Here is a 56,427-nt window from a genome sequence, read left to right as displayed (position 1 = left end):
GCTGTATAAGCAGTAGCTTCAACTGTCATGGACTCTCCGCCGGAAGTGTCTTTAGAGCTGCTGCTTTCAGAAGTGGAGGCAGATTCTACTGCTTCCTTGCCGCTGCCGTCCGCTTCAGAGCTTTCTACAGCCTCATTTTCACTGGAACTGCTGGAGCTTTCCCCGTAAAGTGCTGCTTTTGTATTTGGCCCGATGATACCATCGACCGTAAGACCTTCGTCAGCCTGAAAATCACGAACAGCAGCTGCAGTGATTGAACCGAAAATTCCGTCCACTTCGTAATCGTAGTACCCTTTATCGTCGAGTACAGACTGGGCTTCGGATACGGAATCATTGGAATCGCCCTGAACAAGCAGACTGTCTGATGCGTCACTTACCGCTGGTGCTGCAAAAGCTAAAGCTGTACCAAGAACTGCGCCGCCGATCCAATGTGAAGCTTTCGTAGTTTTCATCATAATTAAAAAATTCCTCCTCAGAGAGTATAAAAATTTTTATTTGTAAGTATTTAATGTTAATGAATGTGAGCAAATAAGTTTTGAGATGCGTATGGTGAATTAGCCTGTCGCATGTTTGTAAATTTAACTTGAAGCAGAAAAACTTTCAAGTTAAATAGGACGAATGTAATGCAAACGTAACAAGGTTAAGCATTCTGAAATATATGAAAAATTATGTGTAATATTAAAAAACCCTTATTAATAAAGAGATAAAAAGTATTTTCCTAAGTCATATTTCCAATAACGCGAACGTAATGTTACAAATTAAAATAGCGAAAAAAACAGTAAGATTTTAATTGAGCAAGAAGAATGTACCAATTTTTCAGTGGGTAATAGAATTAAAAAATTGTGGAAGGTAAATCAGCAAAGAAAGGGAGGTGAAAGCATTTGCCAGGGTATACAAATGAAAAAAGCCCCCTGATAAACCAGGGGGCTTAAAAAGGGCTATGTGAGAAAACCTGAAACATAAGAAATTAGTTGTGATTAATTCTGCCTGTCAGTCATTGCTTAAATGCTGGTAGAGCGTAGTTTTAAGTAGGTCAGTCAAAACGGTCAGAGGGATATTGGACATTGACCAGCCCTTTTCCATGGCTTTTTCCTGAGTTCTGTTCCAAATATCCTCATCCTCGGCCACATCAATGAAATCATGGCCGGCAAAAGTGATTTTAATATTGTGATAGCTTGTTACCTGCTTGCTTAATGTTTTGTGGCGGGTAGCCTCAATCAGGCCTCCTTCGGTGAGCAAATACATGTAATAATCGGTTTCTTCGTTTTTGGATGTCAGGCTGAAGCCGGGTTTTTGCTCCTTCAAGTCGATCAACAGCTTCCTGATTGCTTCCATATCTCTTTCCATCACCATTTTATCTTCCACCTTTTTTATACTTACTGAAATTATAATATTGGGACCGTGATAAATGCCAGAAAAGATTTATGCATTCGAACGCAGCGAAGAGATAAATCATTACTCTTCGTGGGTGTGATAAAAAAAGAAGCCGGGGCGCCGGCTTCTTTTCCGAATACTTAATTCCAGACGTCTTCGGCAAGAGAAACGACGTGGCGTACTTTCGCCCATTGCTCTTCTTCTGTAAAAATATTACCTTCTTCGGTAGAAGCAAAGCCGCACTGCGGGCTTAAACCGGGTTGTTCAAGCGGCGTATGTTTTTCAGCTTCCTGCAGTAACGGCCCATAGTGCTTCGGCGCTTAATTCACCATCTGAATACCGTTGCCGGGCTTTTTTAAGTCGCTCCGGACGAAGGAAACTCCCAGCATGTTCCGCTCGAAACGGTGCTTGCGTTAAACTACCCACTCCTCTGTAATATGTAGAAATTTAAAATTCGACAGGAAAAACAAAAAGGCCCCGCTTTTTCTGTCTATTCACCTATTAATAGTATATGGAAGCAGGTAACGGTTTGTCTATACAAACCATTGGCCGTATGCTGTGCTTAGGCAAGAATAAAAGACGGATTTGGTTTTTTTATATAGTCTCCATTAACGGCGCCGCTGAAAAATAACGACTGCTTCGCTAGACTCATTTGTATGAGAAACAGTACTATAAGCGGAAAACAAACGATAAAGGCCGTTAAATCCTTTTAATTTAATGACAAAAGCTATGTCTTTTAAGGACATTTTTTCCCCGGTAAGAGCAAAAATAGCTTTTTTCGGGCGAAAGCTGTTGTCCATTTTGTCAGCTGAGTGCTTATCGATGTGCTGAAAACCAGAATGGTTTTCAACTGGCTGGCAAAGTCTCCTTCAGCCTTCATTGCCTCAACTTTTTTCTTTCTCGCCCGGTTGAGTGCAGAAGGTTTTTCCACGGAAATCATTATAAATCACTCCTGAAAATAAATTGTGTGCTTTTCTTTTCATACCCTGACAGCTGTATAATCCAACCTGGTTAATTAGAGCACCCCGGATAAAGTTTATGAAAATAAAAAACCGTGAATAAAACAATCATCTCCAGCAGAAAGAAGGACCGCCTGTGATTGAAATTTTAATTGAACATGTACCAAGCACACTGCTTCACCTGCTGACTGGTGCAGCGATAATGTATATATTTTACGGAAGCCCGTGGTTAATCAGTTCAGATCGCCTGAAAATCATGGCATTCGGGGCGATAGTACTAGTGCCTGATATTCCAAAATTATTTGGCAACTATATCTTTCATACGCTTTTAACAATGCCGTTTATTGCTGCGGCGCTCGCTGCAGTTGTTCGCCCTGCCTTGGGTGGAGGATTTCCTAAAGCCTGGGCGGCTGCGTTTGTTACGCTGGGGGCGGGCTCTATGCTGATTGACTTTCTTGGAAATGGCACCCAGCTTTTATACCCAGTGGCCACGAAAAACTTTTCCTATCCGTTGCTTACTCAGGAATGGTGGGTGATTGTACCGCTATTATGTATTTTGGGAATACTAATTATCCGTGGAAGAAAAAACGTTTCTCCCCGGCAGCCATGAAAAGCTATGAAACCCCTTCAATTTCTATGAAGTTATTAGTAAACTTATAGTATATTTCGACTAGTAATTCTATTTGAATGAAAAGAGGGACTCATGCGAAAATTTTATGCAGGCATAACTGTTGGTTTTATTGTTCTGAGCGGCTGCAGCACCGGGGAAGAATCAGCGCAGGAAAACGAAAATTCAGAGACACAAAAAGAGACTGAAAGACAGGAGCAAAAACAGGAAGATGAGAGCGTCACGGTTGGAGCAGCTGGGGATGTGCTGCTGCATGGACGCGTATATAAAAGGATGGAAGAAGACGGAGAGTATGACTTCACGCCGGCGTTGAAGGCAGTTACGCCCATGCTTAAGGAACCGGATTATATGATTGTGAACCAGGAATCGATCCCTGGCGGGGAAGAGCTCGGCTTGTCAGCTTATCCTTCTTTTAACAGCCCGTACGCGATTGTAGATGATCTTCAGGATGCCGGAGTGGACATGCTTTCCGGGGCCAATAACCATACACTCGACCGCGGAATGGAAGCTGTAAATAACGCGATTAATCATTATGAGCAGATTGGCATGGACTACGTAGGGGTATATAAAGACGAAGAGGATGCAGAGCGCAAGCGTATCGTAAACGTGAAAGACGTTGATATTGGTTTTCTATCTTATACGTATGGGTTGAACGGCATTTCGATTCCGGAGGAGCACGATTATGTCGTTCAGAAAATTGATAAGGAACAAATACAGGAAGACGTTGAAGCGATGAGAGATGAATCGGATGTTGTGGTAGTGAATATGCACTGGGGAAGTGAATACGAAAGACTCCCCAATGAAGAACAGAAAGAACTGGCTCAGTTTCTTGCAGATCTGGAAGTGGACGTAGTTCTTGGCCACCATCCTCACGTGCTTCAGCCGATGGAATGGGTGGAGGGCGAAGAAGGCAATGAGACGCTGGTTTATTATTCGCTTGGTAATTTTTATTCCGGGCAGGATACGGACTATACCGATACAGGCGGCATTGCAACATTCGATATAGAAAAAGACGGGGAAAAAATAAACATAACGAACCCAAACGTTGACTTTACTCAGGTAGTTCCGGGCCCTGAAGACCAATATACGGTAAAACCGATGGCTGAAGCAGAGCACCCGGCTGAAGGCGGAGAAACGGAACAAGAGCTGCATGAACACGTATATCAATGGATGGAAGAAGCAGAGTAACGGGCATCTTAGTATTCAGATGAAAACAGGGAGCCGGGCTCAAGATAATTTCAAACACTGTAATATATTATAAAAGGACCTCTGTTTAAAAACAGGGGTCCTTATCACATTATGCACCAAATCCATTAATAAACGGATTGGAATTCATTTCGGTTTCGATATCTGTAAAGGGGCCGTGGCCGCAGGCTACAACCGTATTTTCAGGAAGGTCAAGCAGCTGCTCGTGTATGGAGGCTAACAGTGTATCCATATCGCCGCCGTAGAGATCGGTCCGGCCAACCCCGCCTGAAAACAACACGTCACCAGAAAATACTGTGTTAGTTTCTTTATGCCAATAGGAAACACTTCCCGGGGAATGCCCCGGTGTGTGAAGCCATTGAAATTCAAAACCGCCAAATTGAAGCCTTCCTTCTGACTGCAGCAAGTGATCGGCAGGCTTCGTGGTAAATGCAGCCTCTGGCATCATACGGCCCGAACCGTTTTTCTGAGGGTCTTCAAGCCAGTCACTTTCCTGTTCGTGAAGATAAACCGGGATATTGTATGCTTCCCGAGCAGTATCAAGCGCCCCAATATGATCAAAATGGGCGTGTGTTAACAGAATTGCTACGGGGTGAAGCTCGTTTTCCTGGAGAAAGGTGAGCAGTTTATCGGCATCACCGGCCGGGTCAATAATAACAGCGTTTTTATCATTATCGTACAGAACATAGCAGTTTGTCTGCAGTGGTCCAAGCGGTAGCTGTTTCCAGTTCATAGTTTCCCTCCAATTAGTATACTGTCTTTAGTATAAACAATATTTTTCCCGGAAGAAATAACCGATCTGCACATACATACGAATAATTAATATGGTTTTATTGAAAATGTTCGGTTTCATTTTTTTTAGCATTGGTTTTTATATGAATTAATGATAAAATATGAGCAAATAAGAACGTACATATAATGCGCGGATGATGGTAAGGGGAGAGACTGCCAGGCAGCGCCGAAGGAGCAAACCGTAACAGGTGAATCTCTCAGGCAAACAGACTCTTACTGGACGCTCCTCTGGAGAGCGCTTCTTTTGAAGCCACCCACGAAGACACTCTTTCTGCATTGCGGAAAGGAGAAACTTTCTGGTTATAGGACAGAGCTTCCATAATTCATGGGAGCTCTGTCTTTTTTTGTTTTTTACTGTTTTGATTTTTCAGAAAAATAATTAAACGAGGTGATTTCTTTGGCAGAACTAAAACGAACTCCGCTGTATTCAGTGTATGAAAAATACGGAGCTAAAACTGTCGATTTTGGTGGTTGGGAAATGGCAGTTCAGTTTTCGGGCATCAAAAGCGAACACGAAGCGGTTCGTACAAAAGCCGGCCTGTTCGACGTCTCCCATATGGGCGAGGCGATCGTAGAGGGTCCAGAGGCTGCTGATTTTCTGCAGTACATGCTCACAAATAACATAAAAAACCTGGAGCCCGGCAAAGCGCTGTACACCGCTATGTGTTATGAAAATGGCGGCACAGTTGACGACCTGCTCGTGTACCAGCTCGAAGAAGAAAAATACATGCTTGTTTTAAACGCAGCCAATATTGAGAAGGACCTCGAATGGCTTCGCCGGCACGGGACGGAAAACGTAAGCATCACGGATATCTCAGAAAGGACAGCATTAATTGCGGTGCAGGGCCCGGAGGCGGAAACGATACTGCAGAAAGTAACCGACGCATCTCTTTCAGAAATATTGCCTTTTCGATTTGCTGCCAGTGCTTCTATCGGAGAAACAGGAAACGTTCTTATATCAAGAACTGGCTATACCGGTGAGGACGGATTTGAATTATACTGCCGCTCCGGGGATGCGCTTTACTGCTGGGAGACTATTATGGAAGCTGGAAAAAGCAGAGGCATTGTCCCTTGTGGACTTGGCGCAAGGGATACCCTGAGGTTTGAAGCGAAGCTGCCGTTGTATGGACAGGAACTGAGTGCAGATATCACCCCGCTTGAAGCCGGCATCGGCTTTTGTGTAAAGCTGAAGCAAGAAAATGATTTTATCGGAAAAGAAGCTTTAAAGGAACAAAAAGAAGCAGGACTGAAACGCAAGCTGGTTGGTATTGAAATGGTCGATAAGGCGATACCCCGTCCGGGATACGGCGTACGAAATGATGACGGAGCAGAAATAGGATGGATCACGACAGGCACCCAGTCCCCGACGCTCAAAAAAAACGTAGGACTCGCACTTTTAAATGCCGAATGGAGCAATCTGGACCAGGCGGTAGCGGTGGATGTGCGTGGAAAAGCCAAGCGGGCGAAAGTGGCAGCTGTGCCTTTTTACAAACGGAAAAAATAATACGAGGAGGCGTCAAAAATGGATTATCGCTATTTGCCGGTCACCGGTGAAGATAAAGAAGAAATGCTCAAAACAATTGGCGTGGATGCCATTGATGAATTATTTGAAGATGTGCCGGAAAATATTCGCTTTGCCGGAGAAATGGATCTGCCAAAGGCTCTTGGGGAAACGGACCTTCTAAAGGAAATGAAACGCCTTAGCGACAGGAACGCTAACGTGCAGGACTGTGTATCTTATCTCGGAGCAGGGGTGTACGAGCATTATATACCAACGGTCGTCGACCATGTGCTACGGCGTTCAGAATTTTATACGGCGTATACTCCGTACCAGCCTGAAATTTCGCAGGGCGAGCTGCAGGCAATATTTGAATTTCAAACGATGATCAGTGAACTTACGGGAATGGATATCGCTAATTCGTCAATGTATGACGGGCCAACAGCGCTTGCTGAAGCAGCGCTGATGGCTGCGAGTGAGAACAGAGGGAAACGGCGGACCATTGTAGTATCAGAAACCATCCATCCTGAAGCACTCGATGTATTGAAAACCTATGCGGCAGGCCCCGGCCTTACAGTGAAAATTGTTCCTGAAAAAGATGGCCGCACGGATCTGGATAAGCTTGAAAAGACGATCGATGCTGATACCGCAGGAGTAATCGTACAATACCCGAACTTCTACGGAACCATTGAAGATTTAGCGGCTGTAAGACAGGCAGCCGACAAAGAAAATTCTTTAATGATTGTTTCTGCTAATCCTCTGTCCCTGGGCATACTGACGCCCCCTGGGCACTTTGGGGCGGATATTGTTGCGGGAGACGCCCAGCCGCTTGGCATCCCGATGCAGTTTGGCGGACCGCACTGTGGTTTTTTCGCGACTACCAAAAAACACATTCGAAAAGTTCCCGGACGGCTTGTCGGGCAGACTGAAGATGAAGACGGAAGCCGCGGCTACGTACTGACCCTCCAGGCAAGAGAGCAGCACATCCGCCGGGATAAAGCGACCTCCAACATTTGCTCGAACCAGGCTTTGAATGCGTTGGCGGCTTCTGTAGCGATGACAGCTCTCGGTAAAAAAGGCTTGAGGGAAACAGCAGAACGAAATATTAAAGGTACTCACTTTTTAAAGCAGCTGCTAAAGCAAAAAGGAATACAGGTGGTCCACGAATCACCGTCGTTTAATGAATTTGTCATCAATCTCAGCCGGCCGGTATCGGAGGTAAATGAACAATTATTTCAGCATGGAATCATTGGCGGTTATGATTTAGGGAAGGTTTCAGCGGATAAAAAAGGCCAGATGCTCGTATGTGTGACCGAACTTCGGACAAGAGAACAGCTTGAAACCTTTGCCGACCAATTGGAGGTGCTTATACATGAAACAGCCTAACCAGCCATTAATTTTTGAACAGAGCAAATCAGGCCGGGTAGCGTATTCGCTTCCCGAAACAAATATTCCTGAGCAAAGCCTAAGTGACATTTTGCCGGAGGCTAGTATCCGCAACGAAGAACCGGCGCTCCCGGAAGTGTCCGAGCTCCAGTTAGTACGCCACTATACGGCCCTGTCGAACCGGAACTACGGGGTGGATTCTGGTTTTTATCCTCTCGGCTCCTGCACAATGAAATACAATCCGAAGATCAATGAAGAAACTGCCCGCATGGCTGGATTTGCCGCGACGCATCCGTATCAGCCGGAGACTCAGGTGCAGGGGAATCTCGAAATGATGCACGACCTGCAGCAGGCCCTGGCTGAAATAACCGGCATGGACGAAGTCACTCTGCAGCCGGCAGCCGGCGCCCAGGGAGAGTGGACCGGCCTGATGCTGATACGGGCGCTTCACGAAGCAAACGGTGAAACGGAACGCACCGAAGTGATCGTCCCCGACTCTGCGCACGGAACGAACCCTGCTTCAGCAACAGTGGCAGGATTTGATCATGTGACGGTCCGGACGGACGCCCGGGGCCTGGTGGATCTTGAGCATCTAAAAGAAGTTACGGGCGAAAGAACGGCTGCCCTTATGCTCACGAATCCAAACACGCTTGGGCTGTTTGAAGAAGACATTATGGAAATAGCGGATACGATTCACCGGGCTGGCGGGCGTTTATATTACGACGGAGCCAACTCCAATGCTATCATGGGCATCACAAGGCCCGGAGATATGGGCTTTGACGTTGTACACTTAAATCTCCATAAAACATTCACCGGCCCACATGGAGGCGGCGGTCCCGGCAGCGGTCCGGTGGGCGTAAAAAAAGAGCTGATCCCTTATCTGCCCGGGCCGGTACTCACGAAAGAAAATGATAAGTACTACTGGGACAAAGACCGTCCGCATTCCATCGGCCGCGTAAAGCCGTATTACGGGAACTTTGGCATTAACGTACGTGCTTATACCTATATCCGGACGATGGGTGCAGAGGGACTCAAAAAAGTTTCGGAATATGCAGTGCTGAACGCCAATTATTTAATGAGACGGCTCGAGCCTTATTTTGACCTTCCGTATGGCCGTCACTGCAAGCACGAATTTGTTATATCAGGAAGGCGCCAGAAACAGCTTGGAGTACGAACGCTTGATATAGCTAAACGACTGCTGGATTACGGCTATCATCCGCCAACGATTTATTTTCCGATTAATGTCGAAGAGTGCATGATGGTTGAACCGACCGAAACCGAGGCCAAAGAAACGCTTGATGCCTTCGCAGATGCCATGATTGAAATTGCCAGGGAGGCAGAGGAAAGCTCGGAAATGGTACAGGAAGCGCCTCATACTACCGTAGTCGGAAGACTGGATGAGACGCTGGCAGCACGAAAACCGGTACTGACGTATAATACTGAAACCTCGCTCAAATCCATGAAATAACGATAAAAGGAAAATTAAACACAAAAAGGGAAGAGCAGCGCCTGCTCTTCCCTTTAATTATGCGCTTTTTTTCTTTTTACTGATTTTGCCTGTCCAGCGCTTAAATCCGCCTTTCAGGTGGTAAATATCCCGGTTTCCCTTATGCTTTTTGATCAGCTTTGCGGCTTGCTTTGAACGCATGCCAGACTGGCAGTATAAATAAACAGGCTGGTCTTCCCGGATTTCAACCATCCGCTGCTTCATTTGCGAAACGGGAATATTCCGGGCCCCGAGAATGTGTCCGCCATCGTATTCTTTCGGCTCACGCACATCGATAAGCTGGGCTTTACGATAGCCTTTGATAAAATCTTCCTGTGGTAATGCAGTTAAGTCCTTCGGTCCGACAAACCGGCGTACAATCAGAAAAACTAATACTGCAATGAGCATTACCCATAACCATTCAAATATCATATATATTATTTCACCTCTTTCCAGGTCGATTGCAAATTAATTATAACGCATAACCCCGTTGCTTTGCCAGATTTCTAATTAATGGGCGGTCATTTTTATATATGGAACGCAGTGATCTCTGCTACAATGGAAGTGGAAAAATTGAGAAAGAGAGATGAACGTTAATGGCAAAAGATACTTGGCTTTTTATAGATTCAGGCAACCGGTCGCCGGCCTATAATATGGCTCTCGACGAAAAACTGCTGCAGTGGCACAGTGAAGGGCAAATTCCGCCAGTGATAAGGTTTTACGGATGGAATCCGCCGACGCTGTCAGTCGGTTACTTTCAGAAGGCAAAAAAGGATATTGATATGGAGGCAGTGGAAAAGCACGGTGTAGGTTTTGTGCGCCGGCCGACGGGAGGCCGGGCGGTTCTGCACGATCAGGAGCTGACCTACAGCATTATTGTTTCAGAAGATCATCCGGAAATGCCGGAAACGGTGACCGAGGCCTACCGGGTACTCTCGGAAGGAATTTTACAGGGGTTTTTAAAGCTTGGCCTGGATGCTTATTTTTCCGTGCCGAAAACGAAGGAGGAGGAAGACTCGTTAAAGAATCCCCGTTCGGCTAACTGTTTTGACGCCTCGTCATGGTATGAGCTGGTCGTAGAGGACCGGAAAATTGCCGGAAGTGCCCAGACAAGACAGCGCGGGGTCATCCTGCAGCACGGATCAATTATTCTGGACCTGGATGAGGACAAGTTATTTGATTTGTTTAAGTATCCGAGTGAGCGCGTTCGGGAAAGAATGCAGCAGGCTTTTAAAAATAAAGCCGTCGCGATCAACGAGCTTACAGACAAACCATTCACGCTGGAAGATCTGAGGAGTGCTTTTAAAGAAGGATTTGCCGACGGTCTGCATGCCGACCTTGAAGAGTATCAGCTAACTGCGGACCAGGAGAAAGAAGTAGAGGCGCTGGCAGCAGAACGATACGAGACCGATGAGTGGAATTTCAGGCGCTGATGTTCTCCCTCAATTAAAAAACAAACGACCGCCCCGGGGGCGGTCGTTTATATAAGGGATGTTGCGGCCAATTAGTTGTAGGTAACAAGCGGCTGGGTGTCCCCGGATTCGAACAGCTCGACTTCGCGGCGGAATTCTCCAAGAAGCTCCTTCGTTACTGGATCGTTTCCGTACTCGGCTTGAAATGAGCCTTTAATAGAACGGACGGGCACGATCTCAATCGAAGTGCTCGTCATAAACATTTCGTCAGCCTGTATGGCTTCGTCGATAGTAAACGGGCGTTGTTCGACGGGAATATTCAACTGCTTTGCCAGCTGAAGGACGTAGCGCTTAGTAATACCTTCAAGAATATAGTTGCTCTGCGGATGAGTGATGACCGTTTCGTCTTTAACGATAAAGGCATTGGTAGAGGAGCCCTCCGTAATAACCTCTCCGCGGTGCTGAAGCGCCTCCGCACAGTCGTGATCTTCCGCGGCCCGTTTGGCAAGCACGTTTCCGAGCAGGTTAATGGTTTTAATGTCACAGCGAAGCCAGCGGATGTCTTCTGTGGCGTACACATTTATGCCGTCAGCCTGTTTAGCAAATGGCACTTCGGAAGCTTTCGTAAAGCCGGTTAACACCGGGGCTGTTCCGCGCTGGTACAAGTGATCCCGGGCCTGAATACCGCGGGTCAGCTGAAAATAGACATATCCCGTAGTAAGTCCGTTTTTCTCAATCAGACGGCGAAGAAGCGACTTCATCGTGTCAGGGGAGCAGGGGACTGTCAAATCGAGTTTAGAAGCGCTGTCCTGAAACCGTTCGAGATGCCCTTCCTGGAGAAACAATTTTCCGTTGTACACCCGGATCACTTCATAAATGCCGTCGCCAAAATAATAACCGCGATCGTCAAAGGAAATAGCGGCTTCCTCTTTTGGAATAATGGATTCGTTATACATCACATAGCTCATGAATGCTGCCTCCTTCAATACTTTATATTGTACAAGAATGCAGTGTTGAACAAAAGAAAAGCTCTTCAAATGCGAGGAAATTAATTATCGAACAAAAAATTTTCCTGAGGGCAAATTAGAAATAAGGGTTAATTATAAGAAAAAGAAGGTTTGTTTTTTAGAAATAGTTTCGTTAAAATAAAGAAAGCCAATTTTTTTGTGTAACAGTTTTTATCATATTTATTGGAGGGTCCCGATGCCGACTCCTAGTATGGAAGATTATTTAGAGCGGATTTATCAATTGATCGAATCAAAAGGGTATGCAAGGGTATCAGATATTGCAGAAACGCTGGAAGTACATCCTTCCTCTGTAACAAAAATGGTTCAGAAGCTCGATAAAATGGAATATCTGATTTACGAACGGTACCGGGGGCTTGTGTTGACTTCAAAAGGAAATAAAATAGGTAAACGACTGGTTTACAGGCATGAGCTGCTCGAAAAGTTTTTACATATTATCGGGGTGGAAGAGGACAAAATATATGCAGATGTAGAAGGAATTGAACACCATCTCAGCTGGGATGCCATCGACCGTATTGGAGACGTTCTGCAGTATTTTGAAGACGACAGCGAGCGGGTACAGGCACTGAGGGACATCCAGCGCTCGTATGAATAAAAAAAGACCAGGCGTTTGTCACGCCCGGTCTTTTTTTCGGTTTTTGTTTCCCTGAATCACTTTCAGGTTTGCCTCGTTACGCCGTTTACTGGAACTTTTAGCCGATTTTTTCTTCTGCTGCTTCTGGGCTTGTTTAAAATTTTTCGCCTGATTTCCTTTTGCAGATCCGGGACGACCGGAGGCAGCATTAGAGCCAGCTTGGTATTGGTTCATCATCGCGCGCTTCATGATGACTCTTGTGAAAAGGAAATATAAACCAACAGCGATAGCTGCACCAATAACAAGGTAGAGAAGCAGACCGAGCGGATCTGTTACGAGCCGGTAACCCACCCCTAAAATGGCAAGTCCCAGCACAACAGTAGCAATAGGGTTTTTTAGCGCTTGCTGCATGGAACACACCTCTCATTTCGTAAAAATTTTTTGCGTTACCAGCGGCCAGAGGTAGTTATATAAAAAGCTGAGTGCATAATACATGTAATAGTATATATGAGTAATGCCCAGGTGTTCTTCTATTCTTTGTACAGATTAATAAGAAGATTTATTTCCATACCCGCTGAGTAATGCTGTAAAACAATGCGGAGAAATGACAACGATTCTGCAGAGGCCTAAAGCGTGGGGTGGATAAAAGCGTTAATTGAATTAATACTTAAATTTTACAATAAAGATATGGAAAGCGCTACTTTTAAACATTCTCTCACTGTATTAATACCATTCCCATAATCTAATGAGAATACACGTGATATATAGAAGAAGCCCACCTCTTTCTCGAAGTCTGTTTCCTTACCGCGCGTTGTGTTACGATAAACAAGGAAGCAAAGTTAATCCAAAAAGAGGTGTCGGTAATGCATGAGATCACAGCACGTATCCGGGAAGAGCTTGAGCACAAAAAACTTGATGCGCTTGTTATACAAAGCCCCTATAATCGACGCTATGTAAGTGGTTTTACCGGTTCGGCCGGTACGCTGATTATTACAAAAAAATCGGCTCACCTAATTACAGATTTTCGTTACGTAGAGCAGGCTAACGATGAAGCGCTCGATTTCGATGTTATCGAACAGAAGGGCTCAGCCTGGGATACGGTCGAAGAAATTGCCCAAAGCGAGGACGTAAGCTCTGTTGGGTTTGAAAAGCAGCATGTAACCTATGCGCAGTTTGAAGATATGAGAGAAAAACTAAGCGGATCGCTTTCCCCGGTTTCAGGAATCGTAGAAAAGCAGCGTGCCTACAAATCAAAGGAGGAAGTCGAAAAACTGCAGACAGCGGTCAATATCGCTGAAGATGCGTTTGAACATATCAAATCGATCATTGCACCGAATATGACCGAGCTTGATGTAAGTAACGAACTGGAGTTTTATATGAGAAAAAACGGTGCAGCGGGCTCTTCCTTTGATATTATCGTTGCTTCCGGATGGAGAGGAGCCCTTCCCCATGGTATCGCTTCCGATAAGGTGATAGAGGACGGGGAGCTTGTGACACTTGATTTTGGGGCCTACGTGGACGGGTACTGCTCGGATATCACGAGAACGCTCGCTGTCGGTGAACCAAATGATGATATGAAAAAAATATACCAGACGGTTTACGAAGCCCAGATGAAAGCTGTAGAGCAGGTGGGGCCGGGCATGACCGGGAAAGAAGCAGATGCCATTGCAAGAGATCACATTAATAAAGAAGGGTTCGGTGAACGCTTCGGCCACAGTCTCGGCCACGGCCTTGGGATGGAAGTGCACGAACAGCCCGGCGTTTCTCCGAAAAGCGATGTAGAGCTCGAACCGGGCATGGTAATTACTATTGAACCGGGGATATACGTGCCGGAGCTTGGAGGAGTTCGTATAGAAGACGACGTTCTTATCACCGAAACCGGCAGCCGGAAGCTTAGCTACTCTGCAAAAGAGCTCACGATCGTCGGCAATTAACCGGGATTGCATATAAAAAACCGGGCAGCTGTGATATAGTAATAATCGATCAATTGAAGAGTGGAGGAACGTTTATGGTTTCAGTTAACGATTTTAAAACAGGGCTCACCATTGAAACAGACGGCGATATTTGGACAGTTGTCGAATTCCAGCACGTAAAGCCTGGAAAAGGGGCTGCATTTGTCCGCTCTAAGCTTCGCAGTCTGCGTACGGGCAACATTCAGGAAAAAACTTTTCGCGCTGGTGAAAAAGTAAATAATGCACACATTGAACGCCGGAAAATGCAATACTTGTACGCTAGCGGCGATGTGCATACATTTATGGACATGGAAACGTTTGATCAAATGGAGTTGACGAGCGAGCAGCTGAAGTATGAATTAAACTTTCTAAAAGAAAACATGGAAGTGTCTATTACCAGCTACGGTACAGAAACGCTTGGTGTTGAAGTGCCTAATACGGTAGAGCTCGAAGTTAAAGAAACAGACCCGAGCATTAAAGGAAACACCCAGTCCGGAGGATCCAAACCGGCAGTGGTAGAGACCGGATACCGTCTACAGGTCCCTATTTTCATTGAAGAAGGCGAGCGGATCGTTGTCGATACAAGAACCGGCGCATACGCCTCCCGTGCCTAAAAACAAACGGCCTGCCATTGGGGAGGCCGTTTTTTCTTGAACAATACACGCAGGCGGCTGTGGACCGGTGAAATTGCAGAAACACCGTGATATAATGGAATGGAATTTTGAGCGGTAATACGGAAAGAGAGGCTATTATATGGAATGGAATGATTTAACGGAAGGCGCAAAAGCGGTGCTTGAACAGACCCGCAACATGAAAAGCGACCAAATACAGATCGTGGAATTTGAAATAGGCTTTGAACATGAGTACGGAGAACCTGGCCATGAATATACAGTGTCCATTCAGGAAGAAGACTATCAAAGCATTAAACAATTCGCTGAAGAAAACGAGTATGGAGAAAAATATCATATGGCCCGCAACAAAGATATTGTCAAATTGATTCTACTTGAAAAGGGAAAGATCCCTGATAATCTTTCTGAATATCCCGTGTTCCGCCAGTATAAATACGAGTACGTCCAAAAGCAAAAAGAAGCGGAAGAAAAAGAAAGAGCAGAAGCAGAGGCGGAGCAGGACGAATAAAATCATGCTGCATAGAAAGCGGGGAGCGCTGTGAGCGAATACACGCTGCTTACGATAGATGAAGAAAAAGAAAGTCTGGGAAATATTGAGATCGCCCGGGATGTGATTGAAGTAGTGGCAAGCATTGCCGCACTTGAGGTCGAGGGGGTATACGGTCTGCAGGGCAGCATCGCAGATGATGTAGCAGAGCGTTTCGGCCGGAAATCATATGGCAAAGGCGTGAAGGTAGAATTTACTGAACACGGGGCAGTGGTGACAATCAGCATGCTGATGCACTACGGAAGCTCTGTGCCCGTTACGGCTAAGCAGGTCCAGGAAAACATTCAGCAGACCGTACGGGGGATGACTGATATTCACATCGAGGCGGTGAATGTACACATTATCGGCCTGCAGTTCCCTGAAGAAGAGCAGCCGTTACAGGAACAAGAAAAATGACCAGGGAGGGCTGTCCCGCAACCGCTTTTCGGGGGAGCCGTCCTTCTTTCATTTACGAATACGGCTCCGGGTACATAGGAGAAAAGGAGAACACGAAATGAATCGACGTTTAGCCAGGCTTCGGTCCGTACAGGCACTGTACCAGATGGATATTACAGATGTTGATGCAGACCAGGCAATAAAAAATTCCATGCTCGAGGATGAAGAAGCAGATGAATTTCTGATTTCTGCGGTGCATGGTGTATGGGAACACCTTGTAGAAATTGATGAACGGCTCGTAGATCAGCTTGAACACTGGACTCTTGAACGGGTCGGGAACGTGGACCGTGCTATTTTAAGAGAATGCGTACATGAGATGCTATATGTGCCTGATATTCCGCTGCATGTCAGCGTCAATGAAGCTATTGAGCTGGCCAAAGCATTTGGTGGTGTGGAGGCAGGGAAATTTGTCAACGGCGTGTTGTCGAATATTTTAAGTGATTGTGAACGTGAAGGGAGAGAGAGTGAATGAGTGCCCAACTGATCAGCGGCAAAGAAGTAGCAGCTTCTTTGCGTGAAGAAATCAAGAAGGAAGTCGCTTCCTGGAATAATGGAGAGCAAATACCGGGACTCGCCGTAGTTTTAGTAGGAGATAATCCGGCTTCGAGGTCGTATGTCAAAGGAAAGCAGAAGGCCTCTAAAGAAGTCGGCATCCATTCAGAGTTAAAAGAACTGCCGGAATCCGTTACTGAAGAGGAATTGCTCCAGATTGTAAGAGAATATAATGACAATGAAGAAATTCATGGAATTCTTGTGCAGCTCCCGCTTCCGGATCATATTTCAGATAAGAAAGTAATTGAAACCATTTCGCCGGACAAAGACGTAGATGGATTTCATCCTATCAATATTGGACGAATGATGACCGGCCAGGAGGCTTTTCTTCCATGTACGCCGTACGGCATTATTAAAATGCTCGAATACGTCGGCGCCCCGATTGAGGGTAAACATGCTGTCGTTCTCGGACGCAGCAATATCGTCGGAAAGCCAATGGGACAGCTTTTGCTTAATAAAAACGCTACGGTCACCTATTGTCACTCGCGCACGAAAGACCTGGAGTCATATATGCAATCGGCGGATATTTTGATTGCAGCTATCGGCAAGCAGGAATTCGTGAAAGGCAAAGATATTAAACCGGGAGCTGTCGTTATAGACGTTGGCATGAACCGCAAGGATGATGGAAAGCTGTGCGGAGATGTTGATTTTGAAGAAGTGAGCGAGAAGGCTTCATATCTCACACCGGTGCCGGGAGGAGTCGGGCCGATGACGATTACGATGCTTCTTTACAATACGCTGCAGTCTGCAAAACGATTCCACCGGCAGGGGGCTTAAAGATATGCAGTCGCCTGCGGATAAATGGCTTTCCGTTTCCCAGCTGACAGGTGCCATCAAGCGTTCTATCGAACAGAACCCGGGGCTTCAGAAGGTATGGCTCCGCGGAGAAATTTCGAATTTTAAAAAGCACAGTAGAGGCCATATGTATTTCACCCTAAAGGACGAACAGGCGAGAATATCAGCAGTCATGTTTGCCGGAAAAAACAAAAACCTTTCGTTCCTGCCGGAAAACGGAATGAAGGTTCTGGTGACAGGAAGCGTGTCCGTATATGAGCCTTTTGGGCAGTACCAAATGTATGTAAACGCGATGGAGCCGGATGGCATCGGGCAGCTGTATGTGCGGTTTGAACAGCTGAAAAAGCAGCTCGAAGCAGAAGGGTTATTTGCAGCGGATCAAAAACGTATGCTTCCGGCTATTCCAAGACATATAGTTGTTATAACGTCGCCAACCGGGGCAGCCATACGGGACATCATTTCTACCCTTAAGCGTCGTTTCCCGCCAGTAAAAATTACGTTATTCCCTGTGCTGGTGCAGGGGGAGCAGGCTCCGGAATCAGTCACCCGGGCTTTGGAAAGAGTGGAAAAAATGAGTAGTGCGGATTTAGTCATCGTCGGGCGCGGAGGCGGTTCTATTGAGGATCTCTGGGCGTTTAATGAAGAGATGGTGGCACGGGCTATCCGGAATGTAAATGTACCAGTTATTTCTGCTGTGGGCCACGAAACAGACGTCACCATCGCCGATTTTACAGCCGATGTACGGGCAGCTACACCGACTGCTGCTGCGGAAATAGCTGTGCCAATGGTCAGCGAGCTTGAAGAGAAAATTCGCCAGATGCAAAACCGCCTGCACCGGCAGATGCATTATAAAGTTCAGGAGCAGCGGACCCGGCTTGCCAAGCTCCGGCGTTCGTACGCGTTTAAATATCCGGCGCGCTTATTTGAACAAAAGGAACAGGACCTTGACCGGGTGATGGAGCGGCTGGAAAAGCAGACGTTCCAGACAGTGAAAACAAGCAGGCAGAAGCTTGAAGAAATGGAAAAACGGCTTATGCGCCAGCATCCTGAGCGTTTAATTGAACTTGAACGCGAGAGAATGCACGAAAAGCGGGCCCGGCTGCAAAAGGCGATGAACCAGCAGGTGGAGCGAAAAAAGGCGACCTTTACAAAGTCGCTGCAGGCACTTGAACTGCTGAATCCACTCGCCATTCTGCAACGCGGGTATAATGTTGCTTACGATGAAAATGATAAGGTGCTGTCTTCGATTGCCCAGGCAGACGAAGGAAGCAGCTTGAGAATGTATGTGACAGATGGTTACCTACAATGTGAAATTAAAGAAAAAGGGGAAGACGGCTTTGAGGCGCTTTCCCATCCGGAAAAGGAGCGGTAATTTTGGCAGAACAGGAACAAACATTTGAACAGGCGATGGAAAAGCTTGAGCAGATCGTGGAACGGCTTGAGGAAGGCGAAGTACCTTTAGAAAAAGCAATTACGATGTATCAGGAAGGCATGACGCTTTCCAATACGTGCCATGAAAAGCTGCAAAAGGTCGAAAAACAAATGGATGAAATCGTGGATGAAAACGGCGAGGTAACACCGCTTGAAAATGAGGCCCCGGACGAATGAGTGTCGACCTCCAGCATTTTTTTGAAACCTACCGGCCGTCTGTCGACCAAGCTTTGACTGACCGGGTGAGTACGTTAAAAACACCAGATACACTAAAAGCAGCAATGCTGTATTCTCTCGAAGCAGGGGGGAAGCGTGTGCGGCCGCTGCTGGCACTGGCCGTACTGCAATGCTACCGCCCGGTGGAAGAAGAAGACCTCCCGGCAGCCTCTGCCGTGGAATTGATTCATACGTATTCACTTGTTCATGATGATCTTCCGTCGATGGATGATGACGACTGGCGCCGCGGCCAGCCGACGAATCATAGGAAGTTTGGAGAAGCAACTGCCATTTTAGCTGGAGACGCGCTGCAGACGACAGCATTTACTTGGGTTGCTGAGGCGGGGCGTCCAGCCTCAGCTGAAGCCCGTCTTCAGCTGGTTCAGGAACTGGCTGGGGCCTCCGGAGGCGAAGGCATGGTTGGCGGCCAAATGGCCGACCTGGAAGGTGAAAAGCAGGCGTTGAACCTAAAAGAGCTCGAATACATTCACCATCATAAAACAGGGGCCCTGCTGACATACGCAGTCGTTTCCGGTTCATTAATAGCGGAAGCCCCGAACACAGACGTGGAAAACTGGCGTGCTTTTGGACGGGAGCTTGGTCTCGTTTTTCAGATTAAGGACGATATTCTGGATGTGGAAGGCTCTCTCGAAGAAATGGGGAAATCCTCCGGTAGCGATGAATCGAAAGAAAAAAGTACGTACCCTAAGCTCCTCACGCTCGAAGGGGCAAAAGAAAAACTTACCTATCATATCGAAGAGGCCGAAAAATTGCTTGGGCTGATGACAGTAGATACTTCTCTTTTAGTCTCCTTTCTACATTATATTGGACAGCGAAACCACTAAAAAAAGAGCGGATTAGTTTTCATGACAGTCAAACCGTGCTAAAATAAGGCTGAAAAGTTGAATGGTGCAGTATCCTAGTCGGTTCTCCATTTTCGAAGGCGGGCCTAAAAATCCGCTGAAGGGCACATCGATGAAGTTCCTGGCGTCGGCTTGCGGCGCCCAGCCCTGGGTCGGTGCTGGGAGTTAAGGCGTAAGGGCGATCCACAATGGCATGTGGGCGTGAACCCTTTCGCCGTGGAGGCTGCAGTAATGTATCCGGGTCATCCCGGAAGACGGATACCGTCCCGGATGCATCCTGCGGTAAGACCTGTTGTAAAGGCCAAGGGAAGACCTTTCAACAGCGTAGCCTGCCTTGAGTGGAACAGCGGGGAAGTTGTTCTATTGGTATCATACCGGTCGGCCAACTGGTATGGGACCCAACAACTGAAACCTGTTCTGCAAAAGAGGATAAGAAAGTGGCACGGAACTGCCGAGGAAAACTCCTAGGCTGTTTGACGCACGTCCAGAGTGGATTGCAGTGTGGTCTAAGTGGTAATTCAGTCGAACTGCCGGTGACGGCGTTCACCAGGCATTAAAGGGAAACCACCAATTCGGCGACGAATTGGCTGCCTGGTGGGAAACCCTACTGGACCTAAGCCACAAGGTTTACGCTCTGGGCGACCATTCAACTTTATACATAAGCAGTTGAAGAAGCGCTGACAGGCGCTTTTTTCTTTTACGGAAGGCTCGCACAGGGAGAAAAGCGTAAATATGAACCATTTAGGGTATAAACAACCAGGCCGTAACACAAAATGATATTAAAAGAACGAAATGTACGTTATGATAAAAACAAAGAATTTGGTGATAAGTAAAGATGAATAGTTTATGGAGAAAATCGCTCCGATGGAGCACGTTAATTGGATTTGTCACCCTGATACTCGCAGCTATCTTTTCAGTAGTTTCAACGGCAGTACTGTCAGGAGTCGGCTGGGCGATCGGCATGATTGTCGTGCTGATTATCGTATTTACCGGGGTTGTCTTTGACGTGATCGGCGTGGCCGCTACAGCGGCAAAGCCGAGGCCGTTTAATGCAATGGCTGCTAAAAAAGTTCCCGGTGCATCCCACAGTGTGTTTATTCAGCGGAATGCCGACAGGGTTGCAAACTTCTGTGCCGACGTAATTGGTGATATCAGCGGAGTTGTAAGTGGTACAGCCAGCTCGGCAGTTGTTGTACAGCTTGGTATGACCATTGGAACAAATAACAGCTCCAATGGCCAGCTGATCCTCAGTACTGTGTTTACAGCTATCGTGGCAGCGCTCACAGTCAGCGGAAAAGCACTTGGAAAAACATTTGCGATTACGTATGCGAACAATATCGTTTTTCAGGTCGGAAGAATCTTGTATTTTATTGAAAATAAGCTGAAAATTAAGCTGATTCCAAAGAAAAGAAGATGGAAATCATCAACAGAAAAACATAGCAGGTAGGGGGATTTAAATGAACCTGGAAACCATCCAAGACCCTGGATTCATGAAGCAGTACAACGATAAAGAACTAAAAGCCCTGGGCGAAGATATACGTGCCTTTCTAATTGAAAAATTATCCGTCACTGGCGGCCACCTCGGCCCGAATCTCGGAGTAGTGGAATTAACACTCACTCTGCACCAGCTGTATGATACGCCCAAAGATAAACTTATCTGGGACGTCGGCCACCAGTCATACGTACACAAAATTTTGACGGGGCGGGCGGACCGCTTTGATTCGCTGCGTCAGTATCAGGGGCTGTGCGGTTTTCCCAAACGCTCGGAAAGTGAACATGATGTATGGGAGACCGGCCACAGCTCAACGTCGTTGTCTGCAGCCGAAGGAATGGCGCTTGCGAATCAGCTGAAAGGCGGGGATTCCAAAGTAGCAGCCATTATCGGTGACGGGGCTCTTACCGGTGGCATGGCTCTTGAAGCGCTGAACCATATTGGCCATGAGCAAACTGATCTCACGATTATTCTTAACGACAACGAAATGTCGATTTCGCCGAACGTAGGAGCACTTCACAGTATGCTCGGCCGCATTCGCACCGCTGGTACTTACCGCAGAACGAAAGAAGACGTAGATCATATGCTGCGCAGAATTCCTGCTTTCGGTTCGAAGCTTGCTTCCTATGCCGATCGGATGAAAGACAGTATGAAGCAGATGGTGCTCTCCGGTATGTTTTTCGAAGAGCTTGGTTTTACGTACCTCGGGCCTGTGGATGGTCACGACCTCGACGACCTGCATGCCAATATTAAATACGCGAGAGATACCAACGGACCGGTGATAGTACACGTATTGTCCAAAAAAGGTAAAGGCTACACGCCGGCAGAAAATGATGCTAAAGGCACCTGGCACGGGCTCGGGCCATATAAAATAGAGTCTGGTGAAGTAATTAAAAAGCCGGCAGCAGCCCCAGCGTACAGTGCCGTATTCAGCAATACCCTGCAAAAAATAGCAGAGATGGACCCGCGGCTTGTTGCCGTAACAGCTGCTATGTCCGGCGGCACGAAACTCGATACGTTTGCGGAAAAATTTCCGGACCGCATGTTTGACGTAGGCATTGCCGAGCAGCATGCCACAACAATGTCCGGCGCGCTTGCCACGCAGGGAATGAAGCCGGTATTTGGTGTGTATTCCACGTTCCTTCAGCGGGGCTACGACCAGCTTGTGCATGATGTGTGCCGCCAGAACCTGAATGTGCTGTTTGGGATCGACCGTGCAGGTTTAGTCGGTGCGGACGGGGAAACTCACCAGGGAGTGTTTGACATTGCTTACCTGCGGCATCTGCCGAATATGAAAATTCTGATGCCTAAGGATGAGAATGAACTGCAGCATATGCTGTATTCGGCCTTTCATAACGACGACGGCCCGACAGCTGTCCGGTACCCGCGCGGTAATGGTCTCGGAGTGGAAATGGACGAAGAGTTTCAACTCATTCCTTACGGCAAGTGGGAAATCGTCCGGGAAGGGACAGACTGTACGATCCTCTCGTTTGGAACGATGCTTCCGATCGTAGAGGAGGCAGCGGCCGTCTTGAGCGAGCGCGGCACAAGTGTGCGTATTGTTAATGCCCGTTCCGCGAAACCGCTTGATGATGAAATGCTCGAAGAATTGGCTGAAGAAGGCAAGCCGGTGCTGACAGTAGAAGAAGCAGCACTAAAGGGAAGCTTTGGAAGCGCAGTGCTTGAATATATGGCAGACCATGAGCATGACTCGCTGTCGGTCCGCCGGATGGGGATTGCCGACTACTACGTGGAACACGGCAGCGTGCCGGAGCTTTATGAAGAATTAGGGCTCACTTCCGAGAAGGTAGTGGAAAAGGTGATGGCGATGACAAGCAAAGAAAGAACAAATATCCGGGGATGAATAAAGAACGAATTGATACGCTGATAGTACAGAAGGGGCTGTTTGATTCCCGGGAAAAAGCCAAAAGGGCAATCATGGCAGGCCTTGTACTGGCAGATGATGAAGTAGTGGATAAACCCGGGACAAAAATTAGTGATGAAGCAGTTTTACGGTTGAAGGGAAAGCAGATGCCCTACGTGAGCCGGGGAGGCTTAAAGCTCGAAAAAGCCATTCACTCGTTTCAGCTGGATCTGCAGGATGCCGTCGTACTCGATGTCGGGGCTTCAACCGGAGGCTTTACCGACTGTGCACTGCAAAACGGGGCTTCACTGGTGTATGCCCTGGATGTCGGCTACAATCAGCTCGCCTGGAAGCTGCGCCAGGACCCGCGGGTAGAGGTGATGGAACGGGTGAACTTTCGGCATCTTGAGAAAAGCCAGCTGGCACGTGGCGTGCCCGGAATACTGATCGCTGATGTGTCTTTTATTTCGCTGGAAAAGCTTTTTCCTGTGATGCCACAGGTACTCGCAAAGCATGCCGGTTTTTGCGTGCTGGTCAAGCCGCAGTTTGAAGCAGGCCGTGATAAAGTCGGAAAAAAAGGTATTGTCAGGGACCCGGCAGTTCATAGGGAGGTGCTCAAGAAAATACTTCAGTCGGCAGAAGACACCGGCCTAATGCCGGAAGCGCTTGACTTCTCCCCCATAACCGGGGGAGATGGCAACATAGAATATTTGCTCTATGGTTCTGTATCAAGCAGTGAACATCCGCTGCCTGGAGAAGAGCGTATAGCTGCTGTCGTCCGGGAAGCACATGACTCCTTTAAGAAAAAACTTGAACCTTCGTAGACGCCGATCTTTTTCGGCGTTTTTTTCTATTCAAGCCATAACATCAAAAGAATTCCTAAAACGGAGCGTGCTATTTACTCATAAACTTGTATAATTATAATGAAATAGTTATGATGAAAGTAGTTTTGCACGGGAGGTTTCGGGATGAATAAGGGACAAAGGCACATAAAGATCAGAGAATTAATTTCAAATACAGATATAGAAACACAGGACGATTTAGTAGCGAGACTCCGGGGAGATGGCTACAACGTAACTCAGGCGACGGTATCACGGGATATTAAGGAGCTTCATTTAGTGAAGGTGCCGATGATTGACGGCAGATATAAGTACAGCCTGCCTGCCGATCAGCGTTTTAATCCAATGCAAAAACTGAAAAGAGCGCTCGTGGACAGCTTTGTCGGCATCGATCATTCTGAAAATTTAATTGTTATGAAAACACTGCCGGGAAACGCCAATGCAGTAGGTGCTCTCATTGATAACCTGGACTGGGAAAACATTATGGGAACCATTTGCGGAGACGACACGATACTTATTATATGCAAGCAGAAAGAAAATTCCCCGGAAATTGTCAACCGGTTTTTAGAAATGCTTTAATGCTAATTGGAAATGGGGTACAGAAATGCTTGAAGAAATTTCCATCAAGAATTTTGCCATTATCGAGGAGTTAACCGTTTCATTTGAAAATGGATTAACGGTATTAAGCGGTGAAACAGGAGCCGGGAAATCTATCATCATTGACGCGATCGGCCTGCTTATCGGTGGAAGGGGTTCGGCTGAATATGTACGCCACGGAGAGAAACGGGCGGAAATGGAAGGGCTGTTCCGCCTGGAGGATAACCACCCCGCAGTTGAAAAATTAGAAGCCGCAGGCATTGAGATTGAAGACGACATGGTCGTATTGCGCAGGGACATCACTCATCAGGGCAAGAGCATCTGCCGGATTAACGGCAAACTGGTTACCCTTGCGGTATTGAGAGAAACCGGCCACAGTCTCGTAGATATCCACGGGCAGCATGAACACCAGGATTTAATGCACGCGGAGCGTCACCAGCAGATGCTTGACCGCTTCGGGAAAACAGAGCTGGAAGAAGCCCTCGAAGATTATCAAAAACGCTATCATCGCTTCGACCAGCTGCAGGCAAAATTGAAGCAGTTGAAAGAAAGTGATCAGGAAACCGCAAACCGGTTGGATTTTATTCAATATCAGCTCCAGGAAATTGAAGCTGCCGGCCTGCAGCCAGGAGAAGACGAAGATTTGGAAAAAGAACGCCATATTCTCGCCAACAGCGAAAAGCTTTTCGAGGCGATTCGCGGTGCATATGACCACCTGTATGGTGAAGGAAAAGCACTCGACTGGGCCGGCATGGCAGTATCGAGCGTAGAAGAAGCCGCAGAAATCGATACGGATCTGGGGGGCCTTTCCGAATCGGTCAGCTCGGCCTACTACATGATGGAAGAAGCGACGTTTACACTCCGGGATAAGGCTGATTCCATGGCGTTTAATCCGGAGAGGTTAAATGAGGTGGAAAACCGGCTTGATGAGTTGAATAAGCTGAAACGAAAATATGGCGATTCGGTTGAGGATATTTTAGTTTATGCCTCAAAGATTGAAGAAGAAATCGATTCGCTTGCCAATAAAGAAGAACGTATCGCTGAGTACGAACAGGCTCTTTCCCAGGCGGCAGATGAGCTGATTGCTGAAGCGAAAACATTAACCGATCTGCGGAGGCAGGCAGGGCACGCCCTCGCAGGCAGCGTGCAGCAGGAGCTTCAGGCCCTGTATATGGAAAAAGCTACAATGGAAGTGCAGATATCGCCTCTCGGCCGGGGAAAGTCCTATCAAACGGAGGAGGGGGAGACGTGGGTGTTTAATGAAAAGGGAGCTGACAAGATTGAATTTCTTATTTCCGCCAATGCCGGTGAACCATTGAAACCGCTCGCAAAGGTAGCTTCCGGCGGGGAAATTTCCAGGATCATGCTGGCACTGAAAACTATTCTATCCGGATTCCAGCACGTTACCTCCCTGATTTTTGACGAGGTGGACACTGGGGTCAGCGGCCGGGTGGCCCAGGCGATTGCAGAAAAAATCCATTTAGTGTCCAGAGGCTCTCAAGTACTATGCATCACCCATCTCCCACAGGTGGCTGCGATGGCAGACAGTCATTTGTATATTCAAAAAGAAGAAAAAGCAGAACGAGTCCAAACAATTGTGACTCCGTTAACCGCTGATTATAAGATCGATGAAATTGCCCGGATGATCTCTGGAGTTGAGGTGACAGCCTTAACGAGAGAAAACGCCACTGAGCTGCTGCAGATGGCAGAGAAGGCGAAAAGCAATGTGTAACCCCAAAAGAATATGTCCACTTGAGAAAGACAACTATCAAAGTTGTCTTTTTCTATGCGACACGCTATGGTAAAATAATGTTGAGAGAGAAAGAGAGTGGCAGAAGGGTGGGGGAAAATGATACGGGTCGCGGTAGCTGATGATAATAAAGAGCTTGTTGAGGTATTGATCGAACATATAGAAGAGCAGGAAGACATGGAGATAGCAGGTACGGCCCACAATGGAGAAGAAGCCCTTGAGGTAGTAGAACAGGAGCAGCCGGAAGTGCTGCTTTTAGATATCATTATGCCGCACCGGGACGGCCTGTCTGTATTAACGGCCTTAAAGAATAAACATAACATTAACACGAAAATTATTATGTTAACTGCATTTGGCCATGAGGATGTAACAAAAAAAGCAGTGGAGTATGGAGCCGCTTATTACGTTTTAAAGCCTTTCGATATGGAGGCGCTGATGGCAAACATCCGGGACGTGCACAGGGAAAGCTTAAATTCACAAGTGTTAACCGGTACGATCCCAGTAAAAATAGCCGCCCAGCAGTCCATGGAAGAGCGGATAAAAGATATTATTCAATATGTTGGCATTCCTTCGCACATAAAAGGCTACGTGTATATGCAGGAAGCAGTGAAGCTCGTGATGGAAGACATGCACATGATTAATGCAGTAACCAAGCAGTTGTATCCTGAAATCGCCCGAAAGTTTCAGACGACACCAAGCCGTGTTGAACGGGCGTTAAGACATGCCATTGTTGTAGCGTGGGACCGTGGCCATACGCATGCTATTTCTGATTTATTTGGATGGAGCCAGGACAGCGCTCTGCCGTATAAACCGTCAAATAGTGAATTTATCGCAGTGGTATCTGATCGTCTGCGCACAGAGCAGATATAAATATGAGTTTATACAAAAGGAGCATGCAAAATGGAATTGTTTAAACGCATGGAGATGCACGACTATGAGCAGGTAGTAGTCTGCCAGGACCGGAACTCAGGATTAAAAGCAATTATTGCCATACATGATACGACACTCGGGCCAGCCCTGGGTGGAACGAGAATGTGGACGTATGATAACGAGGAAGCAGCGTTTGAAGATGTGCTGCGCCTCGCTAAGGGCATGACCTACAAAAATGCAGCGGCCGGGCTGAATCTTGGCGGGGGAAAAGCCGTAATTATGGGAGACGCCCGTACGGATAAAAACGAAGAAATGTTTCGTGCATTCGGCCGCTATATTGAAGGCCTTGCCGGCCGCTACATTACGGCAGAGGATGTGGGAACAACAGAGCACGATATGGATATTATCCACGAAGAAACGAACTTTGTGACCGGCATTTCCCTGTCTGCAGCTTCTGGTTCGAGCGGAAATCCTTCGCCAGTTACTGCCCGTGGTGTATATCAGGGGATGAAAGCAGCGGCAAAGGAAGCTTTTGGTACTGATGAGCTTTCTGGTAAAACAATTGCGGTCCAGGGCGTCGGCCACGTATCGTTTGAAATGTGCCGGTTTCTTCATGAAGAAGGAGCTTCTTTAATTGTCACGGACATCCGGGAAGCTTCGGTGGAGCGAGCCGTTCAAGCCTACGGAGCAAAAGCGGTGGCCCCGGGGGACATTTACGATGTAGCGTGTGATATTTTCAGTCCGTGTGCTTTAGGTGGTGGACTGAACGACCGTACTATTCCACGCCTGCAGGCCAAAGTTGTAGCGGGTGCTGCCAATAACCAACTGCAGACAGAAGAAGATGGCAATCGTTTAGAAGAGCAGGGGATCGTTTACGCACCGGATTATATTATAAATGCAGGAGGCGTAATTAACATTGCTGACGAACTGTATGGGTACGACCGGGAACGGGCCCTGAAAAAAGTCGATGGCATCTATGATAACATTGCCCGGGTGTTTGAAATTGCGAAACGTGACGGCATTCCATCATATCAGGCGGCAAACCGTTTGGCTGAAGAACGAATCGAATCCGTCAATCGCTCAAGAAAACAGTTTCTCCCTCACTCCCGGCATATTTTAACGAATCGGTAAAGCAGCCTGAGCGCTGCTTTTTTTAATGTCAGCCCGGTATCTGTCTTAGGGACGGCCCTTGGAATATGCTATAATAATCCCCGAACGGTAAAACTTCTCTTCACCAGATCTATTTTCGTGCTATGATGAAACGGAAAAATCCATTAAAATAAAATAGAGATGAACGAATAACATCCTGGGTGAAAGCCCGCAGGAGGAATTTTTATGGCTAAAGAATATGACCTGGTCATATTAGGAGCTGGTACAGGCGGATACGTTGCCGCTGTCCACGCGGCAAAAAGAGGATTATCGACGGCGGTAGTAGAAGCACGGGACATTGGCGGCACATGTCTGCACCGTGGGTGTATCCCGAGTAAATCGTATTTAAAAAGCGCAGAGATGTACAAAACAATGCAGGAGAGCCTGTCATACGGCATCGAAGCAGACAATGTGCGGCTGCAGTTCGGAAGAGTCCGGGAGAAAAAGAACCAGACTGTACAACAATTACATAAAGGGGTTCAGCAGCTGTTAGCAAAGCACGAGGTGGATGTATATTACGGGCACGGCCGCATCCTCGGGGCTTCTATATTTTCACCAACGGCAAGTACCATTTCAGTAGAAACAGAAACCGAAGGGGAAAATATTATGCTGCAGCCTAAACAAATTATGCTTGCCACCGGCTCCCGTCCGGCGACTGTGCCGGGACTCGATATTGACGGGGAATATATTTTATCCTCCGAGGAACTGCTCGAAGCGGAAACCCTCCCTTCGTCAATTATCATTGTCGGTGGAGGGGTGATTGGCGTTGAATGGGCGTCCATGCTTCAGGACTTCGGCGTGGAAGTACAGATGATAGAGCTTGGAGAACGCCTGCTGCCAATGATGGACCACGCCGTTTCAAAAGAAGCAGAAAAGCGATTGAAGCGAAAGGGCGTCCGGATTTATACAAATACGGAGCTCGATCCTGCTTCGCTTACGAAGAACAAAGAACTGGCTGTCCGTACCTTGGCAGGAGAGACCCTGGGGGCTGAAAAAATGCTCGTCGCTGTAGGAAGAACCGGTAATACGGGAGACCTGGGACTCCACAACACGGAAGTCGAAGTGCAGAACAGCTTCATCCAGACATCCGGCATGTATCAAACGAAGGAATCGCACATGTACGCCATCGGGGACGTCATCGGTGGCATGCAGCTGGCCCACGTGGCTTCACGTGAAGGAATTATTGCTGTAGAGCACATGCTCGGGAACCATCCAGAGCCCCTGGATTATAAGCATGTGCCTTCCTGCGTCTACTCGGAGCCGGAAATGGCTTCGGTGGGATGGACAGAGCATGAAGCCAAAGACGCCGGCCTGGAAATCAAAACGAGCACCGTCCCTTTTCAGACAATAGGCAAAGCCCTGGTAGAAAACGATCCGGAAGGCTTTATAAAAATGATCGTGGATAAAGATACTGAAGACGTCCTCGGTGTCCATATTGTGGGACGTAAAGCGACCGAATTGATTAACGAAGGCGCCCTTGCCGTTTATATGAATGCTTCTTATCTTGAAATACAAGGAGCCGTGCACGCCCACCCGACACTGGCGGAAATCTATGCAGAAGGCGCTTTGGCGATAGACGGAAAAGCCATTCATTACGGATGAAATAAGGAGGAACAACGAATATGATTCAAGAATACAGTACCCACCGGGAAGTAGGCTTAAGCGACGAAGAAGCGCTCACAATGTATGAGATCATGCTGCAGGCGAGACGTCTTGATGAAAGAATGTGGCTGCTGAACCGCGCCGGTAAAATTTCGTTTGTCGTATCCTGCCAGGGCCAGGAAGCGGCACAGGCAGCGGCAGCGATGGCGCTTGACCGTGATAAGGACTACCTGCTTCCGTATTACCGGGATTTTGGCCTTGTGATGGCGTTTGGGATGACGGCGAAGGATTTAATGCTCGCGGCCTTCGCTAAACAGGGAGACCCTAACTCTGAATCGCGGCAGATGCCCGGCCATTTTGGACAGAAAAAGAACCGGATTGTGACGCAGTCCTCGCCGGTAACTACCCAGATCCCCCACGCTGCCGGGTTTGGACTCGCAGCTAAAATGAAAAACAAAGATTTTGTTACGATGGTTACCTTTGGCGAAGGCTCCTCCAATCAGGGAGATTTCCATGAAGGCATGAACTTTGCCGGCGTTCATGATCTTCCAGTCGTATTTTTCTGTGAAAACAATAAATATGCTATCAGCGTGCCTCTCAGCAAACAGCTCGCCTGCGAACATGTTGCTGACCGTGCAAAAGGATATGGCATGCCGGGGGTAACCGTAGAGGGGACAAGGCCGTTTGAAGTGTATCAGGCTGTAAAAGAAGCAGTGGACCGGGCACGTGCCGGTAAGGGACCAAGCCTCGTTGAAGCGATGGTGGCAAGACTTACACCGCATTCAAGCGATGATAATGATAAACTGTACCGGACGGTCGAAGAAATGGACGAGGAAAAGCAGACCGAAGCGGTCGTAGCTTTTGCGAACTACCTGCGGACCGAAGGCATCCTGACCGAAGAAAAAGAACAGGCCATGGAGCAGCGGATTCGCGAAGAGGTAGATGCCGCCACTGACGCCGCTGAAGCAGCGGAGTATCCGGCAGTAGAAACGCTTGGACAGTATGTTTACGAGGAAGAAGGGAACTAATATGGCAGTCATGTCTTATATTCAGGCAATCAATACAGCGATGAAAGAAGAAATGGCGCGGGATGAGAACGTGTTTGTCCTGGGCGAGGATGTCGGTCTGAAGGGCGGGGTGTTCCGTGCGACCGAAGAATTGCACAGCACGTACGGCGACGAACGCGTTATCGACACGCCGCTCTCTGAATCAGCGATCGCCGGAGTAGGCATAGGGGCAGCGATGTACGGCCTCCGCCCGGTAGCAGAAATGCAGTTTGCAGATTTTATTATGCCTGCAGTAAACCAAATTGTTTCTGAAGCAGCCAAAATCCGCTATCGCTCTAATAATGACTGGTACTGTCCGCTCACCATCCGGGCGCCGTTTGGCGGCGGAGTGCACGGCGCCCTCTATCATTCGCAGTCAGTGGAGGCGCTGTTTGCCAATACGCCGGGCCTGAAAGTAGTGATTCCGTCCACGCCGTACGATGCAAAAGGACTGCTGAAGGCGTCCATCAGGGACAACGATCCAGTGCTGTTTTTCGAGCATAAGCGTGCGTACCGAATGCTCAAGGACGAGGTGCCGGAAGAAGATTACACCGTACCACTCGGTAAAGCGGCAGTCAAACGTGAAGGCACGGATGTCACCGTGATTACATACGGCCTTTGTGTGCATTTGGCCAGCCAGGCTGCTGATACGCTTGCCGCCGAAGGCATAGATGTGCATCTGTTGGATCTAAGAACCGTTTATCCAGTCGACCGGGAAGCCGTCAAAGAAGCAGCAGCTAAGACAGGAAAGGTACTGCTTGTCACTGAGGACAACCTCGAGGGAAGCATTATGAGTGAAGTGTCGGCAATCATTTCTGAACACAACTTATTTGACCTGGACGCCCCGGTCCGGAGGCTGGCAGCTCCCGATGTGCCGGCCATGCCTTACGCTCCGACACTTGAAAAAGAATTTTTAATGAATACGGATAAAATCACGAAGGCGATAAGAGATTTGGCGGAATTTTAGGAGGGTATCAAGGATGCGCAAAGAAGTAACGATGCCGCAGCTTGGGGAAAGCGTCACAGAAGGTACGATTTCCCAGTGGCTCGTAAAGCCGGGAGATAAAGTGAAAAAATACGACCCCATCGCAGAAGTGCTGTCAGATAAAGTAAGTGCAGAAATCCCCAGCTCTTATACTGGAGAAATCAGCGAGCTCGTTGCTGAAGAAAACGAAACAGTAGCTGTGGGGACGCTTATATGCTATATGGAAACAGAAGAAACGCAGCCGGACATAGTAGAAAAAGCTTCGGCTTCTTATGCAGAAACGGCCCCGGGACAAGAAGGCGGGGAGGAAGAAAAATCGATGAAAAAGAGGTATTCACCGGTGGTGTGGCGGCTCGCACAGGAGAACGGGCTGAGCCTTGAAAATATCGAAGGCTCCGGCAAACAAGGACGCGTCACAAAAAAAGACGTAGAAAAAGCGATCCGGGAAGGTGCGGAAAAAACCAAGCAGGAAGAAGCTGCGCCTTCACCGTTTCCTATCTATTCCACGAAACCTTCAGAAAATCAGGAGGAGCGTGAAGGTGACACAATTATTCCGGTAACTGGAGCAAGAAAAGCTATCGCAGACAACATGGTGAAGAGCAAACAGGAAATTCCCCATGCCTGGACGATGATCGAAGTAGACGTTACGGATTTGGTGGCGTACCGGAACAGCGTGAAGGATGACTTTAAGCAAAAAGAAGGTTTTTCGCTTACGTACCTGCCGTTTTTCATGAAAGCTGTCTCCGAATCCCTGCAGCTGTTTCCAAGCCTTAATTCCACCTGGGACGGTGACCGGATTATCCAGCGCAAGGAAGTAAACCTTTCGATGGCTGTGGCCAGCGAGGAGGCTCTTTACGTGCCAGTCATCAAACGGGCAGATGAAAAAAATATCCGTGGTCTCGCCCGGGACATGCAGTCTCTGGCAACCAAGGTCCGCCAGGGAACTATTAAAGCAGAAGAAATGAAAAGCGGAACGTTTACGGTGAATAATACCGGATCTTTCGGCTCTGTGCAGTCCATGCCGATTATCAATCATCCACAGGCCGCCATTCTTTCCGTGGAATCAATTGTTAAACGTCCGGTTGTTATGCAGGGTGATATGATAGCAATACGCTATATGGTTAACCTGTGTCTTTCCCTGGATCACCGTATTTTAGACGGTCTTCTGTGCGGGCGGTTTTTAGCCGATTTAAAGCAGCGGCTGGAAAATTATAAAGGGACCGAAAACATTTAACAGAGGCTTCCCCTTAGGGAGTCTCTTTTTTTCATGCTTAAAAAAGAATCACTCTTATTTACAAAACTATTTCCCTGCGCTAAAATCAATATACATACAAAACGTAATCATTACGATGAAGAGGTGCGATAATGAAAAAACATTTTATTTTAGGAGCTGCTGGGGCAGCATTTTTTACTTTAAGTGCCTGTGGAGCAGCAGATGACCAAAGCGATCAGGGATCCGAAAATGAAAATAAGGTCGAAGTTTATACGACGCTCTTTGCTTGGGAGGATTTCACCAGGCAAATCGGCGGGGAGCACGTAAAAGTAGAAAACGTTGTACCGGCGGGCTCGGATGCACATACATACGACCCGACGCCGCAGACGCTCACAAACATAGCAGAGGGTGACTTGTTCGTGATGACCGGGAGCGGAATGGAAGGCTTTGCCGACGAAGTGGAAAGCACGATTGGCAACCAGGACGTGCAGATAGCCAAGGTGGCAGAAGCAGTGGGAAGCGCAGAAGAAGGCCATAGTCATGAAGAAGGCCACAGCCACGAAGAAGGGGAAACCGACGAAGAGCATGCAGAGCATGAAGAAGAAAGCCACAGTGAAGAAGAGCATGCCCATGATCACGGGGGCACAGATCCTCATATATGGATCGATCCGGTTCAGGCGAAGGAAGCGGCTACTGTAATTAAAGAACAGCTCGTTGAAGCAGATCCTGATCATGAGCAGGCTTATGAAGAAAACTATGAGGAACTGGCAGCAGAACTCGATAAAATCAACGAGCGATTCCAAACTCTTGCAGAAGAAAGCAGCAAAGATCAATTTATCGTTTCCCATGCAGCTTACGGCTATTGGGAGGAACGGTACGGACTCGAAGAGATAGCTATTAACGGAGTGAATGCCCAGAGCGAGCCGTCCACGCAGGAAATCAATGAAATTATCGATACAGCAGAAAAAAATGATCTGAATGCTATTATGGTGGAAGAAAATATTCCATCCGATACGACGGATGTTCTTCAGGAAGAAATCGGGGCGGAGGTTTATACGTTAAACAATCTTGAGTCCGCCAGTGAAGAAGAAGTTGCTGACGGGGCTACCTACGTTTCGCTGATGAATCAGAATGTCGATAATCTTGAAAAAGCACTGAATGAATAACTTTTCGAGCTTCTCACTTGTGATTTTCTCTCCCTATCCGCTACAATATAGGTATTCGGTGAAGGAAAGGAAGGATTTTAATGAATTTTGATTTTTACGTCAATGATATAGTACAAGCTTCCCGAGACGAAATCGAAGAAGCTGGTTACCAGTCTCTCCGTACGCCTGAAGAAGTCGATGAGGTGTTGAATAAAGAAGGCACAACGCTCGTCATGGTAAACTCTGTATGCGGCTGTGCTGGAGGCATTGCCCGTCCGGCAGCAGCTTACATGACGAATTATGATACGAAGCCCGACCGGCTTGTTACCGTATTTGCAGGTCAGGACAAAGAAGCAACAGAACAGGCCCGTTCTTATTTCACAGGGTTTCCACCGTCATCTCCGTCATTTGGGCTCCTAAAAGACGGCGAACTCGTTCGTATGGTGGAACGTCATGAAATCGAAGGCCATGAACCGATTCAGGTTGTTCAAAAACTCGAAGAAGCTTTCGATCAATACTGCGCAAAATAATAAGTGCCCTCCGGGGCGCTTTTTTTTTGCAAAAAAAGAGCTCCTCTCTGGCCGAGGAGCCTATGGCACTTACTTTTCTAAATGATAAATATTGCCGTCCTGCTCTACAGTAGTATCGACATCCGGAAACACGATTTCGCTTGTTTTGGGCTCGAATTCCTGAGAGGTCTCAAAGCCAACCCGAAAGTCATTGCTTTTGGTGGACGGGCCTTCTTCTTTAGTTACGCTGTACCATAAGGTTTTACCGTTGGAGGCGATTGTTGTCTGAGGTTCGCCTATGTTAGCTTTGAATGTTACTTCTGCCATTTGTTATCCCTCTTTCTTCGTGTAAGATCTATAAAGGGTTCTTCCCTTCATCGCTTTTGCTTTAAACGTCATTTGCAAAAATAAGAAAAGACAGCAGGGGCGTCTTGACGCTCAGGTTTAGATTCATGGTATACTGTGTCGGACTACATAAATGAAAAGGGCGGAGACAAATGATTCAAACGTATTATGAAAAAATTCAGGAATACTTAAATATGGACGAGGAAATTTCGTATGATGAGTTTCGCGATTACTACCAGAATGTCATCGATGAGCTTGATACAAACGCCTCCGGCTACGAAGAGGAGCAGGTATGGAAAGCTTTATTTATTACGGAAAGCCTCATGTCCAACTCCGAAGACCGCCAGAAACGTACGAAAAAAAAGCAGGAGGCAAAAAAGTTCGGCAAGATGCATGAACGTTCCAAAGTGTATTCCCAGCATTTCACTAAACGGCTGCAGGAAGCAGGCTACAGTGAAGAAGATATCAACGGCCAGTTTGAAAAAATGCTGGAGGGTTCTTCCGAAGAAACATAATTTAAAAATGGGTTGACTTTACTATTCGTTCATTGGTATAGTATTCATTGTCTTGTTAAAACATATGACAAAAGCGCCTATGGTGAAAGGGATATCACTCGAGATTCCGGTTCTCGCATTCCAGGTTCGAGTCCTGGTAGGCGCACCAATGAATAAATGTGTGAGCAAAGGAGCTATTCCTTTGCTTTTTTATATGCTGTTTGGAATGTAATGGGCGCGTGCAAGAGGACCAGGGCTGAAACATCTTAGTCAGTTTCCCTGCGCCCGGGTTTACGATATAATACAGATACGAATGAACAAACAGAGAGGTTTTTTAGATGGGGAGATTCCGAATTGGCTATCGGACGCTGAAGACAGCAGTAGGTACTGCTATATCCGTATACATTGCCCAGCTGCTGCAGCTCGATTACTACATATCGGCAGGCGTCATTACCATTCTTTGTATTACCACGACCAAAAGAGGCTCTCTGACAGTCAGTATTGAACGACTCGTCTCCTGCGTGATCGGCCTGGGAGTAGCGAGTGTATTTTTTGAACTAATCGGCTACAATCCAGTGGCTGTTGCGATGCTGTTTCTGATCAGCATTCCACTCAGCGTAGCGGCTAATGCCGCCCGGGGAATCGTTACAAGCAGCGTGATAGTTCTGCACCTTTATACAGAGGGACAGGTGAGCGCAGGCATATGGATGAACGAGCTGGCAATTATTTTTATCGGTATCGGGGTAGCTTTAATCATGAACCTGTACATGCCGAGCAGTGAAAAAAGCCTGGCCCAGGACCAGTTAAGCCTCGAAGACGCTTTCCGCAAAATCTGGGAGGAATACGCAAACTACCTTCGCTTTGGAGATAACATCTGGGACGGCGGGGAATTTTCGGAAGCAGCTAAAATTATTGATGAAGCTAAAGGAAAAGCTCTGCGGGACATAGACAATCATTTTCTCCGGGATGATGACTACTTCTACCACTACTTCCGCATGAGAGAAAAGCAGTTTTCGGTACTCGAAAGTATTTTGCCGTTTATTTCTTCCATTGACCAGTCTGTGCCCCAGGGGCATAAAATGGCTGATTATATGGATGAGTTAAGCGACGCCGTCTCTCCGGGCAATACTGCCGGCTATTTCTTATATCGTCTTGACGAGATGAAGCTTGAAATCCAGCAGATGGAGCTGCCAAAGACGAGGCATGAATTCGAAATACGATCTTCTTTATTTTACATTTTGTATGAAATTGAAGAATACCTGCTCATTAAAAAAATGTTTAAACCCGACCCGAAGCGGACGCACACCATATCGGGCAAGCGATTAAACAGGCAGAAGGCACGAAGGAATAAATAAAAAGCAGAACCCCGGGCATGGGCGCCCGGAAGTTCTGCTTCCTCCTATACATACAAGCAGAGCAGAGGTATTGATTTAAAACATTACTGCTCCGCCCATTAACAGGCTGCTGCCGACAAGCGCAAAGATCATAATGTAAATAATGACTTTCTGCATTCTAACCCCCGCTTTCAATGGAAACTAATGCTCAAATTATAACACAGCAGGCGAAAAAATATATAATAAACCTAAGCAATCCGCAAAGGAGTTATAATAGTGATGGCAAATCAAGAACGTTTAATACAGGAATTTATCGAACTGGTACAAATTGACTCGGAAACGAAACACGAAGCCAAAATAGCCGATGTCATTAAACGGAAATTTCAGGAGCTGGGGCTTGAAACGAAAGAAGATAATGCAAAATCCCTCACCGGTCATGGAGCAGGAAACCTGGTCTGTACGCTGAAAGGCACGGACAGCACAAAGCCGGTGATTTATTTCACCGCCCACATGGATACGGTCGAACCGGGGAAAGGCATTGAGCCAGAGGTGCAGGACGATTATATTGTATCGATGGGAGAGACCATTCTCGGTGCAGATGATAAGGCAGGAATTGCTTCCATGCTGGAAATGGTAAAAGTTCTTCAGGAAGAAGAGGCCTCCTACGGCGATATTCAATTTATTATTACAGTCGGGGAGGAATCCGGACTGGTGGGAGCAAAACATCTTGATACGGGTCTCGTGCATGCTGATATGGGCTATGCGCTCGACAGCGACGGGCCTGTAGGTACTCTTGTCACTGCTGCACCGTACCAGACGAAAATGCATGCTGCTATTTACGGAAAAAAGGCGCATGCGGGAGTGGAGCCTGAAAAAGGCATATCGGCCATCAGTGTCGCTTCTAAAGCAATAACCAAAATGCCGCTCGGACGAATTGATGAAGAAACCACAGCTAATATTGGAAGCTTTGCCGGGGGCACCCAGACCAACGTCGTGTGCGATGAAGTTGTAATTTCTGCAGAAGCGCGCTCTTTTAAACCAGATAAGTTGAGCCGGCAGGTAGCTGCGATGCGGGAGGCTTTCGAAGAAGCAGCCGAAGAAATGGACGCACAGGCTTCTGTGGATATACAGCCAATGTATGAAGGCTATGTGCTGGCAGAATCCGACAACGTGGTGCAGCGGGCCGTCCAGGCTGCCCACCGGCTTGATGTGGAGCCTCGAACCGTAAGAAGCGGTGGCGGGAGTGATGCAAACGTAATTTCAAGTTACGGTATTCCTACGATCAATTTGGGTGTTGGTTATGAAAATATACACACTACTGAAGAACGCCTGCTTATTAGAGAATTTGTAAAAGTACCAGCATTTATGGCGGCTATCGTAACGGAGCCGGCAGAAGAAGAATAAAGGGGGAAGGCGGACGATTGGATATTCAGCGTCTTCAGGGGAATGTAAAGGCACCACTGCCTAACGTAAAGGAAAGAAAAGCCGAAAAAAATCCATTTTCAGAAATGATGCAGACCGAGCAGGCTAAAACATTCAGCCGGCAAATGGGAATCATGCTCGAACAGCTCGATCAGCAGGGGCGCCGCCTGATGGAGCACCAGACTATTCCGGAATTAAAAGAATATAAGCGTCTTGTGCGCGAAATCCTCATGGAGCTGAAGGACCACGGATTGAACCTGCATGAGGAAAGATCCTTTGGCAGTGACGGCAGGCTTAAAACCCATCAGCTGATTGAAAAAATTGATAAAAAATTAGTGGAAATGACAGACCAGATGCTGCAGCAGGAACAAAAGCCCCTCTCTCTTCTCGACATGGCCGGGGAAATTAAAGGCATGATTATACATCTCTATGGGTAAAGGAGAGAAGCTATGAGTGTAAAGGTGTTATTTATCTGTTTAGGAAACATCTGCCGCTCGCCAATGGCAGAAGCTCTTTTTCAGAAGCATTTGCAGGAAGCGGGAATGGAGAATAAAATAATAGTGGATTCAGCCGGGCTTGGTGATTGGCACGCAGGAGCGCCGCCGCACGAAGGCACAGTCGGTGTTCTTAAACAGCACGGAGTCCCTGCAGGCCCTGGGCGGTCCCGGGTCGTGGGGGCCGGGGAAGAAGCCGATTATATTGTGGCTATGGATGAGCAGAACCTTGAGATGCTTGAAGACTTTCAGGTTTCTGCAAGAAGCGGGAAGGTATGGAAGCTGTTGGATTTTCATCCGGAACGCCCAGGCGAAGACGTGCCGGATCCTTATTTTGAGAATAATTTTAAAGACGTGTTTGAACTGGTTAATACGAGTACCTTCCATTTACTACAATGGATTAAAGAGCAGGAGAATGTATAATGGAGCATATTCAAAAAGCGATACGGTATGTAGACCCACAGGCAGAAGTAACTAATATAGCAAGCCTCTCCGGAGGAAGCATCAGCTCTGCCTACCGCGTGGACACAAACCGCCGCTCCTATTTTATAAAATGGCATGAAGAAGCTCCTTATGATTTTTTCCGCCAGGAAAAACGCGGGCTCGAATTTTTGCGTGAATCGGAAGCAGTGCATGTTCCCGACGTTCTGCACTGGTCAAAGAAGTTTATTATTATGGATATCATTCAGGGAAGAGGGAACAGCCGCACCGATGAATGGCTGGGACTCGATCTAGCTCACCTTCACCAATCCTCCGGAGATTATTTTGGTCTTGAAGAGGATAATTTTATCGGGGAACTGCCCCAGGAGAACTCCTGGGAAACGAGCTGGGTTCGTTTTGTTAGGGACCACCGGCTGCGGCCACAGATGGAAATCGCCAGATCCCTTGGCAAACTGACGGAGGAACGGGCCCGCCGCCTGCGCTACATTCTGGATCATCTTGGGGAGTGGATACCGGACGACCGGCAGCCGGTCAAGCTGCACGGAGATCTTTGGGCCGGCAACTGGCTTACAGGCGAAGAAGGGCGTCCGTATTTGATCGATCCTGCCTGCTGGTACGGGGACTATGAATTTGATCTTGCTTTTACCCGGCTGTTTGGAGGTTTTTCTGAACGGACGTATGAGGCTTATGAGACTGTTCAGCCGATCGAAGCTGAATTTGAAGAGCGGATGCCTCTCTATCAGCTATATTATTTGCTTGTCCATTTAAATGTATTTGGAGAAATGTACGGGACCCAGGTGGACAGGGTGCTTGCATTATACAGCAGAAGCCGCTGAGCCGGACCTTTCTTTTGGAAAGGTCTTTTTTTATGCCTCTACAATGTCTATTTTCCGGATTTTTGGGCAGGTTGAGAGTGCAGAAAAACGGGAATAAAACTTTGGACGTGATCATAAGGTTTTGACAGAGAGGGGCTTTTTGGAGTGAGAGACACACATATTGCGGTTATTGGGGCGGGCCCCGGAGGACTTACCGCTGCCATGCTGCTGCAAAGCCAGGGGTTTCAAGTAAGTTTGTTTGAAAAAGATGACAAAGTAGGTGGTCGTACATCCCATGTGGATGTAGATGGTTATCGTTTTGATAAAGGTCCAACATTTTTAAGTATGCCGCATATCGTCGAGGAAATTTTCTCAGCGACCGGGAGGGATCTGGCGCACTATATTTCCTGGAACTATCTGGACCCAATGTATGAATTGTTCTTTGAGAATTCGAGCTTCCGGCCGACCTCCAATAAACAGGAAATGAAACGGAGGATCGCTGCTTCCTTTCCTGGTGACGAAAAGGGATACGACCGCTTTATGCATGACCTGGGGAAACGGTGGGAGGCGCTTCTGCCGGTGCTTAAGCACGAGCACGGCTCACTGCTCGACTACATGAAACCCCGGACGCTTAAAGCCCTTCCGCACCTGGCGCTTGGCAAATCGGTGTACGATGTGCTGAGCCAGTATTTTTCCGATGAGCGGCTGAAGCTTTCTTTTACCTTCCAGTCCAAATATTTGGGAATGTCGCCTTGGGACTGCCCCGGGGCATTCAGCATTCTTTCCTATATGGAGCATGAATATGGTATTGTTCACCCTACTGGGGGATTGAATCAGATACCTAAAGCAATGGCTAAGGCGTTTGAAGAGGATGGGGGCCGGCTTTACTTAAACGCGCCGGTCAGGAAAATACGGACGAAAAGACAGCAGGCTGCAGGGGTTGAGCTTGAAAATGGGGAAGTATTCGGGGCGGACGAAGTAGTGGTGAACGCAGATTTCGCCTATGCAGCTACTGAACTGTTCGACGAGCCTTTGAATAAGTGGAAAAAAGAAAAAGTGGCTGAAAAAGACTTTTCCTGCTCAGCGTTTATGCTCTACGCAGGCGTTGACGCCACTTATCCCGAAGCGGCTCATCATTCGATCGTTTTTTCCAATGACTATAAAAAAAATGTGGAAGAAATGATTCATGAAAAGATTGTTTCAGACGACCCGTCCATTTATATTCATAATCCCGCCGTGACCGACAAGACGCTCGCCCCTGCAGGAAAGTCACCAATTTATATGCTTGCCCCAGTGCCAAACAACCAGAGCGGCATCGACTGGGAAAACAACAAAGAGAGCTTTCGGGACCTGGTGCTTGACCAGGTGGAAAGCCGGTCACCGTTTAAAGGCCTCCGGGATCATATTGAAGTGGAAAAGATTTATACACCCACGGACTGGCAGATCGACAGTAATGTATACGAAGGAGCTGTGTTCAACCTCTCCCATCGCTTAAATCAAATGATGTATTTCCGTCCGCATAACAAGTTCGAAGACGTAAGGAACTGTTGGCTGGTGGGAGGAGGAACGCATCCTGGCAGCGGCCTGCCGACAATTATCGTATCCGGCAGAATCACTGCCCAGGCACTAACGGCTAAATACGCCAGGGAGCGGGCGCAATGAAAAATATTATTGTTGGAAGCGGCATTGGCGGGCTGGTAACAGCACTCTATTTAACGCAGGCGGGTGAGGAAGTAACAATAGTGGAAAAGGACAAAGAAGCCGGCGGAAGAATCAAATGGGTGAAGCAGGATGGATTTAAAATTGATGAAGGACCAACCATTGTACTGCTGCCGGAGACAATTAAAGCGATACTAGCTGAAGCGGGGATGAACCCGGAAGTCCTGGAGATGGAGCGGATTGATCCACTGTATCGGATGGTTTTTGCTGATGACACGGAATTTTATAAATGGAGTGATCCCGACAAGCAGAAAAATGAGATGGCTCGTGTTTTCCCTGGAGAAGAAGAAAACTTTGAAAGATTTATACGGGATATGAAGAAGAATTTCCTGCAGGGAGAAAAAGATTTTTTATCCCGTTCATTTATGCGTAAACGGGAATTTTTCACTGCGGGTAACATCCGTTCTCTGTGGCAGATGAAAGCCTATCAGCCGGTTAGATCCCAGGTGGCGGATTATTTTGAAGATGCCAGGCTCAGGGATGCGTATTCGCTTCAGACTCTTTATATTGGCGGAAATCCTGCCACTACCCCCGGTATTTACTCTCTGGTTTCCTTCAGTGAGCAGTATCACGGCATCTGGTATATCCGGGGAGGATATGCCACACTGATCGAAAAAATCAGGCAAGAACTTGAACGGCGCGGAGTAATATTTCGATTTGAAGAGACAGCACTAAGCATTCAGGCGAAAGAAAAGACGTTCACCGCCTTAAAAACGAATAAGCGGGTAGAGCCGGCAGAGCGGCTGATTTGTAATTGTGAACTGCCGGCAGCAGAACAGCTGGTGGAAAAGAAACCACAAAAAAAATACACTTCTTCATCAGGATGCTTGCTAATTTATTTAGGATTAGACAAAATATATACAAAGGCTTCTATACACCAATTTTTCATGGGAAATAATTTTGATCATCAAATGAAGCAGGTTTTTGACACGAAAGAATTACCGGAAGACCCGAGTATTTATGCATTCCACCCGTCTTTAATAGACTCTACCCTCGCCCCGGAAGGTAAGAGTGTGCTGTATCTACTTGTTCCCGTACCATCAGGAAATAACATCGACTGGGAGGTGCAGGACGAGTTTATTCAGTCTATTTTAGAAGCGGTCGAAAATAAAGGATTCCCGCACCTGCGTTCTTCGATTCAGTGGATGCAGGTTCGAACGCCTAAGGATGCTGAAAGATACGGGTTGTATGAAGGAGGAAGCTTCGGAATTGCACCAGGTTTTACTCAATCAGGTGCATTCCGGCCGCAGCTTAAGCCGTTTTCGTACAACAACGTATACGCGGTAGGCGCTTCGACGCACCCTGGTGGCGGTGTGCCGATTGTCATGCAGGGAGCAAAATTGTTAGCAGAGCATCTTAAGGTAGGAAGAAAGCAGGATGTTTTCTGATATACACCCGGCAGGGGACCAGCCATCGCTTGGCTTCTGAAATGCGGGAGAGGGGATGAGAAGTATGAAACCAACGTTAGAAAAAGCATACGAGGAATGCCATCGTATCATCACAATGCACAGCAAAACTTTTTCGAAGGCATTTGATATTCTGCCTCTTAAAAAAAGACAGGGTGTATGGGCCGTTTACGCTTTTTGCCGCACGGTAGATGATATTGTGGATGAAGGAGAAAACCCGGAACAGGAATTAAAAGAATTTGAAACTATGTTTCACCAGTTCCTGCGTGATCCCTTTTACCAACCATCGCTGCAATGGATTGCACTTAGGGACACGTTCGAACGGTTCGATATGGAAGTACAGCCTTTTCTGGATATGATTCAGGGGCAGTATATGGATTTGGAAAAATTTTTTTATTACACATTGGAAGAAGTTGAAGGGTATTCCTATTATGTAGCAGGAACTGTGGGGCTGATGCTTCTGCCTATCCTTTCTCCGGAGCGGTTTGAGCATCTGAAGCCGGGGGCCGTTGCTCTTGGAAAGGCGATGCAGCTGACAAATATTCTGCGGGATGTTGGAGAAGACCTGGATAGGGGGCGCGTTTATTTCCCTGTAGAAATACTGGAAAAGCATGGATATACTAAGAAGGAGCTTTACCAGCACCGTCTGGATTCGTCATTTGTACAGGCATGGGAAGAAACCGCCGCTAGGGCAGAGGAGCTTTATGCAGAAGCACTCGAATCAATTGATCAGTACCCAAAGGATGCCAGATATCCTGTTAAGGGAGCTGCCTATATGTATCAGGCAATTTTAGAGTCGGTACGAAAAAATAATTATCAGGTTTTCAAAGAGCGGGCTTACGTTTCTAAACGGGATAAATGGAGCATCTTAAAGAGAATTTCTTCCTAAGATACAATGCAGGTGAATATTTAAATGTAAACCGCGGGATGCTATTATATCCGGCGGTTTTATTCTGCCTATACATAGTGGCAGCAGGGGTAATCCAGATTTAGCCAGGGATCTTCGTAACGCTGCTGCCTGGAGCGAGCGCTTTCAGCAGAAGGAACAATCTGATATCGAAGAAGAACAGACGGCGGAAACGATTCACCGTATATTTCATGATTTGGATGTTTTTTATAACGGGCATGGGAAAAAGCCATTCGGCGTTACGCACGTAGACAACGGCGAGCATGCAGAAAAGGTCGATATATGACCGGTAAATATAGAAAACCACCGGGCGCCCGGTGGTTTAGCTATTTTTAGAAGCTCTTTTGCTTTCTCTGCGGAAAGAAAGTTTAGTTATTGCCTTTGCTGTTTGGGTCCCGCTGATTTTTTCCTTCTTCCTGCGGCTCAATGTCCGCTTGATCGTCTTTTCGTTTTATTTTTTCCTCGGGAGATTCCTGGATGTTTTGGTTGGCACTGTTCTCAGAATCAGAGTTATTGGAATCATCAGAGGAAGAATTAGAAGAAGATACCTGCTCTGCACCCTGTTTTGCCTGATCTTTTACTCCTTCGAGCTCCTGCTCTGCCTCTTTGGCGGTATCGGCTACGTCCTTCAGCTCATCGCCGGCCTCTTTTGCCGTGGACACCACGCCTTCGGAATCTTTTTTCACCTGCTGAATCTGTTCGATGATGTCTTTGCCGTAATCATTATAAATCTCCTGCAGCTGGGTCGTCGCCTGCTTGGCAAGCTCCACAGTGCGCTGGAAACGGCTTTTCAGTTCGTCCGTATCAATTTCCTGGTTCGCTTTATTTACTTTATCCTTGATGCCTTCGCTGCTCCCGCTCTGGCTGGTGCTTCCGGAGCTTTTCGTATACCAGTAAACCCCGCCTCCGATAGCTGCGGCTGAAAGCGCGATAATTGGAAGTGTCTTCTTGCTGGAAGTGTTACCCATGATATCTACTCCTTTTCGATTTTAAATAGGCTAGCCTGTAAGAAAAGGCTGTTAATAATTAACTGTGCTGGGCAAAGCCCCATCTGGTTACCGGGAACTCCTTTAAGTTCAGATTTCGATGCTAACTTCACCGGCAGCGGTCCAGGGAATTAAAAAAGAGTCAGCAAAGAAAAAGCTTTCTTCTGCTGGCTCATGGGTTAGCTTATTATCCAACCATTACCGCCGCGCCTGATATACCAATTAAGAATGAACTATAAACATATATCCTTTATGCTTGTTCATTAAACATTTCCTCAAAAACATCTGGATCGCCGCTTTTGATATTTTTTCAATACGTGCCTGCTGAGCCTGCTTTTTTGTACGGGTGAAAGCAAGGCCTTCGCCAAGCGTTCCAAGCAAATTTTCATACGTGCTCCAGATGCCCAGTCAGGACATTCCGGCCAACAAAAGCGTTCTTATTATCTTTGGAAAGCTGCTGATTAATATAAATGCTTCTGTTTTTTCTGAGTGCCTGTAAGTAAATTCCTGGGTGGACAGGCCACCAAAAGAATAATCATTATTGTCAGCCGTAAAATTAAATTTTATTCTCATCTCTTTTTACCTTCAATCTATATAAATAAACGTCCAGGCTAGGCTTGAAGAATTTGTAAAAAAAGCACCCTCAAGCTTTTATCTGCTTAAAGGCGCCTGGTTTATATGCAAAGCTAATTGCAATAATACTGAATAGAATTTTAATTATTTAACGTTCTTTTGCTGTTTCATCTTCTATTTTCGGACTGGATAAAAACCAGCCGCTAACTGCGATCACAACGAGAATGATATAGAAGGAAGCCTTCCAAAGCGGCGAATGGGAGAAAGCTTCCGGAATGATGTGCAGTGCCGGATGACTCAAAGCATAGACGGCAAGCTTTACCCCAACCCAGCCAACGATAACAAAGGCAGTAATTTCGAGGCCAGGGCGTTTTTCCAGCAGGATAACAAACTTACCGGCAGCAAAACGCATAATAACAACCCCGATCAATCCACCGAATAAAATAACCGCGAAGATTCCACCATCAAGGCCTCCAATAGACGGGAGACCGGAGGCAGGCAGGGTAATAGCAAGAGCGACACCAGCAAGAATCGAATCGACGGCAAACGCAATATCCGCAAGCTCTACCTTTAAAACAGTTTTCCAGAAGCCGGGCGACTTAGTTTTGTTCGTTACAGCAACCTCGCTTTGGTGCTGGTGGTGGCGGACCATATGCCTGATAATATGGTTAATGGCAATGTATAGAAGATAAGCGGCCCCGATCGCCTGCACCTGCCAGACACCCGCCAAAAAGCTGATGATAAAAAGTGATCCGAAGCGAAATAAAAAAGCGCCGAACAACCCGTAAAACAAGGCCTTTTTCCGCTGTTTTTCAGGAAGGTCCTTCACCATTACTGCCAATACCATCGCGTTATCTGCTGCCAGCACGCCTTCAAGCAAAACCAGAATGACCAGCACCCAACTGTATTCCATTAATAAACTTGCATCCATTCCTTTTCTCCCCTTATAAGAAAAGGCATAATAATAGCCTTTTCCCTGAATGATCCGAAGGAAAAGGCGTAAAAAAACCTTTTCCTCCCCGTAACTGTTACGAAGAAGAAAAGGTCTCGCTTATAGTTTGATAACTACCATCAGCACCGGGGCGCTAAAGCCCGTCATGACGATGCGGATGCAGGAAAGCTACTCCCCTTTTAATCTATACTAATCATATTCCGAAGCAAGCACAAAGTCAATCTTTATTAAAAATGTAGAGAGGAAGCTGGAAAAACGCTTTTGAAATCGAAAGATAGAGTCTATATACTATTGATAAAGCACATATTCCGTATGAAGATAAAGGAGAAGGATATGCCGGATTCAAGAAAAAATCTACGCTACTATTTTGAAATTCAACCACTGCATGGGACCTTTTTTATTTATCAGATGGATAGCGTTACCGTGAACAGCGCGGAAGGGAGTATGGCGATCTATGATCTTTCCGGAGGGGGCATGCGTTTTTTCTCCCGTTTGAACCTGCCAGTCACTGACCGTGTGCTTTTAACCTTTTCCTTTCGCGCGCTCCATAAACATTTCACTCTTCACGGATGTATAAAGCGGAAAGAAAAACAAAGCGAAGGCTATATGTATGGAGCCTTTTTTCCGGATGAAGTCAATGATCAAAAAAATGAGCTGGTGTGGACGGTGCACCAGTTAAACCTTGCGCATAAAGAGCGCCAAAATTAAAAACTTATAATTTTCACCTGCAACACATGTCAGTAGTGGAGGAGGAGAAGTATGAATAACGATTTATTAAAAGAGCTGCTGCTGATCGCCCGCATTGCTGCTAAGGAAGAAGGGACGATTTCCCCGGACGACTCCAATGAAGAAGCCCACTTTGATTATTTGATCCAAGAAGCAATGCTTGAAGCCGAAAAAGTTACAGATGAAAAAGATGAAAAGGTGGAATATATAGATCCGGTAGTGACAGAAAAGGGTAACCAATTTATAGATATATAATTCGGACTGGAAGATAGAAGGCCCCCGGCGCTGAAGCCGGGGGCCTTCTGTACAAGTGAATTTTTACTTAGCTGCCATTCCGCCGTCGATACGATACTGGGAACCGCTAATAAAGTTGGATTCATCAGAAGCAAGAAATAATGCAAGGTTTGCGATATCCTCAGATTCTCCGTAGCGGTTCATTGGTATCGCCTGCTCCTGCTCGGTGCGGGCGGATTCCGCATCGTCCGGGTTAAATCCTTTCTCGAGTGAACGCATCATCCGGGTGTTTACCGGCGATGGGTGAATGGAGTTAACACGAACGTTGGAGTCGGCTACTTCGAGAGCCGCTGTTTTGGTCAGTCCCACTACACCGTGCTTGGAGGTGGTATACGGACTAACGCCCGGGGACCCCATCAACCCTGCAACAGAGGAAGTGTTTATGATGCTGCCACTGTTTTGCTTCGCCATGACGGGCATCACGTATTTTAATCCGAGGAAGCTCCCTAATACGTTGACGTTCATTACCTTCATGAAATCGTCAGCGCTCTGCTCTGGAATAGGAGCCACTTTGCCTTCGATGCCTGCGTTGTTAAAAAAGACATCTACTGTTCCAAACTGTTTCACTGTTTGATCTACATAATTTTTTACGTCATCTTCATTCGTAACATCGGCCACTGTCGTTTCTACAGGGCCATATTCATCGAGTTCAGCTTTAACGCTGTCCAACGATTCCTGATTCATATCCACGAGCATGACATTGGCGCCTTCTAGAAGGAATTTCTTAGCCGCAGCTTTACCAATACCCCCCGCGCCTCCAGTTATTATAGATGTGTAACCTTCAAGTCTTTTCATGAGAAAAGCACCCCTTCCATATGAGGGTCTATTTATAATAAGTGTGGCATCCGTAACTTTTCCCTGTGACTAAAGAATTAAAACAAAGAAGAAGAGGGAGTAGGGCATACTGCCTGCAAGCATGTGCCGGACACATGCTTTTAAAATCAATGGTTAGTATTAAAGGTGCGTGGAAGGGCGTCCAACGGCTGGGCCTGCGGTTTGGCGAAATAGTAGCCCTGAAACAATTCGTACCCCATTTCTGCTAAATAGTCGGCGTCTTCTTTACGTTCAATTCCCTCGGCAAGCGGCTGAGAACCAGTATGGGCAGTGACCTGGAGTAATGCCGCCGCAACTTTTTGCTTTTCGTGATCCCTGCTTACTCCGTCAGAATACTCTCTGGCCAGTTTCACAATATCCGGCTCAAGGTAGGAAAGCTTTTTGAGATCATTGGCCCCGGTGCCGACATCATCGAGGGCGTATTTAAAGCCATGCTTCCGGTAATAGTTAAGAATCGCTTTTAAATGCTCAATGTCCTGGACTTCATCGCTTTCTACAACCTCGAAAACGACATTTTCCGGCGCGATTCCCTTTTCATTTATCAGGCGGATCGTGGTTGATAAGCAGTGCTCGGGTACATAAATAGCAGTTGGAATAAAATTGATGAAAATCAGCTTATCTTTAATGGTGGCTGCATTTTTAACAGAAGCCATGCGGCAGACACGGTCAAGCGCAAACAGGCGGTTGCGGACACGGGCTGCTTCAAGCAGAAAAAATGGGGCAATCGTGCTTCCGTCTGCTCCTTTTCCGCGGGAAAGGAGTTCGTGGCCGACAATAGTATAGCTTCCGGATTTGGGCTGGACAATAGGCTGGTAGTGCGACTGGATTTGCTCCTGATCGATAATGTCGTCGATCCAGGCTGCTTCTTTATGATCATGAAGTGAACGGAGGGGCTGCCTGGCTGCTGTGTTCTCCAGCGGAGCATCTTTTGTGGCCCGGTAGACAAAAATCTCGTTGGGATTGTAATGCACCTCCAGGTAATCGAGTAAATCAAAAGCAATAGTTTCTTCCATCCATGCCATATGGTCATCTAATTGCTGCCACTGGTGGTTCTTGTGTTCAGCAAAATAAGGATTAAGAATGGCAGGTGACTGCCCGTTTTCGAAAATAAAAGTATAGCCCTGCTGTCCGGGCATACAAATGTCGCAACCGTTTTTCATACGTAGCCTCCAAATTGATGTAGTTTTTATAATAATATCGGTTTATAAGCTGGATATTCAAGTGAGCAATGAGAAGGCAGCATTAACACGGGCCGAGACGAAACCAGCCTGAAGTTTTTGAATGAGACACCTATGTTTAAACCTTCCCGTGAACGGTAACTAATTTAAAGTGATCATTGTCAGGAAGCTGGATCACTTCAGATGAAGTATGGCAGCCAGTAAAGTTAAATACGACTGTTAAGAACCTTTATAAAGGAGGAAACCGATAATGATAAACTTAAAGCAGGAAGGAAAACTTGGCTTTGGAACAGCGCCGCTTGGGAATATGTACCGCGAAATTCCGGAGGAGGAAGCTATAGAGACAATTGAAGCAGCCTGGGAGCACGGCATCCGTTACTTCGACACCGCGCCTTTTTACGGAGCAGGGCTTGCGGAGCTGCGTACAGGAAAAGCCTTAGCTAAGCATAATCGCGACGATTATGTATTAAGTACAAAAGTCGGCCGGTACATTTTAGACGAAACAGAAGAAAAAGAAGGGCTGTTTGCCAATGGCCGCAAAAACAAAGTTATTGATGATTATACTGCAGAAGGTACACGCCGGTCGATTGAGCAGAGCCTGGAGCGTCTGCAGATGGATCGACTCGACTTTGTATATGTGCATGATATTTCCCCGGATTTTCAGGGAGACGAATGGCTTGCCAAATTTGAGGAAGCAAGAACAGGCGCCTTCCGTGAACTGACTAAACTTCGCGAAGAGGGAGTCATCCAATCCTGGGGGATCGGAGTAAACCGCACAGAACCAATCGAACTTGCCCTTGACCTTGAAAATTCCAATCCGGATATCAGTCTGCAGGCAACACGATACACGCTGCTTAACCATGAGCACGCCCTGCAGCGCTTAATGCCGGCGGCTGAAAAACAGAATGTCAGCATTATTGTTGGTGCGCCATTTGGTTCAGGTGTTCTGGCTGGCGGCTCGACGTACGAATATTCGGATATTCCGCCTGAAATTGCTTCCCGTGTCGAGCAAATGAAGACTATTGCCGAGCGCCACAATGTCAGCTTAATTGCAGCCTCCCTGCAATTTTCAGCGGCCCATCCCGCAGTGGCAGCTGTAATACCTGGAGCAAGCCGCCCACAGCGGATTCAGGACAACCTTGAAGCATTAAACGCTAATATTCCGGCTGGGTTCTGGCAGGAGCTGCGCCAAGAAAGATTGGTGTCGCCCGAAGCGCCGCTTCCTATCAAAGAATAAAAACCGACTAATCGAAGCCGCCGTCCCTGGATTCAGGAACGGCGGCTTTTTTATCCAATAGGAAACTAAATAAAACTGTCTGGGCTTACTGGACAATAAGTGTAGCGGTCATGTCCGCATGGCCTTCGCCGCAAGGCACGCTACAGTAAATGTTATATCTCCCCGGCTCTTCTGGCGTGAACGTTGCTTCGCCTTCGCCTTGAATATCTATGTCAAAGTTGTCGATGGCAAGGCCGTGACCGCCTTCCTGGCTCGTTAAGCTGACGTTTACAGGCTCACCGGCGTCAACCGTATATTCTTCCTGATCGAACTCGAAGTCAGTAGCGGTAACATCCATGGTTTGAGCCTCGGCATTTTCACTGGTGCTTTCGGATCCATTGCCTCCATCACTGCCGCCGCACCCGGAAAGAAAAACAGTTAAGCCAAGAAAAAGTGTTGGTACGGAAAACTTCATCGTAAAATCTCCTTTCAACATTAACATACTGGTATTACTCGAAAAGGCCAGAAGAAAAGAGTCCTGCAGCTGGGTTCAAATAGGTAACTGCCTTCTCAATTATTGTAAAGTAAAATCATAGTAGAAGACAAAAACTTCCTCGAAAATAAGAACAATTATTTGGAAATAACGGAATATTTGTTATTTTAAAGTCGAAAAAGTAGATTTAAAGACTTGATACCTTTATACTATCTGTAGTTTCATTAGTTTATATAAATGTATTTTTAGGAGGAGTTACTTATGGCGAAAACAGTCTGGACAGTCGACCCCGTGCACAGTGAAATTGGCTTTTCGGTAAAGCACATGATGATCTCAAGAGCGAAGGGCACGTTTGATCAATTTGACGCAACGTTAAAAGTGGATGTGGAAGACTTAACAGATGCAGAAATTGAAGTGGTGATTGATGTAGCAAGCATTAATACCAGTGATGAAAATCGTGATGGCCATTTACGGTCTGCGGATTTCTTTGATGCTGAAAACTATCCTAAAATGACATTTGTCGGCAAGGAAGTTAAAAAAACAGGTGAAAGCGAATATGATGTGACAGGCGATCTTACGATTAAAGGCACGACGAAAGAGGTTACCTTAGACGTCACGTTTGAGGGCCAAAGCAAAGATCCGATGAGCGGAAATATGGTAGCCGGGTTCAGCGGCCAAACTACTGTCAACCGTAAAGAATTTGGCTTAACCTGGAACGCTACACTTGAAACGGGCGGCGTGCTCGTTGGCGAAGACGTGAAAATTAATATTGAGATGGAATTGCACAAGCAGGATTAAAGTTAGAACAGAAAGTACATGTGTTATAAAAATAAAGGACTTTTAGACATCTCTCCAGGAGGTCTAAAAGTCCTTTTATTGTGGATGAATATCATCCTCCGGTTTAAGAGGGGGCTTATCCGTAGGCGCCGGCAGCTAGTAAAACCAGTGCAAAAAAGACTGCCAGGCCGACAGCAAGTCCAAAATACAATTTGATAAAATTCCACATAGGCTCAGTCGCTCCTTTCAAAGAGAGAAGAGGGTACTGATGATAAAACTGGAAAGTACGCTTAAAACTAAATATATAAAAAAGAAAAAGCGCCTGTATGTAAAATTAACAATAACAAAAAGAGCATTCCCTGCCCAGTAAAAGCGGGAAGGCTCTTTTTAATGCAGAAGAAGCGGAGGCTATGAGTGGAAAACCGGCTCAATCGTATACCTGTAAACTTCAAAATGCAGCAAATCAAGATATATAGAGGCCAGTTTATCTTTTTTTGTTATGGAGAGGTCTGCTTAAATCCCCGAGATCTGTAACTTCTTTGTTATTGCCTTCTCGTATTTCTTTGCGATACTTATCAAGACGTGCTTGTTTTTCATCCAGCTCGGCCAGTACTTTTGGACAATCTGTACTATTTTTCTTTTTCATTTCAAGCCCCTCTTTCTAAAAGTTATCATTTAAATTAGTATGTTAGATTTTTATTTCTTTTACAATAGGTATTTAGATGAAATGTGGTTTATATGTTTAAAAATGGTAAATTATAAGCGTGAACTTTTAAGTTGCAGGTTTGAAAACAAATGTTGGTCATAGAAGTAAATATTGGAAATTATATCCAATATCATCCGCCTGATGATTTTGTGGGTCAGGCCACGCGGTAGGCGTCATACACGCTTTCCAGGGTCGCGCCCGCCCGGGCGCGCTGATAAATATCCGCGATCTCTCGTCGCCGGTGGTCCAGATGACTGGCATGAAAGGCTTCGCTGATGGTGCCGGTAAATGCCCAGGCAAGCAGGAGCCAGGCCGTTTGAAGGAGAAGCAGATAGCGTCGGATGGCCGGGGCGCTCCGCAACCGGTATCCGCCCATCGACAGCTTGCCCTTGGCTTCCTGGAAAAAGGTTTCAATCGCCCACCGGTGCTGATACCAGGATAAGACGTCCGCCGCGGTCATCGAGGGGTCGGTGGAAAAGAAAAACCGGTACGCTTCGTGGGAAGCAGAAGCCCGGGAACCAACGACCACGCCCGAGAGGCCACTTTTCAACCGGCCCTGAAACCGAACCATTTCATAGGTGGTGGTCCGGACGGTCACAAGGTCCGGCTTTTCCACCTGCCGGGCCCGCTGGGCCCAGTCTTTGGCTGGTAACGGCATGGGGGCCGTGTCGAGCACGCGATTGCTTTTGATGGCACCGATAAAATGCCAGCCCCGGTCCCGGACGGTACGGATCAGTTTTTCCGATGCGTACCAGCTGTCGGCCAGGACATAGACGGGACGATCGCCCACGTCGATGGTGCGAAGCTGCTGAAGGGCCAGATCGATTTTACTGGGCCCGTGTTCTTTGTCATATCGCTCGATATGATAGGGATACAGGCGCTCGTTCGTGCCTGCCATGATGGTGAGCCATTGATGCCCGTAAACGGTGGCCCCAGTCTGATGATCAAAATGGTACCCACCGTCGTCGATCGGGTGGTGCGCCTGGGACGAAGGCTTCGATTTGGGAACGACGGTATCATCGATGGCGATCAGCACCGGGTTGGCGGAGGACGCCTGCCGCCGGAGGTGCTGCAGCACCGAGCGCTGGAGCTTGCGCTCCAGGGCATGGTCGTCCACCCGGGATGTGCGAAAAAACCGGGTCACCGACGAATGGTGGGCGTGATGATTGGCGGCTTCCTGAAGGGCCTTCGCGCTCCCGTTGCGATGCTCCCGGGTCCAGCCTTCCAGCAGCTTTTGCATATGCCGGGCAGCCGGGGCGGACATAAAGAACCGAAGGTTCCATTGATCAAAGGCGTTGGCGATGCAGGAGGAATGTGATACGGTAGACATGAGGCAGAATCCTTTCTCGATGGTGTTTTGGTCGATGTCATCGTACCGTATCAACGGGGGTTCTGTCTCTTTTTCATTGGTAATGGAAATAATTGTTAGTAAACCTGCAACATAAGAGGCGTGAACATAAAAATGAAGAAATTAATGGAAGGCCACGGCCCCCTAAACAGTTTGTGGTGCTCACGTTCGTTTATCAGGACAAAAGAAAGCAGCGCCCCAACTGAAATTAGGGACGCTGCCTGATTTTTAACTGCTTTGTTGGGTTTCACGATCATCATCAAGCACGGTTTCTGCAATGTTTACAGCATGGTCGCCGATACGCTCTAAATTGCTCAGCATATCAACAAAAACGATGCCCGCAGAGCCGGAGCACTGTCCTTCATTGAGACGCATAATGTGCTTTTTGCGCAGTTGCCGTTCCATTCGGTCAATGTCTTCTTCCTGAGTCAGTACCCGCCCGGCGATTTCCCGGTCGTCCTTCTCGAGTGCTTCAATGGACCGGGAAAATGTGCTTGTGGTTAATTCGTACATCTCATTTAAGTCCTTGTAGGCTTCCGGCGAAAGTGTCACTTTGTTCGATACCTGGTAATCAACGAGTTCCATTAAGTTTTCCACGTGGTCGCTCACGCGTTCAATGTCGCGCGTAGTATCCATCAGAACAGAATGCTGGCGTGAGCTTTCAGAAGAAAGAGATCTTGAAGAAATACCTGTTAAATAATTAGTAATGTTTTTGTCCAGGTTATTGGCGGCTTCTTCGTAGCGGACGATTTTTTCCGCAGCCTTTTTATTTTGGGTCCCTACATACGTTTCGCTCTGCTTCAGCCCTTTTTCTGCATACTCAGCCATACGGAGTGTTTCCAGCTTCGCCTGGTCGAGGGCGATGGATGGCGACTGTTGAATAAAGAGCGGGTCAAGGTGCTTTGTTTGATAATCTATCTCCTCTTCGCGGCTTGGCACCAGCTTAGTGACAATGTACGCCAGGATTCCGACAAAAGGCAGCTGAATCAATACGTTGGCCAGGTTAAATATACCGTGGGCAAACGCGATTGTCATGGGCGGATTCAGCTGCAGGGCGCCCTGAAGATAGCTGATAAAGGCAGTGTATGGAACGAGCAGTATCAGCACAATTGCTGCCCCGAGCATGTTGAAGATCACGTGCACCATCGCTGCCCGCTTGGCCGCCACCGAAGCTCCGATGGCCGCAATTACTGCGGTTATGGTGGTTCCGATATTGTCACCAAACAGGATTGGCAGGGCAGCTTCTAGCGGAATGGCCCCCTGGCTGAACAGCTCCTGAAGCAGGCCGATTGTTGCTGAAGAACTTTGCAGGCCGACGGTAAAGAGGACGCCGACAAGGACACCAAGCAACGGATTTTCACTCATACTGATGGTTAAGTCGTTAAAGGCCGGAAGATTCTCTAAGGGCGCTACTCCTTCGCCCATCAAAGTTAAGCCATAAAACAAGGCACCAAAGCCAAACAAGGTCTGGCCAATGTTGTTCGTTTTTTTATTTTTAAAGAAAAAGATCAGTACTGTTCCTAGAAATAGAATCGGAAGAGCGTAAGCTTCCAAATCAATTCCGATAATAAAAGCCGTCACCGTAGTACCGATGTTTGCTCCCATAATGACACCTATGGCCTGCCGCAGTGTCATAAATCCTGCGCTGACCAGCCCTACAGTTAAAACAGTGGTGCTTGAACTCGACTGAATAAGAATCGTAACTACCGCACCTGTGAGCACACCTAAAAACGGGTTGCTTGTAAATTTATCCAACAGGTTCCGGAGTCCGTCACCGGCAATCTTCTGCAGGCCATCCCCCATAAACTTGATACCAAACAGAAAGATTCCTAAGCCACCGAGAAATGTAAACAAAAGCGATTGTATATCCAAAACAATGATTCCTCCCCTTGAAGTCTATCGAACACGGGACACTGCAATACCCTCTATAGTTTTAAAGGATAATCACCTGTAATGTAAATAAAGGAATTATTAAGATTTTGTAAAGGCGGGGAGGGGGAGGGACCGTCAATAATTTTGTGTAAACGGCTGTCCTTTTCCAGCCTTGAAGTTAACCCTGCCGTTGAAACATATCTTCCAATTGATGTTGGGCCTGGGCGAAGCCCAGGTGGCAGCGGGTGGAAAACTTTTGATTGTAGGCATCAAA

General features: G+C 47.1%; 59 protein-coding genes, 1 tRNA gene, 1 pseudogene and 2 riboswitches (1 of these 63 only partly in view). Of the genes and pseudogenes, 43 read left to right on the top strand and 18 right to left on the bottom strand.

The genetic code is table 11. The features are described from left to right. From CHL76_RS04205 to CHL76_RS04190, 4 genes and pseudogenes are all read right to left on the bottom strand, one after another. Positions 1-455: the 5' portion of a 3D domain-containing protein gene (locus CHL76_RS04205; RefSeq protein WP_079476798.1), read on the bottom strand. The gene continues 253 nt to the left of window position 1, outside the view; only the first 455 of its 708 coding nucleotides appear in the window; the start codon lies at positions 453-455; its stop codon lies off the left edge, out of view. 535 nt (positions 456-990) lie between these two features. Next, a complete protein-coding gene (locus CHL76_RS04200; RefSeq protein WP_079476797.1) occupies positions 991-1,353 on the bottom strand; it encodes a DUF2513 domain-containing protein in 363 nt (120 codons plus the stop codon). Between the two features lie 161 nt (positions 1,354-1,514). After that, positions 1,515-1,655 (bottom strand): annotated as a pseudogene (locus CHL76_RS17245) (5-methyltetrahydropteroyltriglutamate--homocysteine S-methyltransferase); the annotation flags it as partial. Between the two features lie 455 nt (positions 1,656-2,110). Further along, complete coding sequence (locus CHL76_RS04190; protein WP_094907938.1) at positions 2,111-2,314, bottom strand: hypothetical protein; 204 nt, start codon at positions 2,312-2,314, stop codon at positions 2,111-2,113. A gap of 155 nt (positions 2,315-2,469) precedes the next feature. Between CHL76_RS04190 and CHL76_RS04185 the strand changes: the two genes are divergently transcribed. Together CHL76_RS04185 and CHL76_RS04180 are read left to right on the top strand one after the other, a co-directional pair. Next, positions 2,470-2,943 carry a metal-dependent hydrolase gene (locus tag CHL76_RS04185; protein WP_094907937.1) on the top strand — a complete coding sequence of 158 codons (474 nt, stop codon included), beginning with the start codon at positions 2,470-2,472 and terminating at the stop codon, positions 2,941-2,943. 93 nt (positions 2,944-3,036) lie between these two features. Continuing rightward, positions 3,037-4,149 (top strand): CapA family protein, encoded by a 1,113-nt coding sequence (locus tag CHL76_RS04180; protein ID WP_094907936.1) that lies wholly within the window; start codon positions 3,037-3,039, stop codon positions 4,147-4,149. 109 nt (positions 4,150-4,258) lie between these two features. Here the strand turns inward: CHL76_RS04180 and CHL76_RS04175 are convergent, their stop codons facing one another. Continuing rightward, on the bottom strand, positions 4,259-4,900 hold the full coding sequence (locus tag CHL76_RS04175; RefSeq protein WP_079476793.1) for an MBL fold metallo-hydrolase: 642 nt from the start codon (positions 4,898-4,900) through the stop codon (positions 4,259-4,261). Between the two features lie 193 nt (positions 4,901-5,093). Next, a riboswitch (glycine riboswitch) is annotated at positions 5,094-5,182 on the top strand. 3 nt (positions 5,183-5,185) lie between these two features. Continuing rightward, positions 5,186-5,272: riboswitch (glycine riboswitch) on the top strand. Positions 5,273-5,356: 84 nt separating this feature from the next. On the opposite strand from CHL76_RS04175, the gene gcvT reads away from it, so the two are divergent. The 3 genes from gcvT to gcvPB are packed head-to-tail and all read left to right on the top strand — an operon-like array spanning position 5,357 to position 9,311. Beyond that, a complete protein-coding gene (gcvT, locus tag CHL76_RS04170; RefSeq protein WP_094907935.1) occupies positions 5,357-6,463 on the top strand; it encodes a glycine cleavage system aminomethyltransferase GcvT in 1,107 nt (368 codons plus the stop codon). 18 nt (positions 6,464-6,481) lie between these two features. Next, positions 6,482-7,843 (top strand): aminomethyl-transferring glycine dehydrogenase subunit GcvPA, encoded by a 1,362-nt coding sequence (gene gcvPA, locus CHL76_RS04165; protein WP_094907934.1) that lies wholly within the window; start codon positions 6,482-6,484, stop codon positions 7,841-7,843. Beyond that, entirely contained in the window at positions 7,830-9,311 is a 1,482-nt protein-coding gene (gene gcvPB, locus CHL76_RS04160) for an aminomethyl-transferring glycine dehydrogenase subunit GcvPB (RefSeq protein WP_094907933.1), read from the top strand. The genes gcvPA and gcvPB overlap by 14 nt, the downstream gene beginning before the upstream one ends. A gap of 57 nt (positions 9,312-9,368) precedes the next feature. Here the strand turns inward: gcvPB and CHL76_RS04155 are convergent, their stop codons facing one another. Next, positions 9,369-9,761 carry a rhodanese-like domain-containing protein gene (locus CHL76_RS04155; RefSeq protein ID WP_094907932.1) on the bottom strand — a complete coding sequence of 131 codons (393 nt, stop codon included), beginning with the start codon at positions 9,759-9,761 and terminating at the stop codon, positions 9,369-9,371. 164 nt (positions 9,762-9,925) lie between these two features. Here CHL76_RS04155 and CHL76_RS04150 point away from each other — a divergent pair, with 164 nt between their 5' ends. Beyond that, positions 9,926-10,762, top strand: coding sequence for a lipoate--protein ligase family protein (locus CHL76_RS04150; RefSeq protein WP_079476789.1), 837 nt, complete (start codon positions 9,926-9,928; stop codon positions 10,760-10,762). 71 nt (positions 10,763-10,833) lie between these two features. Here the strand turns inward: CHL76_RS04150 and dat are convergent, their stop codons facing one another. Next, entirely contained in the window at positions 10,834-11,709 is an 876-nt protein-coding gene (gene dat / locus CHL76_RS04145) for a D-amino-acid transaminase (RefSeq protein ID WP_094907931.1), read from the bottom strand. A gap of 235 nt (positions 11,710-11,944) precedes the next feature. Here dat and mntR point away from each other — a divergent pair, with 235 nt between their 5' ends. Beyond that, positions 11,945-12,361, top strand: coding sequence for a transcriptional regulator MntR (gene mntR / locus CHL76_RS04140; protein ID WP_079476787.1), 417 nt, complete (start codon positions 11,945-11,947; stop codon positions 12,359-12,361). A gap of 18 nt (positions 12,362-12,379) precedes the next feature. On the opposite strand, the gene CHL76_RS04135 is transcribed toward mntR, so the two are convergent. Continuing rightward, the gene (locus tag CHL76_RS04135) at positions 12,380-12,751 is read right to left on the bottom strand and encodes a hypothetical protein (protein ID WP_079476786.1); all 372 of its coding nucleotides are present in this window, start codon (positions 12,749-12,751) and stop codon (positions 12,380-12,382) included. A 452-nt stretch (positions 12,752-13,203) separates the two neighbouring features. Between CHL76_RS04135 and CHL76_RS04130 the strand changes: the two genes are divergently transcribed. The 22 genes from CHL76_RS04130 (at position 13,204) to CHL76_RS04020 (ending at position 34,842) form a co-directional block, all read left to right on the top strand. Further along, positions 13,204-14,274 carry a M24 family metallopeptidase gene (locus tag CHL76_RS04130; RefSeq protein WP_079476785.1) on the top strand — a complete coding sequence of 357 codons (1,071 nt, stop codon included), beginning with the start codon at positions 13,204-13,206 and terminating at the stop codon, positions 14,272-14,274. Between the two features lie 74 nt (positions 14,275-14,348). Then, positions 14,349-14,906 (top strand): elongation factor P, encoded by a 558-nt coding sequence (gene efp, locus CHL76_RS04125; protein ID WP_079476784.1) that lies wholly within the window; start codon positions 14,349-14,351, stop codon positions 14,904-14,906. A 139-nt stretch (positions 14,907-15,045) separates the two neighbouring features. Next, entirely contained in the window at positions 15,046-15,429 is a 384-nt protein-coding gene (locus CHL76_RS04120) for a hypothetical protein (protein ID WP_079476783.1), read from the top strand. 30 nt (positions 15,430-15,459) lie between these two features. Next, a complete protein-coding gene (locus tag CHL76_RS04115) occupies positions 15,460-15,864 on the top strand; it encodes an Asp23/Gls24 family envelope stress response protein (protein WP_079476782.1) in 405 nt (134 codons plus the stop codon). Positions 15,865-15,961: 97 nt separating this feature from the next. Next, the gene (gene nusB, locus CHL76_RS04110; RefSeq protein WP_022793584.1) at positions 15,962-16,375 is read left to right on the top strand and encodes a transcription antitermination factor NusB; all 414 of its coding nucleotides are present in this window, start codon (positions 15,962-15,964) and stop codon (positions 16,373-16,375) included. Next, positions 16,372-17,232 (top strand): bifunctional methylenetetrahydrofolate dehydrogenase/methenyltetrahydrofolate cyclohydrolase FolD, encoded by an 861-nt coding sequence (gene folD, locus CHL76_RS04105; RefSeq protein WP_094907930.1) that lies wholly within the window; start codon positions 16,372-16,374, stop codon positions 17,230-17,232. Before nusB ends, folD begins: the two co-directional genes overlap by 4 nt. 4 nt (positions 17,233-17,236) lie before the next feature. Then, positions 17,237-18,622, top strand: coding sequence for an exodeoxyribonuclease VII large subunit (xseA, locus tag CHL76_RS04100; protein WP_079476780.1), 1,386 nt, complete (start codon positions 17,237-17,239; stop codon positions 18,620-18,622). Positions 18,623-18,624: 2 nt separating this feature from the next. After that, a complete protein-coding gene (gene xseB / locus CHL76_RS04095) occupies positions 18,625-18,858 on the top strand; it encodes an exodeoxyribonuclease VII small subunit (protein WP_261763971.1) in 234 nt (77 codons plus the stop codon). After that, positions 18,855-19,742, top strand: coding sequence for a polyprenyl synthetase family protein (locus tag CHL76_RS04090; protein ID WP_094907929.1), 888 nt, complete (start codon positions 18,855-18,857; stop codon positions 19,740-19,742). Before xseB ends, CHL76_RS04090 begins: the two co-directional genes overlap by 4 nt. Positions 19,743-20,595: 853 nt before the next feature. Continuing rightward, entirely contained in the window at positions 20,596-21,207 is a 612-nt protein-coding gene (locus CHL76_RS04080; protein ID WP_079476777.1) for a hypothetical protein, read from the top strand. 10 nt (positions 21,208-21,217) lie between these two features. Then, positions 21,218-23,116, top strand: a complete 1,899-nt coding sequence (gene dxs, locus CHL76_RS04075) for a 1-deoxy-D-xylulose-5-phosphate synthase (protein ID WP_094907928.1) — start codon at positions 21,218-21,220, stop codon at positions 23,114-23,116. After that, a complete protein-coding gene (locus CHL76_RS04070; protein WP_079476775.1) occupies positions 23,113-23,940 on the top strand; it encodes a TlyA family RNA methyltransferase in 828 nt (275 codons plus the stop codon). The genes dxs and CHL76_RS04070 overlap by 4 nt, the downstream gene beginning before the upstream one ends. Before the next feature lie 144 nt (positions 23,941-24,084). Next, positions 24,085-24,534, top strand: a complete 450-nt coding sequence (gene ahrC, locus CHL76_RS04065) for a transcriptional regulator AhrC/ArgR (RefSeq protein WP_079476774.1) — start codon at positions 24,085-24,087, stop codon at positions 24,532-24,534. A 25-nt stretch (positions 24,535-24,559) separates the two neighbouring features. Continuing rightward, on the top strand, positions 24,560-26,284 hold the full coding sequence (gene recN, locus CHL76_RS04060; RefSeq protein ID WP_094907927.1) for a DNA repair protein RecN: 1,725 nt from the start codon (positions 24,560-24,562) through the stop codon (positions 26,282-26,284). A gap of 117 nt (positions 26,285-26,401) precedes the next feature. Then, positions 26,402-27,172: a sporulation transcription factor Spo0A gene (gene spo0A / locus CHL76_RS04055; protein WP_079476772.1), complete on the top strand. Its 771-nt coding sequence runs from the start codon at positions 26,402-26,404 to the stop codon at positions 27,170-27,172. Positions 27,173-27,202: 30 nt separating this feature from the next. Continuing rightward, positions 27,203-28,303, top strand: coding sequence for a Leu/Phe/Val dehydrogenase (locus tag CHL76_RS04050; protein ID WP_094907926.1), 1,101 nt, complete (start codon positions 27,203-27,205; stop codon positions 28,301-28,303). Positions 28,304-28,507: 204 nt separating this feature from the next. Then, the gene (gene lpdA / locus CHL76_RS04045; RefSeq protein WP_079476770.1) at positions 28,508-29,923 is read left to right on the top strand and encodes a dihydrolipoyl dehydrogenase; all 1,416 of its coding nucleotides are present in this window, start codon (positions 28,508-28,510) and stop codon (positions 29,921-29,923) included. 20 nt (positions 29,924-29,943) lie between these two features. Further along, the gene (locus tag CHL76_RS04040; RefSeq protein ID WP_094907925.1) at positions 29,944-30,951 is read left to right on the top strand and encodes a thiamine pyrophosphate-dependent dehydrogenase E1 component subunit alpha; all 1,008 of its coding nucleotides are present in this window, start codon (positions 29,944-29,946) and stop codon (positions 30,949-30,951) included. Between the two features lies 1 nt (position 30,952). Continuing rightward, complete coding sequence (locus tag CHL76_RS04035) at positions 30,953-31,936, top strand: alpha-ketoacid dehydrogenase subunit beta (protein ID WP_094907924.1); 984 nt, start codon at positions 30,953-30,955, stop codon at positions 31,934-31,936. A 13-nt stretch (positions 31,937-31,949) separates the two neighbouring features. Beyond that, complete coding sequence (locus CHL76_RS04030) at positions 31,950-33,188, top strand: dihydrolipoamide acetyltransferase family protein (RefSeq protein WP_094907923.1); 1,239 nt, start codon at positions 31,950-31,952, stop codon at positions 33,186-33,188. A 131-nt stretch (positions 33,189-33,319) separates the two neighbouring features. Continuing rightward, a complete protein-coding gene (locus CHL76_RS04025) occupies positions 33,320-34,333 on the top strand; it encodes a metal ABC transporter solute-binding protein, Zn/Mn family (protein ID WP_094907922.1) in 1,014 nt (337 codons plus the stop codon). A gap of 80 nt (positions 34,334-34,413) precedes the next feature. Then, positions 34,414-34,842: a BrxA/BrxB family bacilliredoxin gene (locus tag CHL76_RS04020; protein ID WP_079476765.1), complete on the top strand. Its 429-nt coding sequence runs from the start codon at positions 34,414-34,416 to the stop codon at positions 34,840-34,842. 69 nt (positions 34,843-34,911) lie between these two features. Here the strand turns inward: CHL76_RS04020 and CHL76_RS04015 are convergent, their stop codons facing one another. Next, positions 34,912-35,148, bottom strand: a complete 237-nt coding sequence (locus tag CHL76_RS04015; RefSeq protein ID WP_079476764.1) for a hypothetical protein — start codon at positions 35,146-35,148, stop codon at positions 34,912-34,914. A 170-nt stretch (positions 35,149-35,318) separates the two neighbouring features. Here CHL76_RS04015 and CHL76_RS04010 point away from each other — a divergent pair, with 170 nt between their 5' ends. From CHL76_RS04010 to CHL76_RS04000, 3 genes are all read left to right on the top strand, one after another. Continuing rightward, positions 35,319-35,681, top strand: coding sequence for a hypothetical protein (locus tag CHL76_RS04010; RefSeq protein WP_233133213.1), 363 nt, complete (start codon positions 35,319-35,321; stop codon positions 35,679-35,681). Positions 35,682-35,754: 73 nt separating this feature from the next. Beyond that, a tRNA-Arg gene (locus tag CHL76_RS04005) sits at positions 35,755-35,829 on the top strand. Between the two features lie 169 nt (positions 35,830-35,998). Next, positions 35,999-37,015, top strand: a complete 1,017-nt coding sequence (locus CHL76_RS04000; protein ID WP_079476763.1) for an aromatic acid exporter family protein — start codon at positions 35,999-36,001, stop codon at positions 37,013-37,015. Between the two features lie 75 nt (positions 37,016-37,090). On the opposite strand, the gene prli42 is transcribed toward CHL76_RS04000, so the two are convergent. After that, positions 37,091-37,171 (bottom strand): stressosome-associated protein Prli42, encoded by an 81-nt coding sequence (gene prli42 / locus CHL76_RS16955; RefSeq protein ID WP_156847924.1) that lies wholly within the window; start codon positions 37,169-37,171, stop codon positions 37,091-37,093. A 102-nt stretch (positions 37,172-37,273) separates the two neighbouring features. Here prli42 and CHL76_RS03995 point away from each other — a divergent pair, with 102 nt between their 5' ends. The 7 genes from CHL76_RS03995 (at position 37,274) to CHL76_RS03965 (ending at position 44,180) form a co-directional block, all read left to right on the top strand. Then, positions 37,274-38,398 carry a M20/M25/M40 family metallo-hydrolase gene (locus CHL76_RS03995; RefSeq protein ID WP_094907921.1) on the top strand — a complete coding sequence of 375 codons (1,125 nt, stop codon included), beginning with the start codon at positions 37,274-37,276 and terminating at the stop codon, positions 38,396-38,398. Between the two features lie 17 nt (positions 38,399-38,415). Further along, positions 38,416-38,853, top strand: a complete 438-nt coding sequence (locus tag CHL76_RS03990; protein ID WP_094907920.1) for a YaaR family protein — start codon at positions 38,416-38,418, stop codon at positions 38,851-38,853. Positions 38,854-38,865: 12 nt separating this feature from the next. After that, entirely contained in the window at positions 38,866-39,333 is a 468-nt protein-coding gene (locus CHL76_RS03985) for a low molecular weight protein-tyrosine-phosphatase (protein ID WP_079476760.1), read from the top strand. Next, positions 39,333-40,187 carry a fructosamine kinase family protein gene (locus CHL76_RS03980; protein ID WP_094907919.1) on the top strand — a complete coding sequence of 285 codons (855 nt, stop codon included), beginning with the start codon at positions 39,333-39,335 and terminating at the stop codon, positions 40,185-40,187. The genes CHL76_RS03985 and CHL76_RS03980 overlap by 1 nt, the downstream gene beginning before the upstream one ends. 144 nt (positions 40,188-40,331) lie before the next feature. Further along, on the top strand, positions 40,332-41,828 hold the full coding sequence (locus CHL76_RS03975) for a phytoene desaturase family protein (protein WP_094907918.1): 1,497 nt from the start codon (positions 40,332-40,334) through the stop codon (positions 41,826-41,828). Next, complete coding sequence (locus CHL76_RS03970) at positions 41,825-43,273, top strand: phytoene desaturase family protein (protein ID WP_094907917.1); 1,449 nt, start codon at positions 41,825-41,827, stop codon at positions 43,271-43,273. Before CHL76_RS03975 ends, CHL76_RS03970 begins: the two co-directional genes overlap by 4 nt. Positions 43,274-43,337: 64 nt before the next feature. Continuing rightward, a complete protein-coding gene (locus CHL76_RS03965) occupies positions 43,338-44,180 on the top strand; it encodes a phytoene/squalene synthase family protein (protein WP_233133212.1) in 843 nt (280 codons plus the stop codon). A gap of 386 nt (positions 44,181-44,566) precedes the next feature. On the opposite strand, the gene CHL76_RS03960 is transcribed toward CHL76_RS03965, so the two are convergent. Next, entirely contained in the window at positions 44,567-45,166 is a 600-nt protein-coding gene (locus tag CHL76_RS03960; RefSeq protein ID WP_079476755.1) for a hypothetical protein, read from the bottom strand. 739 nt (positions 45,167-45,905) lie between these two features. Then, complete coding sequence (locus CHL76_RS03955) at positions 45,906-46,688, bottom strand: TerC family protein (RefSeq protein WP_094907916.1); 783 nt, start codon at positions 46,686-46,688, stop codon at positions 45,906-45,908. 354 nt (positions 46,689-47,042) lie between these two features. Between CHL76_RS03955 and CHL76_RS03950 the strand changes: the two genes are divergently transcribed. Beyond that, the gene (locus CHL76_RS03950) at positions 47,043-47,417 is read left to right on the top strand and encodes a PilZ domain-containing protein (RefSeq protein WP_158219060.1); all 375 of its coding nucleotides are present in this window, start codon (positions 47,043-47,045) and stop codon (positions 47,415-47,417) included. A 51-nt stretch (positions 47,418-47,468) separates the two neighbouring features. Beyond that, positions 47,469-47,690, top strand: coding sequence for a hypothetical protein (locus CHL76_RS03945; RefSeq protein ID WP_094907914.1), 222 nt, complete (start codon positions 47,469-47,471; stop codon positions 47,688-47,690). Positions 47,691-47,753: 63 nt separating this feature from the next. Here CHL76_RS03945 and CHL76_RS03940 read toward each other — a convergent pair whose 3' ends face one another. Together CHL76_RS03940 and CHL76_RS03935 are read right to left on the bottom strand one after the other, a co-directional pair. Continuing rightward, the gene (locus CHL76_RS03940) at positions 47,754-48,524 is read right to left on the bottom strand and encodes an SDR family NAD(P)-dependent oxidoreductase (RefSeq protein WP_079476750.1); all 771 of its coding nucleotides are present in this window, start codon (positions 48,522-48,524) and stop codon (positions 47,754-47,756) included. A 146-nt stretch (positions 48,525-48,670) separates the two neighbouring features. Beyond that, positions 48,671-49,723 (bottom strand): EAL domain-containing protein, encoded by a 1,053-nt coding sequence (locus CHL76_RS03935; RefSeq protein ID WP_094907913.1) that lies wholly within the window; start codon positions 49,721-49,723, stop codon positions 48,671-48,673. Between the two features lie 268 nt (positions 49,724-49,991). Between CHL76_RS03935 and CHL76_RS03930 the strand changes: the two genes are divergently transcribed. Next, positions 49,992-50,978 carry an aldo/keto reductase gene (locus CHL76_RS03930; protein WP_079476748.1) on the top strand — a complete coding sequence of 329 codons (987 nt, stop codon included), beginning with the start codon at positions 49,992-49,994 and terminating at the stop codon, positions 50,976-50,978. A gap of 85 nt (positions 50,979-51,063) precedes the next feature. On the opposite strand, the gene CHL76_RS03925 is transcribed toward CHL76_RS03930, so the two are convergent. Beyond that, on the bottom strand, positions 51,064-51,432 hold the full coding sequence (locus CHL76_RS03925) for a cupredoxin domain-containing protein (protein ID WP_094907912.1): 369 nt from the start codon (positions 51,430-51,432) through the stop codon (positions 51,064-51,066). A gap of 279 nt (positions 51,433-51,711) precedes the next feature. Between CHL76_RS03925 and CHL76_RS03920 the strand changes: the two genes are divergently transcribed. Continuing rightward, a complete protein-coding gene (locus tag CHL76_RS03920) occupies positions 51,712-52,248 on the top strand; it encodes a YceI family protein (RefSeq protein WP_079476746.1) in 537 nt (178 codons plus the stop codon). A 463-nt stretch (positions 52,249-52,711) separates the two neighbouring features. On the opposite strand, the gene CHL76_RS16950 is transcribed toward CHL76_RS03920, so the two are convergent. The 3 genes from CHL76_RS16950 to CHL76_RS03910 form a co-directional block, all read right to left on the bottom strand. Then, the gene (locus tag CHL76_RS16950) at positions 52,712-52,873 is read right to left on the bottom strand and encodes a hypothetical protein (protein WP_158219059.1); all 162 of its coding nucleotides are present in this window, start codon (positions 52,871-52,873) and stop codon (positions 52,712-52,714) included. A 214-nt stretch (positions 52,874-53,087) separates the two neighbouring features. Beyond that, positions 53,088-54,263, bottom strand: a complete 1,176-nt coding sequence (locus CHL76_RS03915) for an IS701 family transposase (protein WP_094907911.1) — start codon at positions 54,261-54,263, stop codon at positions 53,088-53,090. 246 nt (positions 54,264-54,509) lie between these two features. Beyond that, positions 54,510-56,153 (bottom strand): Na/Pi cotransporter family protein, encoded by a 1,644-nt coding sequence (locus tag CHL76_RS03910; RefSeq protein WP_371862287.1) that lies wholly within the window; start codon positions 56,151-56,153, stop codon positions 54,510-54,512. Between the last annotated feature and the right edge of the window lie 274 nt (positions 56,154-56,427).

This window comes from Marinococcus halophilus, assembly GCF_002265875.1.
Classification (GTDB): Bacteria; Bacillota; Bacilli; order Bacillales; family Marinococcaceae; genus Marinococcus; species Marinococcus halophilus.
This window is presented reverse-complemented; position numbering and strand designations above follow the sequence as displayed.

Excerpts from the sequence above, each read along its gene's own strand:
- ahrC (WP_079476774.1), top strand. The coding sequence starts at position 24,085 with ATGAATAAGGGACAAAGGCACATAAAGATCAGAGAATTAATTTCAAAT.
- CHL76_RS04020 (WP_079476765.1), top strand. The coding sequence starts at position 34,414 with ATGAATTTTGATTTTTACGTCAATGATATAGTACAAGCTTCCCGAGAC.
- CHL76_RS04180 (WP_094907936.1), top strand. The coding sequence starts at position 3,037 with ATGCGAAAATTTTATGCAGGCATAACTGTTGGTTTTATTGTTCTGAGC.
- CHL76_RS04015 (WP_079476764.1), bottom strand. The coding sequence starts at position 35,148 with ATGGCAGAAGTAACATTCAAAGCTAACATAGGCGAACCTCAGACAACA.
- CHL76_RS04080 (WP_079476777.1), top strand. The coding sequence starts at position 20,596 with ATGAATAGTTTATGGAGAAAATCGCTCCGATGGAGCACGTTAATTGGA.
- CHL76_RS04200 (WP_079476797.1), bottom strand. The coding sequence starts at position 1,353 with ATGGTGATGGAAAGAGATATGGAAGCAATCAGGAAGCTGTTGATCGAC.
- lpdA (WP_079476770.1), top strand. The coding sequence starts at position 28,508 with ATGGCTAAAGAATATGACCTGGTCATATTAGGAGCTGGTACAGGCGGA.
- CHL76_RS03930 (WP_079476748.1), top strand. The coding sequence starts at position 49,992 with ATGATAAACTTAAAGCAGGAAGGAAAACTTGGCTTTGGAACAGCGCCG.
- spo0A (WP_079476772.1), top strand. The coding sequence starts at position 26,402 with ATGATACGGGTCGCGGTAGCTGATGATAATAAAGAGCTTGTTGAGGTA.
- CHL76_RS03955 (WP_094907916.1), bottom strand. The coding sequence starts at position 46,688 with ATGGATGCAAGTTTATTAATGGAATACAGTTGGGTGCTGGTCATTCTG.
- prli42 (WP_156847924.1), bottom strand. The coding sequence starts at position 37,171 with ATGCAGAAAGTCATTATTTACATTATGATCTTTGCGCTTGTCGGCAGC.
- folD (WP_094907930.1), top strand. The coding sequence starts at position 16,372 with ATGAGTGCCCAACTGATCAGCGGCAAAGAAGTAGCAGCTTCTTTGCGT.
- CHL76_RS04120 (WP_079476783.1), top strand. The coding sequence starts at position 15,046 with ATGGAATGGAATGATTTAACGGAAGGCGCAAAAGCGGTGCTTGAACAG.
- xseA (WP_079476780.1), top strand. The coding sequence starts at position 17,237 with ATGCAGTCGCCTGCGGATAAATGGCTTTCCGTTTCCCAGCTGACAGGT.
- nusB (WP_022793584.1), top strand. The coding sequence starts at position 15,962 with ATGAATCGACGTTTAGCCAGGCTTCGGTCCGTACAGGCACTGTACCAG.
- CHL76_RS04050 (WP_094907926.1), top strand. The coding sequence starts at position 27,203 with ATGGAATTGTTTAAACGCATGGAGATGCACGACTATGAGCAGGTAGTA.
- CHL76_RS03920 (WP_079476746.1), top strand. The coding sequence starts at position 51,712 with ATGGCGAAAACAGTCTGGACAGTCGACCCCGTGCACAGTGAAATTGGC.
- CHL76_RS04000 (WP_079476763.1), top strand. The coding sequence starts at position 35,999 with ATGGGGAGATTCCGAATTGGCTATCGGACGCTGAAGACAGCAGTAGGT.
- CHL76_RS03965 (WP_233133212.1), top strand. The coding sequence starts at position 43,338 with ATGAAACCAACGTTAGAAAAAGCATACGAGGAATGCCATCGTATCATC.
- CHL76_RS03925 (WP_094907912.1), bottom strand. The coding sequence starts at position 51,432 with ATGAAGTTTTCCGTACCAACACTTTTTCTTGGCTTAACTGTTTTTCTT.
- efp (WP_079476784.1), top strand. The coding sequence starts at position 14,349 with ATGGTTTCAGTTAACGATTTTAAAACAGGGCTCACCATTGAAACAGAC.
- CHL76_RS04030 (WP_094907923.1), top strand. The coding sequence starts at position 31,950 with ATGCGCAAAGAAGTAACGATGCCGCAGCTTGGGGAAAGCGTCACAGAA.
- CHL76_RS03915 (WP_094907911.1), bottom strand. The coding sequence starts at position 54,263 with ATGTCTACCGTATCACATTCCTCCTGCATCGCCAACGCCTTTGATCAA.
- CHL76_RS03985 (WP_079476760.1), top strand. The coding sequence starts at position 38,866 with ATGAGTGTAAAGGTGTTATTTATCTGTTTAGGAAACATCTGCCGCTCG.
- CHL76_RS04150 (WP_079476789.1), top strand. The coding sequence starts at position 9,926 with ATGGCAAAAGATACTTGGCTTTTTATAGATTCAGGCAACCGGTCGCCG.
- CHL76_RS04175 (WP_079476793.1), bottom strand. The coding sequence starts at position 4,900 with ATGAACTGGAAACAGCTACCGCTTGGACCACTGCAGACAAACTGCTAT.
- CHL76_RS04135 (WP_079476786.1), bottom strand. The coding sequence starts at position 12,751 with ATGCAGCAAGCGCTAAAAAACCCTATTGCTACTGTTGTGCTGGGACTT.
- gcvPB (WP_094907933.1), top strand. The coding sequence starts at position 7,830 with ATGAAACAGCCTAACCAGCCATTAATTTTTGAACAGAGCAAATCAGGC.
- CHL76_RS03960 (WP_079476755.1), bottom strand. The coding sequence starts at position 45,166 with ATGGGTAACACTTCCAGCAAGAAGACACTTCCAATTATCGCGCTTTCA.
- gcvPA (WP_094907934.1), top strand. The coding sequence starts at position 6,482 with ATGGATTATCGCTATTTGCCGGTCACCGGTGAAGATAAAGAAGAAATG.
- CHL76_RS03970 (WP_094907917.1), top strand. The coding sequence starts at position 41,825 with ATGAAAAATATTATTGTTGGAAGCGGCATTGGCGGGCTGGTAACAGCA.
- CHL76_RS04155 (WP_094907932.1), bottom strand. The coding sequence starts at position 9,761 with ATGATATTTGAATGGTTATGGGTAATGCTCATTGCAGTATTAGTTTTT.
- CHL76_RS03950 (WP_158219060.1), top strand. The coding sequence starts at position 47,043 with ATGCCGGATTCAAGAAAAAATCTACGCTACTATTTTGAAATTCAACCA.
- CHL76_RS04040 (WP_094907925.1), top strand. The coding sequence starts at position 29,944 with ATGATTCAAGAATACAGTACCCACCGGGAAGTAGGCTTAAGCGACGAA.
- CHL76_RS04010 (WP_233133213.1), top strand. The coding sequence starts at position 35,319 with ATGATTCAAACGTATTATGAAAAAATTCAGGAATACTTAAATATGGAC.
- CHL76_RS04130 (WP_079476785.1), top strand. The coding sequence starts at position 13,204 with ATGCATGAGATCACAGCACGTATCCGGGAAGAGCTTGAGCACAAAAAA.
- CHL76_RS04090 (WP_094907929.1), top strand. The coding sequence starts at position 18,855 with ATGAGTGTCGACCTCCAGCATTTTTTTGAAACCTACCGGCCGTCTGTC.
- dat (WP_094907931.1), bottom strand. The coding sequence starts at position 11,709 with ATGAGCTATGTGATGTATAACGAATCCATTATTCCAAAAGAGGAAGCC.
- CHL76_RS03945 (WP_094907914.1), top strand. The coding sequence starts at position 47,469 with ATGAATAACGATTTATTAAAAGAGCTGCTGCTGATCGCCCGCATTGCT.
- CHL76_RS03995 (WP_094907921.1), top strand. The coding sequence starts at position 37,274 with ATGGCAAATCAAGAACGTTTAATACAGGAATTTATCGAACTGGTACAA.
- CHL76_RS03935 (WP_094907913.1), bottom strand. The coding sequence starts at position 49,723 with ATGAAAAACGGTTGCGACATTTGTATGCCCGGACAGCAGGGCTATACT.
- CHL76_RS03940 (WP_079476750.1), bottom strand. The coding sequence starts at position 48,524 with ATGAAAAGACTTGAAGGTTACACATCTATAATAACTGGAGGCGCGGGG.
- CHL76_RS04070 (WP_079476775.1), top strand. The coding sequence starts at position 23,113 with ATGAATAAAGAACGAATTGATACGCTGATAGTACAGAAGGGGCTGTTT.
- CHL76_RS04025 (WP_094907922.1), top strand. The coding sequence starts at position 33,320 with ATGAAAAAACATTTTATTTTAGGAGCTGCTGGGGCAGCATTTTTTACT.
- CHL76_RS03980 (WP_094907919.1), top strand. The coding sequence starts at position 39,333 with ATGGAGCATATTCAAAAAGCGATACGGTATGTAGACCCACAGGCAGAA.
- dxs (WP_094907928.1), top strand. The coding sequence starts at position 21,218 with ATGAACCTGGAAACCATCCAAGACCCTGGATTCATGAAGCAGTACAAC.
- CHL76_RS04035 (WP_094907924.1), top strand. The coding sequence starts at position 30,953 with ATGGCAGTCATGTCTTATATTCAGGCAATCAATACAGCGATGAAAGAA.
- CHL76_RS04190 (WP_094907938.1), bottom strand. The coding sequence starts at position 2,314 with ATGATTTCCGTGGAAAAACCTTCTGCACTCAACCGGGCGAGAAAGAAA.
- mntR (WP_079476787.1), top strand. The coding sequence starts at position 11,945 with ATGCCGACTCCTAGTATGGAAGATTATTTAGAGCGGATTTATCAATTG.
- recN (WP_094907927.1), top strand. The coding sequence starts at position 24,560 with ATGCTTGAAGAAATTTCCATCAAGAATTTTGCCATTATCGAGGAGTTA.
- CHL76_RS16950 (WP_158219059.1), bottom strand. The coding sequence starts at position 52,873 with ATGAAAAAGAAAAATAGTACAGATTGTCCAAAAGTACTGGCCGAGCTG.